Origin of the sequence: Salinispora pacifica CNR114 (genome assembly GCF_000514775.1) — a bacterium.
GTDB classification, from domain to species: domain Bacteria; phylum Actinomycetota; class Actinomycetes; order Mycobacteriales; family Micromonosporaceae; genus Micromonospora; species Micromonospora pacifica.
On sequence record NZ_AZWO01000024.1, the window covers coordinates 1 to 56,853 of the forward strand.

53 protein-coding genes and 2 pseudogenes (1 of these 55 only partly in view) are annotated in these 56,853 nt (G+C 69.2%); 33 read left to right on the forward strand and 22 right to left on the reverse strand.

Annotated elements, in window-relative coordinates; genetic code table 11:
* Window positions 1–161 (reverse strand): annotated as a pseudogene (locus B118_RS33680) (IS701 family transposase); the annotation flags it as partial.
* Between the two features lie 924 nt (window positions 162–1,085).
* Here B118_RS33680 and B118_RS0116070 point away from each other — a divergent pair.
* The 3 genes from B118_RS0116070 (at window position 1,086) to B118_RS0116080 (ending at window position 6,608) form a co-directional block, all read left to right on the forward strand.
* Complete coding sequence (locus tag B118_RS0116070; protein ID WP_028193024.1) at window positions 1,086–3,743, forward strand: helix-turn-helix transcriptional regulator; 2,658 nt, start codon at window positions 1,086–1,088, stop codon at window positions 3,741–3,743.
* Window positions 3,744–4,150: 407 nt separating this feature from the next.
* Window positions 4,151–5,404, forward strand: a complete 1,254-nt coding sequence (locus B118_RS30540) for an MFS transporter (protein ID WP_238323939.1) — start codon at window positions 4,151–4,153, stop codon at window positions 5,402–5,404.
* A gap of 28 nt (window positions 5,405–5,432) precedes the next feature.
* Window positions 5,433–6,608, forward strand: coding sequence for a galactosyltransferase-related protein (locus tag B118_RS0116080; protein ID WP_028193025.1), 1,176 nt, complete (start codon window positions 5,433–5,435; stop codon window positions 6,606–6,608).
* On the opposite strand, the gene B118_RS0116085 is transcribed toward B118_RS0116080, so the two are convergent.
* The 10 genes from B118_RS0116085 to B118_RS0116125 all read right to left on the reverse strand — a co-directional run bounded on the left by B118_RS0116085 (window position 6,586) and on the right by B118_RS0116125 (window position 16,653).
* Window positions 6,586–7,317: an HAD family hydrolase gene (locus B118_RS0116085; RefSeq protein ID WP_238323941.1), complete on the reverse strand. Its 732-nt coding sequence runs from the start codon at window positions 7,315–7,317 to the stop codon at window positions 6,586–6,588. The two genes, B118_RS0116080 and B118_RS0116085, sit on opposite strands and share 23 nt — an antisense overlap.
* On the reverse strand, window positions 7,304–8,533 hold the full coding sequence (locus tag B118_RS0116090) for a DegT/DnrJ/EryC1/StrS family aminotransferase (RefSeq protein ID WP_026185485.1): 1,230 nt from the start codon (window positions 8,531–8,533) through the stop codon (window positions 7,304–7,306). The genes B118_RS0116085 and B118_RS0116090 overlap by 14 nt, the downstream gene beginning before the upstream one ends.
* Before the next feature lie 11 nt (window positions 8,534–8,544).
* Complete coding sequence (locus tag B118_RS0116095; RefSeq protein WP_238323943.1) at window positions 8,545–9,726, reverse strand: GNAT family N-acetyltransferase; 1,182 nt, start codon at window positions 9,724–9,726, stop codon at window positions 8,545–8,547.
* Window positions 9,698–11,185 (reverse strand): GMC family oxidoreductase, encoded by a 1,488-nt coding sequence (locus tag B118_RS0116100; RefSeq protein WP_028184773.1) that lies wholly within the window; start codon window positions 11,183–11,185, stop codon window positions 9,698–9,700. The genes B118_RS0116095 and B118_RS0116100 overlap by 29 nt, the downstream gene beginning before the upstream one ends.
* Window positions 11,175–12,068: a class I fructose-bisphosphate aldolase gene (locus B118_RS0116105; RefSeq protein WP_033660492.1), complete on the reverse strand. Its 894-nt coding sequence runs from the start codon at window positions 12,066–12,068 to the stop codon at window positions 11,175–11,177. The genes B118_RS0116100 and B118_RS0116105 overlap by 11 nt, the downstream gene beginning before the upstream one ends.
* 10 nt (window positions 12,069–12,078) lie before the next feature.
* Window positions 12,079–12,372 carry a MoaD/ThiS family protein gene (locus B118_RS0116110; protein WP_018221465.1) on the reverse strand — a complete coding sequence of 98 codons (294 nt, stop codon included), beginning with the start codon at window positions 12,370–12,372 and terminating at the stop codon, window positions 12,079–12,081.
* A 7-nt stretch (window positions 12,373–12,379) separates the two neighbouring features.
* A complete protein-coding gene (locus B118_RS0116115; protein ID WP_238323945.1) occupies window positions 12,380–13,261 on the reverse strand; it encodes a formylglycine-generating enzyme family protein in 882 nt (293 codons plus the stop codon).
* On the reverse strand, window positions 13,258–13,749 hold the full coding sequence (locus tag B118_RS31785) for a M67 family metallopeptidase (protein ID WP_155246523.1): 492 nt from the start codon (window positions 13,747–13,749) through the stop codon (window positions 13,258–13,260). Before B118_RS31785 ends, B118_RS0116115 begins: the two co-directional genes overlap by 4 nt.
* Before the next feature lie 667 nt (window positions 13,750–14,416).
* Window positions 14,417–15,067, reverse strand: coding sequence for a futalosine hydrolase (locus tag B118_RS0116120; protein ID WP_028193026.1), 651 nt, complete (start codon window positions 15,065–15,067; stop codon window positions 14,417–14,419).
* Window positions 15,064–16,653, reverse strand: a complete 1,590-nt coding sequence (locus B118_RS0116125) for an MFS transporter (protein ID WP_018811781.1) — start codon at window positions 16,651–16,653, stop codon at window positions 15,064–15,066. Before B118_RS0116125 ends, B118_RS0116120 begins: the two co-directional genes overlap by 4 nt.
* 85 nt (window positions 16,654–16,738) lie before the next feature.
* Between B118_RS0116125 and B118_RS0116130 the strand changes: the two genes are divergently transcribed.
* On the forward strand, window positions 16,739–17,587 hold the full coding sequence (locus B118_RS0116130) for a DUF3027 domain-containing protein (protein WP_028193027.1): 849 nt from the start codon (window positions 16,739–16,741) through the stop codon (window positions 17,585–17,587).
* Between the two features lie 18 nt (window positions 17,588–17,605).
* Here the strand turns inward: B118_RS0116130 and B118_RS0116135 are convergent, their stop codons facing one another.
* Window positions 17,606–17,851, reverse strand: coding sequence for a DUF2530 domain-containing protein (locus tag B118_RS0116135; protein ID WP_027645887.1), 246 nt, complete (start codon window positions 17,849–17,851; stop codon window positions 17,606–17,608).
* 50 nt (window positions 17,852–17,901) lie between these two features.
* Between B118_RS0116135 and B118_RS0116140 the strand changes: the two genes are divergently transcribed.
* From B118_RS0116140 to thpR, 5 genes are all read left to right on the forward strand, one after another.
* Window positions 17,902–19,413, forward strand: a complete 1,512-nt coding sequence (locus B118_RS0116140) for an NCS2 family permease (protein ID WP_033660482.1) — start codon at window positions 17,902–17,904, stop codon at window positions 19,411–19,413.
* 112 nt (window positions 19,414–19,525) lie between these two features.
* Window positions 19,526–19,975, forward strand: coding sequence for a MarR family winged helix-turn-helix transcriptional regulator (locus B118_RS0116145; RefSeq protein WP_018736822.1), 450 nt, complete (start codon window positions 19,526–19,528; stop codon window positions 19,973–19,975).
* 61 nt (window positions 19,976–20,036) lie between these two features.
* Complete coding sequence (locus B118_RS0116150; RefSeq protein WP_018221458.1) at window positions 20,037–21,317, forward strand: MFS transporter; 1,281 nt, start codon at window positions 20,037–20,039, stop codon at window positions 21,315–21,317.
* Window positions 21,318–21,398: 81 nt separating this feature from the next.
* On the forward strand, window positions 21,399–21,908 hold the full coding sequence (locus tag B118_RS0116155) for a hypothetical protein (RefSeq protein ID WP_018811784.1): 510 nt from the start codon (window positions 21,399–21,401) through the stop codon (window positions 21,906–21,908).
* A gap of 31 nt (window positions 21,909–21,939) precedes the next feature.
* A complete protein-coding gene (gene thpR, locus B118_RS0116160; protein ID WP_018221456.1) occupies window positions 21,940–22,509 on the forward strand; it encodes an RNA 2',3'-cyclic phosphodiesterase in 570 nt (189 codons plus the stop codon).
* A gap of 1 nt (window position 22,510) precedes the next feature.
* Here thpR and sepH read toward each other — a convergent pair whose 3' ends face one another.
* The 3 genes from sepH to B118_RS0116175 form a co-directional block, all read right to left on the reverse strand.
* Entirely contained in the window at window positions 22,511–23,593 is a 1,083-nt protein-coding gene (gene sepH / locus B118_RS0116165; protein WP_018811786.1) for a septation protein SepH, read from the reverse strand.
* 184 nt (window positions 23,594–23,777) lie between these two features.
* Complete coding sequence (gene serC / locus B118_RS0116170; RefSeq protein ID WP_018811787.1) at window positions 23,778–24,905, reverse strand: phosphoserine transaminase; 1,128 nt, start codon at window positions 24,903–24,905, stop codon at window positions 23,778–23,780.
* 241 nt (window positions 24,906–25,146) lie between these two features.
* Window positions 25,147–26,253 (reverse strand): citrate synthase 2, encoded by a 1,107-nt coding sequence (locus tag B118_RS0116175; RefSeq protein ID WP_018221453.1) that lies wholly within the window; start codon window positions 26,251–26,253, stop codon window positions 25,147–25,149.
* 245 nt (window positions 26,254–26,498) lie between these two features.
* Between B118_RS0116175 and pdxH the strand changes: the two genes are divergently transcribed.
* The 15 genes and pseudogenes from pdxH (at window position 26,499) to B118_RS0116250 (ending at window position 44,310) form a co-directional block, all read left to right on the forward strand.
* Window positions 26,499–27,158 (forward strand): pyridoxamine 5'-phosphate oxidase, encoded by a 660-nt coding sequence (gene pdxH / locus B118_RS0116180; RefSeq protein ID WP_026185483.1) that lies wholly within the window; start codon window positions 26,499–26,501, stop codon window positions 27,156–27,158.
* Window positions 27,155–28,447: an MFS transporter gene (locus B118_RS0116185; protein WP_018221451.1), complete on the forward strand. Its 1,293-nt coding sequence runs from the start codon at window positions 27,155–27,157 to the stop codon at window positions 28,445–28,447. Before pdxH ends, B118_RS0116185 begins: the two co-directional genes overlap by 4 nt.
* Window positions 28,448–28,496: 49 nt before the next feature.
* Window positions 28,497–29,423, forward strand: a complete 927-nt coding sequence (locus B118_RS0116190; protein WP_018811790.1) for an aldose 1-epimerase family protein — start codon at window positions 28,497–28,499, stop codon at window positions 29,421–29,423.
* 13 nt (window positions 29,424–29,436) lie between these two features.
* Window positions 29,437–30,039 (forward strand): nitroreductase family protein, encoded by a 603-nt coding sequence (locus B118_RS0116195; RefSeq protein ID WP_018221449.1) that lies wholly within the window; start codon window positions 29,437–29,439, stop codon window positions 30,037–30,039.
* Between the two features lie 184 nt (window positions 30,040–30,223).
* Window positions 30,224–30,529 (forward strand): type II toxin-antitoxin system VapB family antitoxin, encoded by a 306-nt coding sequence (locus B118_RS0116200; RefSeq protein WP_018221448.1) that lies wholly within the window; start codon window positions 30,224–30,226, stop codon window positions 30,527–30,529.
* A 35-nt stretch (window positions 30,530–30,564) separates the two neighbouring features.
* The gene (locus B118_RS0116205) at window positions 30,565–31,725 is read left to right on the forward strand and encodes an acyl-CoA dehydrogenase family protein (RefSeq protein WP_018221447.1); all 1,161 of its coding nucleotides are present in this window, start codon (window positions 30,565–30,567) and stop codon (window positions 31,723–31,725) included.
* 181 nt (window positions 31,726–31,906) lie between these two features.
* The gene (locus B118_RS0116210) at window positions 31,907–33,304 is read left to right on the forward strand and encodes an L-serine ammonia-lyase (RefSeq protein ID WP_018221446.1); all 1,398 of its coding nucleotides are present in this window, start codon (window positions 31,907–31,909) and stop codon (window positions 33,302–33,304) included.
* Window positions 33,305–33,359: 55 nt separating this feature from the next.
* A complete protein-coding gene (locus B118_RS0116215; RefSeq protein ID WP_018221445.1) occupies window positions 33,360–34,187 on the forward strand; it encodes an ABC transporter permease in 828 nt (275 codons plus the stop codon).
* Window position 34,188: 1 nt separating this feature from the next.
* Entirely contained in the window at window positions 34,189–34,938 is a 750-nt protein-coding gene (locus tag B118_RS0116220; RefSeq protein ID WP_018221444.1) for an ABC transporter ATP-binding protein, read from the forward strand.
* Window positions 34,935–36,920 (forward strand): DUF5941 domain-containing protein, encoded by a 1,986-nt coding sequence (locus B118_RS0116225; RefSeq protein ID WP_028188472.1) that lies wholly within the window; start codon window positions 34,935–34,937, stop codon window positions 36,918–36,920. Before B118_RS0116220 ends, B118_RS0116225 begins: the two co-directional genes overlap by 4 nt.
* Before the next feature lie 8 nt (window positions 36,921–36,928).
* Window positions 36,929–39,124: a bifunctional glycosyltransferase/CDP-glycerol:glycerophosphate glycerophosphotransferase gene (locus B118_RS0116230; protein WP_028193028.1), complete on the forward strand. Its 2,196-nt coding sequence runs from the start codon at window positions 36,929–36,931 to the stop codon at window positions 39,122–39,124.
* Window positions 39,125–39,277: 153 nt separating this feature from the next.
* Window positions 39,278–40,584, forward strand: a pseudogene (locus tag B118_RS28390) (ABC transporter ATP-binding protein).
* Window positions 40,585–40,659: 75 nt separating this feature from the next.
* Window positions 40,660–41,124 carry a DUF4442 domain-containing protein gene (locus tag B118_RS0116240; RefSeq protein WP_018221440.1) on the forward strand — a complete coding sequence of 155 codons (465 nt, stop codon included), beginning with the start codon at window positions 40,660–40,662 and terminating at the stop codon, window positions 41,122–41,124.
* A 58-nt stretch (window positions 41,125–41,182) separates the two neighbouring features.
* Complete coding sequence (locus B118_RS0116245) at window positions 41,183–41,938, forward strand: HAD family hydrolase (protein ID WP_028193029.1); 756 nt, start codon at window positions 41,183–41,185, stop codon at window positions 41,936–41,938.
* Window positions 41,935–44,310 carry a glycoside hydrolase family 65 protein gene (locus B118_RS0116250; protein WP_018811795.1) on the forward strand — a complete coding sequence of 792 codons (2,376 nt, stop codon included), beginning with the start codon at window positions 41,935–41,937 and terminating at the stop codon, window positions 44,308–44,310. The genes B118_RS0116245 and B118_RS0116250 overlap by 4 nt, the downstream gene beginning before the upstream one ends.
* 53 nt (window positions 44,311–44,363) lie before the next feature.
* On the opposite strand, the gene B118_RS32420 is transcribed toward B118_RS0116250, so the two are convergent.
* On the reverse strand, window positions 44,364–44,540 hold the full coding sequence (locus B118_RS32420) for a hypothetical protein (protein ID WP_018221437.1): 177 nt from the start codon (window positions 44,538–44,540) through the stop codon (window positions 44,364–44,366).
* A gap of 150 nt (window positions 44,541–44,690) precedes the next feature.
* On the opposite strand from B118_RS32420, the gene B118_RS0116260 reads away from it, so the two are divergent.
* Window positions 44,691–45,338 carry a dienelactone hydrolase family protein gene (locus B118_RS0116260; protein WP_028193030.1) on the forward strand — a complete coding sequence of 216 codons (648 nt, stop codon included), beginning with the start codon at window positions 44,691–44,693 and terminating at the stop codon, window positions 45,336–45,338.
* A gap of 94 nt (window positions 45,339–45,432) precedes the next feature.
* A complete protein-coding gene (locus B118_RS0116265) occupies window positions 45,433–45,615 on the forward strand; it encodes an antitoxin (RefSeq protein WP_018811798.1) in 183 nt (60 codons plus the stop codon).
* Between the two features lie 71 nt (window positions 45,616–45,686).
* Here the strand turns inward: B118_RS0116265 and B118_RS0116270 are convergent, their stop codons facing one another.
* Entirely contained in the window at window positions 45,687–46,223 is a 537-nt protein-coding gene (locus B118_RS0116270) for a C39 family peptidase (protein ID WP_018221434.1), read from the reverse strand.
* A 309-nt stretch (window positions 46,224–46,532) separates the two neighbouring features.
* Here B118_RS0116270 and B118_RS0116275 point away from each other — a divergent pair, with 309 nt between their 5' ends.
* Entirely contained in the window at window positions 46,533–47,273 is a 741-nt protein-coding gene (locus tag B118_RS0116275; RefSeq protein WP_028193031.1) for a carbonic anhydrase, read from the forward strand.
* A 150-nt stretch (window positions 47,274–47,423) separates the two neighbouring features.
* Here B118_RS0116275 and B118_RS0116280 read toward each other — a convergent pair whose 3' ends face one another.
* From B118_RS0116280 to B118_RS0116290, 3 genes are all read right to left on the reverse strand, one after another.
* Window positions 47,424–48,440 carry a coiled-coil domain-containing protein gene (locus B118_RS0116280; protein ID WP_026185481.1) on the reverse strand — a complete coding sequence of 339 codons (1,017 nt, stop codon included), beginning with the start codon at window positions 48,438–48,440 and terminating at the stop codon, window positions 47,424–47,426.
* A 298-nt stretch (window positions 48,441–48,738) separates the two neighbouring features.
* On the reverse strand, window positions 48,739–50,085 hold the full coding sequence (locus tag B118_RS0116285) for a YibE/F family protein (RefSeq protein WP_018221431.1): 1,347 nt from the start codon (window positions 50,083–50,085) through the stop codon (window positions 48,739–48,741).
* Window positions 50,086–50,127: 42 nt separating this feature from the next.
* The gene (locus B118_RS0116290) at window positions 50,128–50,430 is read right to left on the reverse strand and encodes a metal-sensitive transcriptional regulator (RefSeq protein WP_018218277.1); all 303 of its coding nucleotides are present in this window, start codon (window positions 50,428–50,430) and stop codon (window positions 50,128–50,130) included.
* A 103-nt stretch (window positions 50,431–50,533) separates the two neighbouring features.
* Here B118_RS0116290 and B118_RS0116295 point away from each other — a divergent pair, with 103 nt between their 5' ends.
* From B118_RS0116295 to B118_RS33470, 4 genes are all read left to right on the forward strand, one after another.
* On the forward strand, window positions 50,534–50,743 hold the full coding sequence (locus B118_RS0116295) for a heavy-metal-associated domain-containing protein (RefSeq protein WP_018818845.1): 210 nt from the start codon (window positions 50,534–50,536) through the stop codon (window positions 50,741–50,743).
* 23 nt (window positions 50,744–50,766) lie between these two features.
* Entirely contained in the window at window positions 50,767–50,994 is a 228-nt protein-coding gene (locus tag B118_RS0116300; protein WP_028193032.1) for a hypothetical protein, read from the forward strand.
* A gap of 8 nt (window positions 50,995–51,002) precedes the next feature.
* On the forward strand, window positions 51,003–53,309 hold the full coding sequence (locus tag B118_RS0116305) for a heavy metal translocating P-type ATPase (RefSeq protein ID WP_018811802.1): 2,307 nt from the start codon (window positions 51,003–51,005) through the stop codon (window positions 53,307–53,309).
* Window positions 53,310–53,552: 243 nt separating this feature from the next.
* Window positions 53,553–53,675 (forward strand): hypothetical protein, encoded by a 123-nt coding sequence (locus B118_RS33470; RefSeq protein ID WP_272945099.1) that lies wholly within the window; start codon window positions 53,553–53,555, stop codon window positions 53,673–53,675.
* Window positions 53,676–53,729: 54 nt separating this feature from the next.
* Here B118_RS33470 and B118_RS0116315 read toward each other — a convergent pair whose 3' ends face one another.
* Window positions 53,730–54,773 (reverse strand): sodium:calcium antiporter, encoded by a 1,044-nt coding sequence (locus tag B118_RS0116315; RefSeq protein ID WP_018811803.1) that lies wholly within the window; start codon window positions 54,771–54,773, stop codon window positions 53,730–53,732.
* 161 nt (window positions 54,774–54,934) lie between these two features.
* Between B118_RS0116315 and B118_RS0116320 the strand changes: the two genes are divergently transcribed.
* Window positions 54,935–55,732, forward strand: a complete 798-nt coding sequence (locus B118_RS0116320; protein WP_018221425.1) for a class I SAM-dependent methyltransferase — start codon at window positions 54,935–54,937, stop codon at window positions 55,730–55,732.
* A 273-nt stretch (window positions 55,733–56,005) separates the two neighbouring features.
* On the opposite strand, the gene B118_RS0116330 is transcribed toward B118_RS0116320, so the two are convergent.
* Entirely contained in the window at window positions 56,006–56,707 is a 702-nt protein-coding gene (locus tag B118_RS0116330) for a spermine/spermidine synthase domain-containing protein (protein ID WP_028193033.1), read from the reverse strand.
* A 115-nt stretch (window positions 56,708–56,822) separates the two neighbouring features.
* Here B118_RS0116330 and B118_RS0116335 point away from each other — a divergent pair, with 115 nt between their 5' ends.
* Window positions 56,823–56,853 carry the start of an RNA polymerase sigma factor gene (locus tag B118_RS0116335; RefSeq protein WP_018221422.1) on the forward strand. It continues 506 nt past the right edge of the window, so only the first 31 of its 537 coding nucleotides appear in the window; its start codon is at window positions 56,823–56,825; the stop codon falls past the right edge of the window.

A 56,853-nucleotide genomic window follows, 5' to 3' on the forward strand; every position in this document is an offset into this window, starting at 1 on the left:
GTCCAGCAGTTCTTCGACGGTAACGGCGCCAGCAAGCCCCGGACGAAGTCACGCACCCGACGGCGAGGCTCCGGCCTGCGGAAACGCTGCCCGACCGTCAACATCAGGTCGTCGAACAACACCCGCCACCGCTGGGCGTCTACCCTGTATCCGGCAGCCACCGCTGCATCATGGTCAGTCCACACAACCGTCCATGATCGACGGTGGCTGCCCTCGTTCCCGCATCGCATCGAACCGCAGCTCAGCCAAGGTCAACAACCCCGGCTGGAGTACTAGGAGGCACATAGCCAAGCTCATGGCACCGCCCGCTAGAACTCGCCACTCCATCTGACTCCCTCCGACGTGGTTACCGGATCTTAGTTGCCGGCTCCTGCGTCGCATCCGTGTCACCGCGCCGTGACCGAACGGCGTTTGTGCTGATCAGAGGCTCGCGCTTGGCGCTCTGTAAATCCGTCGCGAAAGCTACGAAGGTTCGAATCCTTCACCCGCCACCAGGTGCAGAAGAAGGCCCCTGACCAGCGCAGACGCCGGTCAGGGACCTTCTTCGTGAGTCTCACTCAGTCCCGCTGCTACCCGCTTAATCTCGCTGGCTGTGTCGTATGCGTGTCGCGGAGATCATCGGTGATGGAAGCCGCCAGGCGGGTTCCATCCGGCGGCTCTGTCGGCCGATGGTGCGGTGGGTTCGTCAGCGGCCGGCGGGGTTGCGTCAGCAGCCGGCGGCAGGCCGAGTGCCGCCTCTACGCGACGGCGGGCCGCTTTCTCCTGGCCGTAGACGCACTTCGCGTAGGCCCGCACTGTTCGGGCAGGGTGGTGTCGACCGGCGGATGATCGTCGTACCGTCGGGAGAGGTCACGATATGGATGCGGCGACGTAGTTGCGATCAGTGATCGTCACCGAGAGTGTGTGGTGCATCACAGGCCGCATCCGCCTAGTGGTATTGATTTATTGATTTAAGATCACTAAATTTTGCTCGATGGTCGATGTCGGTACGCCGCGGCTGGCACCGACTCCTGAAATATGCGCGACTCGCAGCGTGGGTTGTTAAGTCGAAACGCAACGATGCTGATGCGAATGACGGACAAGAAATGTTTGACTTGGCCCAATTGCCACTCATCGGCCGCACCTCGGAGCTAGCTGACATCGTAACTGCCCTGACCCGAAACGGGACCGGCGTAATAATCGCGGGGCAGGGTGGGGTGGGAAAGAGTCGCCTGGCGCAGGAGGCGCTGGCAGCAGCCAGGCGTGCAGGTCGGCACACCTACCGACTCGCCGCGACCAGCGACTCTGCGAAGATCCCCTTCGCTGTCCTGGCGCACCTGATCCCGGCTGCCCCCCGTGACGAGACCGAGCACCTCTGGGTGCTGCGCGCGGTAATGCAGCGCATCTCCGGTACGGACGTCGCTAGACCGGTCGTGCTCGGTATTGATGATATCCATCACCTGGACACCGCGTCCGCCGCGTTGATCTATCAGATGGCCACCCGTCGGAGGGTCACCCTTGTGGCCACCATGCAGGTGGGCGTGCAGGTGTGCGAGTCGGTCGCCGCCTTGTGGAAGGACGGCTTGGCCCAGTTACTGAACCTTGATCCGCTGCCGCCGGAGGTGGTCGACGAGATCGTCAGGGCGGCGCTGGGGCCGCGCGTCTATCGCACCACACTCGAGGAGATCAGGAGGCTGTCGGCGGGCAACCCTCTCCTGCTGCGTTATCTGCTCATTGACGGTGTGGAGGGTGGCAACCTCATTGAACGCGACGGCATGTGGGGATGGGAAGGTGAGGCCAGGTCGGGGCCGCGGCTCGCCGATCTGGTCCGAGCGCATTTGAACCGCCTTGGTGATCCCGAGCGGGTAGTGGTCGAGCTCACCGCGCAGGTGGAGTCACTTCCGTTGGCGGTGCTTGAACAGTTATGCGACCGCGGGGCGATCGCCTCCGCTGAACACGCAGGGCTTCTCATCCCCGCGCGTTCGGGGGAGTGGCCGCCGGCGATGCGGTTGCAGTACCCCCTCCACGCCACGGTTATCCGGGAGACGACGCCGGTGAGTCGGACCCGGCAACTGCGAGCGAGTCTGGCCCGCGCCTACGCCGACCAGCCGTCGCAGGGTGCCGAAAATGTTGATGTCATGGCAACCCTGCGACTCGACAGCGATACCGATACTGACAGCGATCTTCAGTTGCGCGGCGCGTGCACCGCCTTCGGAAAGGGCGCCCTTATCGATGCCGAACGACTGGTTCGTTCCGCGATCCGCGGTGGTGCCGGGGCACCAGCCGCACGGTTGTTGGCAACAATCCTGTGTTGGCGGGGAGATCGTGGCGATGCCACCTCGCAGCTATGGGCACAACCTGCTTCCCACGAGCCGTCCCGCACCGACGATGGCTCGCCCGTGTGGGACCGGGGACGCCTCACCGTCAACAAACTCGAGGGCATCTCTGTCGCCGGTACCTTTTTCGCGCCTTTCAGCAGGGAAATCGACAACGTTGAGCGTTCCGAAAGAGATGCCGCCTGGCGGGCCTGGATGTTGTATGCGGAAGGTCAATGTGGTGCTGCCCTCGATGTCGTGGCGCGAGTGTTCGGCACATCGCGCATCCAAGCTACGACCGGTGGGTGGGAATGTGTGGTGGCCGCTGCCGCGAGTGTCGAGTTAGGACGGCTTTCGGAAGCTTTCGGGTTCCTCAGGCAGGGACGGGCGCAGCGACACCTCTGGCCTCCCTGCCGCTGGGTGGAAGCGGCCTTGGGCTTGGTGCATTGCAGGGCACTGCTGTTGAGCGGTCGACTGGTAGAGGCCCGCCGGCTCGCAGATGACGCCTTCGTCGAGGCGGCAAGGCTGGGGAGTGCCGAGCTGTCGGGCATGTGGGCCGGTGCGGTCGGGCTCGTGGCCAAGTTCCAGGGCCAGATGCTCACCGCTCGGTCGGTTCTCCAGGAAGCGGTGTCGTTAACCGGTGCTGGGAGCGCCTGGGGATTGCGCTTCTACCACGAGGCGCTGCTGGCGGAGTCTGTCGCCATGTCATACGAGGCCCATGGATCCCGACGACCGCCCCAAGACGCTGCCACCGACGTTCGGCATCCCATCAGGTCCGTCGAGATCTCCATGGGTCTGAGTCATGCCTGGGTCGTACAGGCGGGTGGCGAAGCCACGCGGGCGGTGCGACTGGCGCGCCGTGCGGCCGCAGCGGCGGCGGCGAACAACCTGCCCACGCTTGAGGCGTTCGCGCTCTACGACATCGCCCGGCTCGGTGCCGCCCACGACGTGGTGTCTCGGCTCGATTCGCTCACCTCGTGCCTTGAGGGGGACCTGTTCGCCGGCTTGGCTAGTGCTGCCGCCGCCCTCACCTCCGGGGATGGTGGCCATCTCGATGCCGCCACCGAGGAACTCGCGCGTTGTGGGCTGTCTCTGCACGCCGCCGAGACCGCCGGCGCGGCGTTGCGGGCGCACCGAGCGACGGGCAGGCTGACATCAGCGCGCCGTTCTTACGAGCGCCGGTCGGCGTTGTCGTCTGCGTGTGAGGACGCCAGAACGCCCTTGCTGGAGCCCGGCATCGTGCTGACCACTCTGACCCAGCGGGAGCGGGAGGTGGCGGGGCTCGCCGCGGCCGGTCGATCCAGTCGCGAGATCGCCGAGTTGCTCACCGTCTCCGTGCGCACGGTGGACAACCACCTCAGCCGGACCTACTCCAAGTTCGGCATCACCGGGCGATCACAACTGGCCAACGTGATGGGCCATCCGGCCAGAGCCCCGGCAAAGTCCTGAGAGTGTCCGGCTTGATGGCGCCTTGTTGATCGTCCGAAGTGGGCCGTAGCCGTGCTGCCATCATCGCCGATCTCGTCTGTGTCCACCGCACCGGCTGCCACGGTGTCCGAAACCGCTGCTGCGCTGCCCGCAGATCCCAAATCCCGCAAACCGGCATCACGCCCGCGACAACACTCGCCCACTGGCACTACTCGGCATCACCTGACGACTTTGCCGGGACCCTGGCCGTCCGGCCGCCGCCACGGTTGAGTACTGAGTTACTCACGACGTGGTAGTGGCAGCTGGGAATACTGATTCGCGAATACCGCGAGCAGGCATCAGGCCCATTCAAGGACGGGAGGACGACTATTAGCCGACGGTGGGGGGTGCCAGATGTTCGCGCTGGGTGGCGCCTGACTACGGCAGCGGTGATCGACACCCTCGGAGCAGGGGTATTCCTGCCAATCTCTTTTTTGTTTTTGGTGCAGGCCTCTGGTGTCAGTCTGGCTGGTGTGGGTGTCGCAATCACTGTGGCGACCCTGAGTTCGCTTGTGGTTGTCCCGGCTGTCGGCGGCATGGTGGATCGTCTTGGTGCACGTCGTATGGTTGTGCTGAGCAACGTGCTGGCCTCGGTTGGAACCTTGCTCTACATGTTCGCGCGGAGCCCGCTCACTATCTTCGCCGCAGTTTTCGTCGTGATGGTGGCAGATCGGCTCTACTGGTCGGCTTGGCCAACCTACATCAGTGTAGTCGCCCGTCCTTCAGAACTGGATAGTTGGTTCTCCCTTATCCACGCGCTCAAGAGTGGTTCGTTCGGGCTTGGTGGGCTCCTGGCGACACTGGCGTTGCTGTCGGATAGCAACACCGCCTTCTTCGTGCTTCTGTTAATCAGAGTTGTGATGTCACTTGCCGGTGCGGCACTACTCTGGACGCCCAGTCAGCGCGAACGTGAACGCGCACACGAGCGCGAAAATGACCAACCTACGGCACACGACGGAGAAGGTGCGGGGCCATGGCGCGTGGTACTGCGGGATCGCACCTACCTTGGCCTCGTCGGGGCGCAAGCCCTGGTCTCACTTGCCTGGGTAATCCCCACGGCAGTGATACCAATCTACGCCGTGCGCCTACTGGAGCTCGACGCCTGGCTCCCGGCAGCACTGTTCACGCTTAATAGCTTGATGATTTTCGGCACCCAGACCCGCGTCACTGAGATGGTCCAGGATGTGGCCCGGTCCACGGTTTTGATCGCGGGAGCAGCCCTGGTAGCAGTGTCGATAGTGATGATGGCCTCCGCGGCCTGGCTCGCTTCGCCGGGACGCCTGACGATGATCGTTCTTGGCATGGCTGTCTTCACCGTGGGCGAGATGTTGTGCCTGCCCACCGCCAACGCCTTGGCCGCGGCTATGGCACCAGCCCCGGTACGGGGGCGCTATCTGGCGTTGTTTCAGATGACCTGGGCAATGACGTGGGGCCTGGGCCCCGGGCTGGTCGGCCTCCTGTTGGAGCGGCACACCGTCATTCTTTGGGTGATGCTGGGTGGTTGCGTCGCGTTGGGAGCCTTGCTGCAACGCAGACTCACACCCCGGCTCGCGGTGCGCGGTCTCCGCGCTGCGCCGCCTCCGACACAACCAGCCGAGCAGACCGGGCACGTCGCGGCCCCAGACCAATCTCGCCGCCTGTGATGAGTGCACGACGAGAGGATGACAGAGAATGCAGCGGCTTCTGCCCACTTCTTCGTTGTTGCTGGCCAAAGCCGTCGCGGACGGTATCGTCGTCGCGGTCGACGATGCCGCGCGTCACGCGAGCCAGGTCTTCTGGGAATGGTCGCGTCCGTGGGTGGGCCCGGTCGTCGCCGCCGCCGTGGCCGTGGAGGATGACGACGTGCGTGGCGCGGCACAGGCGCTGCTGGAAGACAACCGGAGCCGAACTCGGCACGAAAGGCTACGACAGACGCTGGTAGCGTGCGCCGGGAAGCGTCCAGGAGTACTCGACGAGTTGTTCGACCTGGCCTGGCTGGCCGAAACCAACATCCGCCTGGGATACCACGTCGGTGACGACTATCCGGCTGCTAGCCCACCTGTCACATGGCAGGAACTGGAGGCCGGCAGTGTCGAAGTAGCGCAGTCCAATAAGGCACCGGTACTGATCGTGATCCCGTTCCGTGACGACGGCGAGGATGGCTCCCGTGTCCGTAATATGCTCGCCTGCCTGACGGCGCTCCGTGACCAGAGCTTCGACCGGGAAAGCTACCGGGTGACCGTGGTAGAGTCCGACACCTCGCCCCGCTGGGAAGAACCCATTCGTCAGCTATGTGAGCACTACGTGTTCGCCCCGAAAGGCGATTCTTTCAACAAGGCATGGGCGGTAAATGTCGGAGTGTTCAACACCCCCGGTGCCGTTGAGTTGGTATGCGTCCTCGACGCCGATATCCTCACAGATCGCGATTTCGTTTCCCGTAACGTGCAGCGGTTCCTGGCATCGGGTGGCGTTGGCGCTGTCATCCCGTACCGCGACGCCCTCTCACTCGGTGCCGAGTCGAGCGCGACGGCCATACATGATCGGGTGTTCGCTGCCTCGGCGGCGGCCCGGCCAAGCAGGCTGCGTGGGTTCACACTGCGTCGCCCGCCCGGAGGCTGTGTTTGGGCACGGGCAAGCGCTTTTCGGCGTATTGGTGGGATGGACGAGCGCTATGAGGGGTGGGGCGGGGAAGACAACGACTTTCTCTACCGGATGGAGTTCGATACTCCACTTGACCGCTATGACGATCCCTTAGTGCACCTACACCACTCACCCACCCCACCGTCGGCGGCCAACGCCGGGATCCCGCCGTTGAGCTGGAAGCCGAACGGCCTGGCCGGCGATGTCAAGCGGTTCGGCTCCTCCTGACAATCAGACGGATCACGGGGGTGCCCGGCACTCCCGTCAGAATCGGTGTTCCAGAATCATCCCGTGTGACCGCGATACCGGTGAAATCGGGGACGACCGCGACCACGTTGGGGTCCTTCGAGGGCTGACGGACCGCGACGCAGGCGCAACCGGCCGCGCTGGCGGCGCGAATGCCACTGTCAGAGTCTTCGAAGACGAGCATGCGCTGTGGCGGCACGCCCAGTCTGCTCGCCGCGGTGAGATAGGGCTCTGGATGCGGTTTGCCGTTGACGGTGTCATCACGGCTGACCACGGTATGGAACGCGTCCGCAGCGCCGATGAGGTCCAGGATGGCAGCGACCCGGCCGGGCAGGTTGCTGGTCACCAGGGTCACGGCGATCCCCGAATCTGCCAGGGCCCGGAGGAGGGGCAGCACACCGGGCATGGGCTGGTAGGGCATCTGTTCCTCGATGCGCGCCGCGTGCCGCCAGACTTCCTGACGCTGCATTGGGGTGTGTCCGGGAAAGAGCGCCCGCAGCGTGCTTGTCGCGGGTTGTCCATGTACGTGGGTGCGCAGGTCTGCATCGGAAACATGCACGCCGTACATGCTCGCGGCGCTGCGCCACGCCCGCTCGATGGCCGCGTTCGTATCCACCAGCACGCCGTCCATGTCGAACGCGACGGCGTGCACTGAAAGCTCTGGCAGCCGGTCGGGATCAGAGGCTTGCAACTGCTCGCCTAAACTGTGCGGCGATGTGCGTGATCTGCTTCGGTGTGCTGGAAACCGAGATACCGAACCCGGCACCTAGGTAGCTGTCGGTGACGCCGACGGACAACGCGATGGAGCGCTGCAGGATGTCGTCGGTCTGCGGCAGCGCGCCGGGATCGTAGCGGTTGCTGACCGGCTCCGGCTTTCGGAACGGGCACACCCGTTCGCCACGTCCCAGCGCCTGTAGCTGGGCCATGTTGGCGTAGTGGTGCTTGCCCGAGTCGTCCATGGTCTTCGTGCCCAAAGCTTTGGCAACGGCCTGTGCGTCGGCGCGCTCGTTGAAGATGTAGGCCAGGATGGTGCCACATTCACCGTCGGGGTCGTGCAGTACCCGGCGTGTGAACCGCGGATGAGTGGAAATCTGTTCTGCCAGCGTGCGCTTCGCTGCTCGAGTGGTGGCCAGCACCCGGTCAAGTTTCGATAGCTGGGCGAGGGCCACACCGGCGGCTAGATCGGCGAGCCGGAAATTGAGCCCGAAAATTAGGTCGCCGGAGCCGCGGTCAGTGTTTCGTTGCCCCTCAAGTGGGAACCATCCCTGGTCGTGGAAAGAGTAGGCCCGCTGATACGTGCGCGGGCTGTTGGTGAGCAAAAAGCCACCCTCACGGCACGTGATTACCTTGAAGGTGTTTAGTGAAAAAGTTCCCGCATCACCGATCGTACCGAGGTGTCGCCCATGGAGGCTGGCACCGCATGCCTGTGCGACGTCCTCCAGGATCAGTAGCCCGTGTCGCTGCGCGATGGCGGTGAGCGCATCCATGTCCGAGGGTGCGCCGAGCATGTGGACCGGCATAATCGCCTTGGTGCGTTCGGTGATGCGTGATTCGACATCGGCGGGGTCCAGCGTAAAGGATTCATCGATCTCTGCAATAATCGGAGTAGCGCCGGAATAGATGATAGCACCGATCGAGGCCAGGAACGTGTAGCCGGGCACGATTACCTCGTCGCCGGGACCGATATCAAGTGCCGCGAGAGCTGTCACCAGCGCGGCGGTTCCGCTGGATACGGCAACGCAGTGGTTGGCCCCGAAGTGATCTAGTGCGCTGCGTTCGAAGCGGCGTACAACCGGAATTTCGGGGACTTTGTCGTAGGCCGTACGGGTAGCCTCCCAATCACTCATAGCCCCCTTGACGTTTTCCCACTCCTCAGTTCCGAAGAATGCGTATCCAGGTCCGGGCATGACCCCTCCGATCAAAATCTGTCTGGTAGCCAGGGTCGTGTGGCGACCAGTGAGTCCATAGTGGCTAGAGCGTGGGCGTCGCCTGTTGTGATCAGGCCAGCGCGTGCGAGCCGCGACGCACTCCAGCAACCGCTAAACCATGCGGCGGCACCGCGCTCGGTGAGCATCACCTGCCGGCCGCTGCCGTGACCGAGACGGGCTTTGCCATCCTCGATCATGAGGTCTAACTCGGTCCCGGCCATCGGTCCGTCGACCATGCGCAGGGAGATGTTCGCCCGGACCCCGACGGGCCACCCGCGCGTTGTCAACGCGGATTCAATATCGATGATTCTCAGCATCCATGGATGCCAGGGATGTTCGTGCCAGTCGTACTGCGGCAACCATAGGGATAGTTCCGGGGGGCTCGGCAGGACACCAGGGGCGAACCTGATGTACGGGGTAAAACTGGAGTGTTTGGAAAGAAAGGTGCAAAGTGCGGAAAAGGCCGCGCCGTCGCGTGCCCACAAGTCTTCCACCACCATGGATTGGCCCCACTCCGGCAACGGCTGGGTGGAGTAGGCGACATAGCCGTCGAGCCGGTCATCGTTGGTAACGCCATAGTGGTGGCGCTCCTTCGCTGCAGCCGAGGCCTTCCAACCCCACCACCAGCCTGGACGGTGAAGCGCACCATCCCAATGGCCGGCGAGTTCCGCATGCAGGGCGAACACGGAGCCGGGATCGGGATCGGCTACCACACTGGAGTGCCGCCTCGGCATGGTGCGCAGCGAGGTGACCGGAACCGTGTACGCGGAGGCACCGCCTGCCACCTCCCAGCCCCACCGGCGGTAGATCCCCGGCGATGGCGTCCACAGCGCGACGAGCGCCACGCCACGCTCCCGAAGGTGATCGACCAGCGAATCGACCACCATTCGCGCTACACCGTCGCCGCGGGCGGACGGATTCACGCATACCAGCGACAACCCGGCCGAGGAGAGTGGACGGCCCCCAAAATATTGGGTGAATGGCAGAGCGATAGCCCCACCGATCACTCCCTCGGCATCGGCGGCCAGGCGCACCAACCCGTTGCCACGCAGCAAAGGCGCATCGGGTAGCGGTACGCCGAAAGAACGCTCGGCGATCGAGACGTACTGCTCCCACTGGTCATCGGTGGGCTCGTCGAGGACATCAGGAAGGCGCATCGCGTCGTCCGACAAGCTGGGCCGCTCGCTCGGCGACGACGATCACCGGAGCCTGTGTATTTCCGGTCGTGACAGCGGGAATCACTGAGGCATCGGCGATCCGTAGCCCCTCAACGCCTCGGACTCTGAGTTCGGGATCCACAACGGCCTGCTCATCTGTGCCGAACCGGCACGTGCCCACTGGGTGAAACTGGGTTTCGGCGCGGGCACGGATGAAGGCCGCGATGTCCTGGCGGCTGCCCAACCCGTCGTAGCCCCTGGCCAGTGGCGGCTGGGCCGCGATCTCCAGCGCCATTTGCACGCCGTCGATCAACGTTTCCAGGTCGGACGGGTCACTGAGGTACCGGGGATCGATCCGGGGTGCAGTGGTGGGGTCGGCGTCGGTTAGCGTCAACTCACCCCGGCTCATGGGGCGGGTGACCGCGGGGCCGATGGTGAACCCAGAGCCCTGACCGTGACCACTGTTGAGGCTGAGCATAGGCGCGAACGACAGCTGGATGTCGGGTGCTGGTAGGCCGGAACGGGTGTGCACGAAGCCGCCGGCCTCACCGAGATTTGAGGCCGGGTCCACGGCGTGGCCGGTGGCTGTGGCAGTGGGGAAGGGCACTGAGACCTGGATGTGGTCGTGTAGGTTCCGCCCAACCCCGGGAAGGGCGACATGCACCCGAATGCCGTGCCTCCGGAGAGTGTCCGCCGGGCCGATGCCGGAGCGCAGCAGCAACGCCGGGCTGTCGATGGCACCACCGCACATCACGACCTCACGCTCAGCCCGGACAAATTCCTCAGCGCCGCCGTGCCGGACGTTGACACCGGTGACTCGCCCGCCCCGGATCTCCAGCCGAGTTGCACCGGAATTAGTACGCACGACCAGGTTTGGTCGGGCTAACGCGGGACGTAGATAGGCTTCCGCGGTGTGCACCCGGCGGTCCCCCCGCGAGGTGGTGCGGTAGTAGCCAGCGCCAGCCTGCTCGCCCCGGTTGAAGTCTGGGTTGAAGGGCAGTCCATACGCCTCCGCCGCTCGGACGAAGGCGAGACTCAGCGGGTGCGGATTCGTCCGCTCCGAGACAGTGAGCATGCCGGTTACCGGATGCTCGACGCGATCGAACTCCGCCAGCACATGCGTGGCATCCCATCGGCTGCCGCCGAACGCCGCCCAGGTGTCGAAGTCGCTGCGGTGGCCCCGGACATAGACCATCGCGTTGATCGCCCCGGACCCGCCCACGACCCGGCCTCTCGGCCAGGACAGGGTCCGGCTGTTGAGGTGCGGCTGTGGCTCGGTGCGGTAGCCCCAGTCGTACTCGCTACCGATCAGCTCGGGCCAAGTGGCGGGGGCGGCCAGTCGTGGATCGTCGCCCGGGGGCCCTGCCTCGAGCAGAAGCACGGTCGCCGAGGGGTCATCGCAGAGACGCCGGGCCAGCACGCACCCGGCAACCCCAGCGCCAACGACAATGTAGTCGAAGGTTTCACTGGCCATCATGCGTCTCCAGCAGCTGGCGAAGGCTGTCGACAAACCGCAGGCCGGCGTCATGCTCGCGCTGCCAGACATTGCGTCCTATGATCACGCCGGTCCAGCCGGCCTCCAGGCCCAATCGCGCGCGCTCGAGCACGGCCTTGTCTTCGGCCTTGTCACCGCCGGACATGACGACGAGAGAACGGCCCGCGGACCTGGTGATCGCAGCAAGTGCCTCCTCGATCGCGAACGGTCGGTCGTACTCCCTGCGTACGCCAGTGCGGCTTTCTGGGTCCGGATAGGTCACCTTGATGACGTCCGCGCCCAGCTCTGCTGCGACGCGAGCGGCATAGTCGACCGCGTAGAAGGAGGTCTTCCCGCCAGCGCGGGCGACCGCTGAACCGCGCGGGTAGGTCCACACCACCACCGGTACACCGAACCGCTCAGCGTCGCGACGTACCTGGCGGAACTGTGCGAAGTCGTCGGTCTGACGCGGCGAGCCGACATACAGTGTGTAGCCAACCGCGTCGGCACCGAGCCGTACGGCGTCCTCCACGGTGGCATTGAGCGGGGAAAGCGGCTCGTCGTCGGGAGGGATCTCGGTCTTGCCATTGAGCTTGAGGATGAGCGGAACCTCGCCGGCGAACTCCCAGTAGAATTTTTCAGCAACGCCAATCTGTATTGCTATACCGTTGAATCCACCCTCCACCGCGAGCTTGAGGATGTAGCGGGGATCGGCCGCAGCCGGGTTGGCGAAGAAATCTCTCGGCCCGTGTTCCAGCCCTTGGTCGTAGGGCAAGAATAGGGCAGTGCCGTTGCGCGGACCATGCTGATGAAGGATCCGGTGCAGCCGAGACCTCTTTCCGCTCGCCAGCCCCAGGTCGGAGATCGCGGGACGACGCGTCATCATTTACTCCCTACCCGCCGGCCATTTGAGTGAACAGCATTACCCCATCTCCACCGGATATGTCGGGTCGTTCGGAGCGGGGTGCGACATCGTCATTCACGGCTACGAGAAAGCCTGTTTTGATCAACCCGTTCGGTGTCAGAACGTGATCAGCGAGCTGCGGATAGTCGATGCGCATCCGGTGCACCAGCTCCTCCCAGCTGTTGGCATCGACAGTCACAGTACGGTTGATCTTTGCATCAGTCTTCTGTTCCGTGTAGGGGAGCAGTGAAAACAGCGACGCAGAAAGAGTCAGCTTCAGCATGCCGCGATCAGTCCTCCGGATCTGTAGCGCGTGAATCCGCTAGTCGAAATCCTAGGTCCATCGCCCAGGTGTGGGCTGGGTCGTGCATCCGGTAACGGGTTCGACACATTTCCGGCAATGCCAAGAACCCGCCACCCCGGTTAACTTTGTGGGTGTGTTCCTCGGTTATTTCGCCATAAACGGGGTTTCGCTGTGGTGTCCGTCTGTATGAGTCGGTGTGAAATGAGTCCTGGCACCATTCCCAAGCGTTCCCATGCATGTCGTAGAGGCCCAACGAATTCGGCTCGCGCGTCTGGGTCGGCCACAAAACGCTGCCTGAGTTCTCGCTGAACCAGGCGTACTCGACGAGCTGCTCCTGTGGGCAGCACCATTGCTCGGCCGAACCCAGACCGCACGCGTACTCCCACTCCGCCTCGGTTGGCAGCCGGCATCCCACCCATGCGGCGAAGACCCAGGCGTCGAACCAGCTCACGTTCACCACTGGGTGGTGCAACTCGCGCGGATCAAGATCCTTGGTGCGGGTCGGATCGAGGAGCCCGAACAGTTCGTTGGTAACCGCCGTGCTGGCCATTCGATAGGCCGCCAAGTCCACCGAATGCAGGGGTACCTCGCCGCTGAAGTGGCGGGCGTCCTCGGCGGCCGTCCCCATTGAGAATGTGGTGGCCTCGATTTTCCTCAATAGGGGCTCGATGTGCTCGGCGGCTCGATTCCCCGCGTCTATGAGGAAGGCGTTCGCGATCTCGGAAAGATCCGCATCGCTGGCCTGTTCGATCAGTGTCATCACCGCATATATTTCTTTGTTGTCGCGGCATTCCGGCAGCCCGGAAGAATTGATCATCAAGGCATTTTTGGCACGCTGGATCAGGCGATCGCGCGTCCGAACGTTCACCGCACCCGAACCCCCATCTCGCCCACGCCTGATGGCGACACCGCGAACGCCCGCACCTGTGGGAAGCGCGGATTGCGCAGCGATATAATTAGGTGCCATAATGCCGTGAAGCGGCTTATATGTAGGTCGTAATCGATGTCGGAGAAGTTCCCGGGGTGTCTGCGATGAGTATGGAACACCGCGATCTCGGTAAGTCCTGATTGTAGTAGGTGGCGGTGTACCCGCAGTGACTCCTCAGGGGTGGCGACGAATCCGGCATCGTCATGATCTACAAAGTAGCGACCTCGAGACACAAACTCGTGCCGCCAGGCGTCATCGTTACGAACGTTGTCTTCGAACAGGAGGAAATCGGTTGCCCGCCGCATCTCACCGTTGGGGGACGCCAGGTAGCCAAAAGATTTTGTTGGGTATCGCGCCAGCACGGTTTCGACGAGGCGCTCATAAAGGTCCACAGTGAGTTCAACGTCGTCGACTGCATAGTCCCCCATGCAAGTCCTCCTCAGACCAAATCCGGATTGGAGGCGATCCATGGCGGAACATTACCGGGCGTGCGGAGGCGCGCCCTGAGTAGTCAATTACTCAACTTCGGCCACCGGAAAGTCAACATATAGAGTGAACTGGAGGTAATGCCCTTTTGCGCCACCGGGGCGGGGCTGTACGCACGTGAATTCGGGGTTGATGATCACACCGGGCATCCCGAGTGTGGGTTGTTGTGGCACCAGGGTCGGCCGACCGGGCTCTATCGTATTTGCGGGTAGCCGGGGTAGCGCTTCGAGGAGGTTGACTCAACGATCCGCTCGGATCGATATTTGGGCTGGTTGTGACTCGGAATGTGCCCGCATCCATTCGGCCTTCCGGGGCTTTTGGTGTGTGGTTGGACTGGCGTCGGTTTGGTCGGTGGACACTGGACGTGGCTATGAAAGGGCTTGATGTAGCTGGGTCTGCCTAGATTGGGAATGCCGATCTTGGTTGCGGGCCCGACAGTGACTTGTCTGTTCTTGCTGTCGAGCTGCCCCGTCGATGGGCTGCGCGAAGGGCCGGGTTTCGGGGATTCGGGGATGGGTCGCGGGGCTGTGCGGCGGCGGGCGCGTGCGGTGTCTGCGCCGGTGGCTCCCCGACACCCTGCGCCAGTAGCCGCCCGACCCGACCGCCTCCTCAGCCGGGCAGGACCGCGGCGGCCTCGGTGAGGGCGGCGAGAGCCTCCCGGAGGCGCCAGGCGTCGCGGTCGCGCGGTCCGACCGGGTTGGAGATGGTGCGGAGCTCGACGAAGGGTAGGCCGGCGTGCGCGGCGGCAACGGCCACCCCGTACCCCTCCATGGCCTCGGCCACCGCGTCGGGGTGCCGACGCAGGAGCGCCTCGGTCCCGGCGACCGTTCCGGTGACCGTGCTGACGGTCAGTACCGGACCGACCGCGGCGGCCGGAAGCGCGGCCCGGAGGGTGGCGACCAGGTTCGGGTCCGCGGTGATGGCGGGGCCGGCACCCAGCAACTCGGCTGGCATCCCGAGCTGGTCCACGGGGATGAAGCCCGTCGGGGAGTCGGCACCCAGGTCGGCCGCGATCGCACTGGTACCGACGACCGTTCCGCCGACCTCGACCCGGTTCGGGAAGCCGCCCGCCACGCCCGCGCTGACGACCAGGCGGTACGGGCGGCCAGCGGCCTCCGCCAGGGCCAGTAGCCGGGCGGTGCCGGCCCCGGCCACCGCCGGGCCTACCCCGACCGGCGCTACGGTGACCGTCGGCCCCCGCCCCGCACGGACCGCCTCGGCCTCGGCGGGAACCGCGGTGACGACCAGAACCCCGGTCACGGGATCGGCCCCCGGCGGCTCTCCTCATCGCTGCTGCCTGGCCCGCCCACCGCCGACGACGGACGGTAGAGGTGGAAACCCGGTGGTGCCGGGTCATCGTCGTCCCCGGTGCCGGGTCTCGGGGCGGGCGAGGTGGGGATTGGGTCGTCGGCGGCGGAATCGCCCAGGGGCGACTCGTCCTGGGCGACGTCGTCATCCGCCAACGGCCGGCCAGCCAGCCGCTCTGCCCGCAGCCGGCCCGCGACCAGGATGCCGCGGGCCGTGGCGAGCGTCGCGACCCCGGCGGAGACGGCGATGCCGAGCCGGCCGTCGAAGGGGACGAGCCCCAACCCGCCGCCGGCGACGAAGGCGAGCATGAGCGCTGTCTCCGAGTGGGCGAACGAGCTGGCCCGCAGCCGTTCGGGGATGCGCTCCTGGATCGAGGCGTCCACCGCGAGCTTGGCGATGCCGCTGGTCAGTGCAGTGACCAGGCAGAGTAGGGCGACCATCAGCAGCGAGAACTTGAGCGTGGCGAGGACAGCCACTCCAGCGATGATCACCATGCCGCTGGACTGCAGCGCCGCCGGGCGATGGATCCGCAGCCGGGTGCCGACCGCGGTGGCCAGGAAGCTGCCGATCGCCAGCGCCCCGCCGACCAACCCGAGGGCGGCCTCGTCGCCCAGGTCCCGGCCGAAGACGACGGTGGTCAGGTCGCCGGCCTTGATCGCGAAGGCCAGGAAGAGCAGCAGGAAGCCGTAGACCGCGCGCAGCGTGGCGGCGCCGATCAGGGTGGCGATGACCAGCCGGCCGTGCGGACCACCCCGGCCCAGGGGGCGATCGCTGGAACTTCGCCGGAGCGCCCGCAGCGGGCGCGGTACCCGTTCGGGCGGCTCCGAGTCCGCCTTCGGTGGCAGTCGCAGGGCGACGACCATGCCGACCAGGAAGATCACCGAGGCGACTCGGAGTGGCCACTGCGGACCGAACCAGAAGGCGGCCAGGCCGATCGGCGCGAGCAGGGCGCCGGCTATCGTGCCGTACACGCTGGCTCTGGCCCCGATCTGGGAGAGCCCGAGCCCTTCCGGGAGGAGCCGGGGTACGGCAGCCGACCGGGCCACGCCGTACGCGCGGGAGAGCGCCAACACTCCGAAGGCCGCCGGGTACAGGCCGAAGCCGTGGATGTAGTCAGAGATCAGCCACGCCAGGAACGCCCGTCCGAGCATGCTGGTGGCCAGGGCGTACCGCCGGCCGTGCCGGAAGTGATCAAGTAGCGGGCCGACCACCGGGGCGAGTAGGGCGAACGGGACCATGGTCACCAGTAGGTAGAGCGCGACCTTGCTGCGGGCCTCTCCGAGCGGCACGTTGAAGAAGATCGTCCCAGCCAGGCCGATCGCGATCAGGGTGTCCCCGGCGCAGGAGAGCGCATGTAGGTCGAAGAGGCGAATCATGCCGGTTTCCCGGCCGGCGCCCCGGGCGCGGGCCCGCCCCACCGACTGGGTCATCCAGCGGCCGCTGTTGACCGAACCGCGCAGCAGCAGGCGGACGGCCTTGACGCCGGTGCCGACAGTCCACCCGAGGAAGGAGCGCTCGGGACGGAGGGAGGACGGCATGTGCACCAGTCTCACTCATCGGCCCGGCCCGCGCGCCACCACTGCCGTGTTTGGTTCGGGGAGTCCCTGTCAGGTGGTCCCACGCATGGGGAACAATGGTCGGGTGACCAGGTCCGCCTCCGCTCGTGCCCCCCGTCTCGACCAGGTCTGTGCCGCCGCCGTCGAGGTGGCTCGCGACGCCATCACCGAGGTTGACCCGGCGGAGGTCGGCGATCATCTCCAGACCCTTGCCGAAGGTGATCGTCTCGTCACGCACTACTTCGAGTGTCGGCTCGCGGGCTATCGTGGCTGGCGCTGGGCTGTCACCGTCACCCGGGTGCCTCGCAGTCGCACGGTCACCGTGTGTGAGGCCGTGCTGCTGCCCGGCCCGGATGCGTTGCTCGCCCCGGGCTGGCTGCCCTGGCAGGAGCGGCTGCAGCCCGGTGATCTCGGCCCGGGTGACCTGCTGCCCAGCCCGCCCGACGACGACCGGCTCCAGCCCGGTTACCTGCTCTCCGACGACCCGGCGGTCGAGGAGGCCGCCTGGGAGCTGGGTCTCGGCCGGGCACGGGTGATGTCCCGGGAGGGGCGCGGCGAAGCCGCCCAACGGTGGTACGACGGCGACCACGGGCCAACCGCACCGATCGCCACCGCCGCTCCGGTGGCGGCCCGCTGCGGGACCTGCGGCTTCTATCTGCCGCTCGCCGGCGCGCTGTGCCAGTCCTTCGGTGCCTGTGGCAACCTCTTTGCTCCGGATGACGGGCGCGTGGTCAGCGCCGACCACGGCTGCGGTGCGCACTCGGAGATTCTGGCCGAGCCCCCCGAGAGCTCCGCCGAGGAGCTATCAACCGTCTACGACGACAGCGCGGTGGAGACCGTGTCGGTGCGCGAGGCCGACGCGTCGGCCGAGGTGGCGGAGGTCGCCGAGGTGGCGGAGTCGAATGGCCAACCGTGAGGTGATCGCCGGCGTGGATCAGTGACCGGCGCGGCGGCGACGTCGGTGCGAGTCGTGCCGCATCATCACGGCGAGACCGGGCAGACCCCACAGGACTCCAGCCAGGCAGGTCCAGAGCCAGCCCTCGCGACCGGCTTCCACCAGCTGGTCGCGGAAGAACAACAGCACGACTCCGGCGATCGCCCAGGCGGCCATCCCGGCGAGGGCGAACGGCACCATCGGCGGGTCGAGCGGATCGGTCCGCCGTTGCGGCTGCTTCAGCACGGAGCAAGCGTACGGGATCAGTTTTCCTATCGGGCCGATGATCAGCGACGATGCGGCCGACTAGACGAGAGAGCACCTGCGAGGACCCGATGGCAGTAGCCCCGCCCGACGGCGCCATGCCGCCCGCGACACCGCGGAACCGTTTCGACCGCTACTTCGAGATCTCCGCCCGCGGTTCGACGCTGGGCCGTGAGGTGCGCGGTGGGCTGGCGACCTTCTTCACGATGGCCTACATCGTGGTGCTCAACCCGCTGATCCTCGGCTCCGCCGTTGATGGCGCCGGGGAACGGCTGCCGATCCCGGCGCTCGCCGCGGCGACCGCGCTGATCGCCGGGCTGGCGACGATCCTGATGGGCGTGGTGGGCCGGTTCCCGCTGGCGGTCGCCGCCGGTCTCGGCGTCAACGCGCTGGTCGCGTACGAGATCGCTCCGGAGATGACCTGGGCGGACGCGATGGGTCTGGTGGTGATCGAAGGTTTGATCATCGCGGTGCTGGTGTTGACCGGGCTGCGTACCGCGGTGTTCCGCTCGGTGCCCACCCAGATGAAGGCGGCGATCGGGGTCGGCATCGGGCTGTTCCTGACCATCATCGGTCTGGTTGACGCGGGCTTCGTCCGGCGGCTCCCGGACGCGGCCAACACCACCGTCCCGGTCGGCCTGGGCATCGGCGGCAAGCTGGTCAGCTGGCCGATGTTGGTCTTCGTGGTGGGTCTGCTGCTGACTCTGGTGCTGGTGGTACGCCGGGTAAAGGGCGCGATCCTGATCGGCATCCTCGCCTCGACCGGGCTGGCGCTCGTCATCGAGGCGCTGGGCAACATCGGCCCGTCGGTGGTCAACGGGGTGTCGAACCCCAAGGGCTGGTCGCTGACCGTGCCCGAGTTGCCGAGTCGAATCCTGGACGTGCCGGATCTGTCGCTGCTCGGCCGGTTCAACGTGCTCGACTCGTGGAGCCGGGCCGGCTGGCTGGTCGTGCTGATGTTCATCTTCACGCTGATCATCACCGACTTCTTCGACACGATGGGCACGATGGTGGCGGTCGGCCAGGAGGGTGGGATGCTCGACGAGCAGGGCACCCCGCCCCGGGCGAAGGAGATCCTGCTGGTCGACTCGATCGCCGCGGCCGGCGGCGGCGCCGCGAGCGTGTCCAGTAACACGGCGTACATCGAGAGTGCGGCCGGTGTCGCGGAGGGTGCCCGGACGGGTGCGGCCAACCTGGTCACCGGGGTGCTCTTCCTGCTGGCGATGTTCCTCACGCCGCTGGTGTTGGTGGTGCCCTTCGAGGCCGCGTCAACCGCGCTCGTGGTGGTCGGGTTCCTGATGATGACCGCGGTGCGGACCATCGACTGGACCGACTTCGAGATCGCGATCCCGGCGTTCCTCACGATCGTGTTGATGCCGTTCACCTACTCGATCTCCAACGGCATCGGTGCCGGCGTGATCGTGTACGTGTTGATGAAGGTCGCTCGGGGTAAGGCGCGGGAGGTCCACCCGCTGCTGTACGGCGTGGCGGCGCTCTTCGTGCTGTACTTCCTGCGTGGACCGATCGAGTCTGTACTGCTGTGACGCGGAACGCGGGGCCGGGCGGCGAACCGGCCCCGCGCCCCGCGTGCGTACTCCGCGTGAGCCTGGTCATATCGCATGTCGTTAGCTAGGCTCATTAGTTAGGCTAACTACAGTGACGGAGCAGACGGTGACGGCGAAGAGCGTGCCACCGGTGCAGCTGGCGGTCCAGCTGCGGGATGCGATTACCCGGCTCAACCGGCGGGTCCGCCAGGCCAGACCGGTTGGTGACCTGACGGTCACCCAGCTCTCCGCGCTCACCAGCCTCCGGCTGGCGGGCGCGCTGACGCCCCGGGAGCTTGCTGACGTCGAACGGGTTCAGCCGCCGACGATGACCAAGATCGTCGCGAAACTGGAGGAGCGCGGCCTCGTGCAGCGCACCCCCCACCCGACCGACGGCCGGCAGGTGATCCTCGCCGCGACGGAGGGGGGCGGAGCAGTGCTGGACCAGTTTGAGCGCGTTCGGGACCAATGGTTGGCCCACCGGCTGGCCGAACTGAGTGCGGAGGAACGGGAGACGCTGCGCCAGGCAGCAGAGATTCTGCAACAGCTCACCCGTACCTGAAGCTCCCGCCCCGCCTGCGCCGTCACGACGATGACGCGTACGCGAGGGAGGCGCACCAAGAGTGCAGAAGAAGCTGAGCACGATATTCCAGTCCCTACAGGTCCGCAATTACCGGCTATTCGCCTCCGGACAGCTGATCAAGCTGATCGGCGTCTGGATGATGTTCATCGCCCAGGACTGGCTCGTCCTCGAGCTCAGCGACAATTCCGCCACCGCGCTCGGTATCGTCACCGCCCTCCAGTTCGCTCCCGTTCTGCTGCTCACGCTGATCTCCGGGCGCCTCGCCGACCGGTACGACAAGCGCGTCCTGCTCTTCGCCGCCAACCTGTTCTGGACGCTCCTCTCCCTGGCCATGAGCCTGTTGGTGATCACCGGCCGGGTGCAGCTCTGGCACGTCTTCGCCTTCGCCGCCCTGCTCGGCGTCGCCAACGCGGTGGAAACCCCGGTCCGGCAGGCCTTCGTCTCCGAACTGGTCGGCACCCCGCTGCTGCCGAACGCCCTCTCCCTCAACGCGGCCACCTTCAACTCCGCGCGGATCGTCGGCCCCGCCCTCGCCGGCCTGGCCATCGCCGTCGTTGACGTGGGGCCGGTATTCCTGGTCACCGCCCTCAGCTCGATCGCGCCGTTGGTGAACGTGATCCGGATGCGCCCGGCCGAGCTGCACCGCGAGGCGCTACCGCCGCGCGAGGAGCGGGCCTCGGCCCGGGTCGTGGACGGGCTGCGCTACGTCTGGGGTCGGCCGGACCTGCTGCTGCCGATGGTCCTGATCTCGGTCATCGCCACCTCACTCTTCAATTTCCAGCTCACCCTCGCCGCATTGGCCAAGACCGTCTTCGACACCGGAGCCGCCTCGTTCGGTCTGTTCAGCAGCGCCCTCGCGGTGGGCGCCCTGGCCGGGGCCCTAGCCGGCACCGGGCGCCGCAGTCGCCCCTCGGTGTGGCTGGTGCTCTCCGCGGCCGTCGTCTGCGCCACCTTCGGCACTCTGGTCGGGCTGGCTCCCACGTACTGGCTGGTGGTGGTGCTGCTCCTGCCGACCGGCTTCTCCACGGTCTTCTTCGCCCAGGCCTGCAACCAGCGCATCCAACTGGGCACCGACGCCGCCTTCCGGGGCCGGGTCATGGCGCTGTGGGTACTGGTCTTCCTGGGCACCAACCCGGTGGGTGCCCCGGTCATCGGGTGGCTCGCCGAGACGTACGGCGCCGGGGCCAGCATCTGGATGGGCGGGTTGGTCTCCCTCACCGCCGCGCTGCTCGCCCTGGCCTGGCAGCTGCGCCGCTCGGGAGCCCGGCTGCGGTTCCGGGTACTGCCGATGCCCCGCTTCTACCTCACCGAGCGGGTGTGAGGTCCGCGCGGCGGAACTTGACAAACGGCTCATTGTGGCAAATCGGTGGCAGGGCGATCACAGCCGGCTTAGCGTCGGGGCGTGGAGCTGGGACGTGCGTTGCTGGTGCCCCTGATGGTGGCTGCCGTGGTGTGCCTGCCCGTGGTGATCGCCCTGCTCATCTGCGCCGACGAACTCGTTGACCGACTCGCCGGTCGCTGGGCGCGGTGGCGGAGCCGACAACGGGAACGGCGGATAATCGCTCGCCTGGACCGGGCGGTCGAGGCCGACGCGCTCACCCGGAACATTGATCTGAGCCGGATGGACCGGCCGGATCGGCAGCCGCTGGAACAGCTCGCCACGGAGCTACGCCGGCTCCGGGGCCATCAGGTCGGCGGCTCCGGGCGGGCCAGGGTCTGGCACGAGGCGACGCTCGCCAGCTACGACAACCGGCTTCGGCTGGCCTGCGCGGCCCTCGGAATTAGGCAGCACCTGGACGAGCTGACCGGGGTGGACCGGGAGCTCGAGCGGGTACGAGTCGAAGGGCTGCTGCACCGCGCGGGTCTGATCTTGCCTGGTGCCCGGCCCGAGCACCGACAGCGCCACCGTTGAGTGGTAACCGGGGAAGCCACCGGCGGCCGGGTTGAGACTCTTCGTCGCCGTATACCCGCCGCCGGCGGCGGTGGAGCACCTCCGTGCGCGGATCACCGAGCTGCAGATCGGTCGGGCCGCCGCCGGCGTCCGCCTCGTCGACCCGACCCAGGCGCACGTCACGCTCGCCTTCCTCGCAACGGTGGCAGCGGACCGGTTGGGGGCCGTGGAGCACTCGCTCGACGAGGCGGCGCGGCGCTCCCGCGACTCGTGGCCAGCCCCGCCGCGGCTACGCCTGGCCGGCGGCGGAACGTTCGGGCAGGGCCGCTCCATCGTCATGTGGGTGGACCTGCGGGGTGAGGTGGCGGAGCTGCACCGGCTGGGCCGACTCGTCCGGTCCCGGTTGCGAGCCAACGACCTGCGCCACGACGAGAAGCCGTTGCGCCCGCACCTGACCGTGGCCCGGCCCGGCGACCGACTGACATCGGCCGAAGTCGCGGCCGATGTCGCGGCGCTACAGGGCTACGTGGGGCCCCGGTGGCCGGCGCGGGAACTGGTGCTGACGCGAAGCCAACCGGGGTCGTCCCCCAGCTATCACCGCCTGGCCGGCTGGCAGCTGTGAGTCAGGAGGACTCGCGGGCGGCCGGGGCGCTGCCGAAGAGCACATCGTCCCAGCTCGGTAGCCGCTTGCGCGGTTTGCTGCTGCTCTCGCCCGACTCGGTGCCGCCCGCCGTGGCGGGACCCGTGCGGCGCGGCCGGAGCACGGCCAGCGACGGAACAGCCGGCACCTCCTTCGGCGCGTCCGAGTCGTCGTCGAAGGCCGAACCCGGGCCGCCGCCGAGCAACGCCGCCGCGCCGCCAGCGACTGTCCGTGGCCGCGGCGCCTCCGGACTGGCCGGGCTGGCCGGGCTCCGGGGCTCGAGGCCACGGCCGGACGTGCCACCGAGCGGGCGGTCCAGGGTGGCGAGCAGCGCGTCCCGACCGGCGCGGATCGGATCGCGGCTTGGCCGCTTGGGCTCGGCCGGGCCCGGCAGGCCGTGCCCACCGCGGCCGGGCTCGGTCCGCGCCGGGCCGGGTAGCCCGTGGCCGCCACGCTCGGCGGTCGGTTCCTGCCCGAGGATCGGCATGGGACGCTCGGCGCAGAGGTACTGCGCCATGTCGTCGTGTGGCGTGACCGACTGTCGGGACTTCTCCAGCTCCCACACGGCCTGCGCGGTGGCCTTGCCGGAGGGCCAGGTGGCGACGATCCGCCAGGTCCCGTCGTCGCGACGCCACGCGTCCCACGAGATCTTCTCAGTGTCGATGCCGTGCTGGGACAGTCGACCGTTGACCACCTCGGCGAGCGGGGTCGGCTTCTCGGCCCCTCGCAGCCGGGTGCGTCGGGCGTGCTGGGCGAGCATGGCCCGCTCCTGGAGGACCGGGCCGGCGTAGCGCAGCACCCGGTCAACGGGGACGCCCGCGATCCGGGCGACATCCTCGGCGGACTCACCGGCCCGGATCCGGGCCTGGATGTCCCGTGGGGCCAGAGTGGGGGCCGGGTCGGTGCCCGGCGTTGCGGCCACCGCCAGGGGCGCGGCCCCGGGCTCGGTGTGCAGGGCGGTGGAGACGCGCTCGTCAAGGGGGAGCGCGAGAAGTCGCCCGACCTCGTCGGTGAGGACCAGTGCCTGGCCATCCTCGGAGAGGGCGACGAAGCGTACAGGGCGCATTGTCTGCCTCCGTCCCGCCTTGCTGGCCCCGCGCCACAGGCGAGCCACCCGGGCGTTCGTTACCACCGTACGCGCATCTGCCCGCAGGTGGGGGAACCGACACCCCGTGTTCCCGACTGGGCTGCGATGCTGATCACGGTGGGTGGCTGCCGGAAAGCGGCAGGTCACCCACCGTGACGGTAGCTCAGAGTCGTTCGACCACGTGGTCGATGGCGGCGGTCAAAGCCTCCACATCGGCTGGTTCGATCGCTGGGAAGAGGGCGATCCGTAGCTGGTTGCGACCGAGCTTGCGGTACGGCTCGGTGTCCACGATCCCGTTCGCGCGCAACGCCTTGGCGACGGCGGTGGCGTCCACCTCGGCCACGAAGTCGACGGTGGCGACCACGTTGGAGCGCAGCGCCGGGTCGGTGACGAACGGCGTCGTCGCCGGAGAACGCTCCGCCCAGCCGTAGATGATGCCGGCGCTCTCCGCGGTGCGCTTGGCCGCCCAGGACAGGCCCCCCTGCGCGTTCATCCAGTCGGTCTGCTCCGCGGCGAGGAAGATGGTGGCCAGGGCCGGGGTGTTGTACGTCTGCTCCAGCCGCGAATTGTCGATCGCCGTGCCCAGGTCGAGGAAGGCCGGGATGTAACGGCCGGCGGCCTTGATCTCGGCCGCGCGCGCCAACGCCGCCGGGGACATCAGGGCCAGCCACAGGCCGCCGTCGGAGCCGAAGCACTTCTGCGGGGCGAAGTAGTAGACGTCGGTCTCGCCGACGTTGACCTCCAAACCGCCGGCGCCGGAGGTGCCGTCCACCAACAGCAGCGCGCCCTCGTCCGCGCCGGGCACCCGGCGGATCGGGACCGCGACCCCGGTGGAGGTCTCGTTGTGCGGGGTGGCGTAGACGTCCACGCCGGCCTCCGCCACCAGGCTCGGTGCGCTACCGGCCGGCGACTGGTGAATGGTTGGCGTGCCGAGGAACGGTGCGTCCTGCACCGACTTGGCGAACTTGGCGCCGAACTCGCCGAAGCTGGCGAACTGGGCCCGGTCCCGGATCAGGCCGAACGCGGCGACCTCCCAGAAGGCGGTGGTGCCGCCGTTACCGAGGACGACCTCGTACCCCTCGGGCAGGGTGAAGAACTCAGCGATCCCGCGGCGAAGCCGGGCGACCTGGTCGCGGACCGCGCTCTTGCGGTGCGAGGTGCCGAGGTAGTCGCTCGCCGCCTCCGCGAGGGCGGAGACCGCCGCCGGACGAACCTTGGACGGGCCGCAGCCGAACCGGCCGTCGGCGGGTTTGAGGTCGTCGGGAATTCGGATAGTCGATGCGTCAGCCACGGTCTTGGGTTCCTTCCGCAGGGGCGAGGGAGGGGCCGGGCGGATCGATGGCGCGCGGCGCGCACGGCCGATCCTCCGACCGGCGGCGCTGCCAGTCCTCATCCTTTCACCCATCGTCGCCCCGATAGCCGCCGGTCTCACCGGCGGGGCTGAGGCGTACGCCACAACCCCCGCCGGTGCGGTCGGTTCGGTTCGGTTCGGAGGCCGGGCTGGGACCTGGTCTCAGCCCGGGCGACGGTCGTCAGACGCCGTGCGGGACCTGGTCCCAGCCCTCGACCTCGTGCGGCCGGCGGGGGCCCGGCCCGACGTAGCGGGCGGAGGGGCGGACGAGCCGTTGGAGCTTCTTCTGCTCCAGAATGTGGGCGCTCCAGCCACCCATCCGGGCGCAGGTGAACATCGAGGTGAACATGTGGGCGGGCACCTCGGCGAAGTCCAGCACGACCGCGGACCAGAACTCGACGTTGGTGGCGAGGATCCGGTCCGGCTTGCGACTGTGCAGCTCTGCCAGGGCGGCCTTCTCCAGGGCCTCGGCGACCTCGAAGCGGGGCGCCCCCAACTCCTTGGCAGTGCGGCGGAGCACCCGGGCTCGCGGGTCCTCGGCCCGGTAGACCCGGTGACCGAAGCCCATCAGCCGCTCACCGCGATCGAGTACGCCCCGGACGTACCCCTCGGCGTCGCCACTGCGCTCCACCGCCTCGAGCATGTTCAGCACCCGGGAGGGCGCCCCGCCGTGCAGTGGCCCGGAGAGCGCACCGATGCCGGAGGAGATGCAGGCGGCGGCGTCGGCGCCGGTGGAGCCGACGATGCGGGCGGTGAAGGTGGAGGCGTTTAGGCCGTGCTCGGCGGCCGAGATGAAGTACGCGTCCACGGCCTTGACGTGCCGCGGGTCCGGCTCGCCCCGCCAACGCTTCATGAAGCGTTCGACGATGGTGGAGGCCTTGTCGATCTCCTTCTGCGGCACGGCCGGCAGGCCCAGGCCCCGCGCGGACTGGGCGACGAAGGAGAGCGCGGTCACCGACACCCGGGCCAGGTCCTCGCGGGCCTGCTCGTCGGAGATGTCGAGCAACTGGTGCAGACCCCAGTACGGGGCGAGCATCGCCACCGCGGACTGCACGTCCACCCGGATGTCACCGGAGTGCACCGGGACCGGGAACGGCTCGGCCGGCGGTAGACCCGGGCCGAACCGTCCATCCACCAACAGAGCCCAGACGTTGCCGAACGAGATCTGACCGATGAGATCCTCGATGTCCACGCCGCGATAGCGCAGCGAGCCACCCTCCCGGTCCGGTTCGGCGATCTCGGTCTCGAAGGCGATGACGCCCTCCAGCCCCGGTTTGAAGTCGGCCATGTCGTCTCCTGGATCTGGCTCGGTGCGCCCGGGACGGGCCCTCGTTGGGCCCAGTGCCTTAGGCGACCCTCAGGGATGTGTTCGTGACATCTTGCCTGCTGACCACGGGACTTTCGACCCATGGCCGCTGTGCCTCACCCGACATCCCCGGCCGGAACGGCCGTCGAGGGGTCGGTGACACTGGGTGTACGGGCAGGCTGTCAGCGACACGACGGGTCGGTCCGCCACCTGGGAGGGGAGTAGATGTGACAGGCGACACAGTGCCGCCGGCGAACCTACGTAACGAGTACGCCGCGGACCTGGGCCTGACCGAGACGAGCCTGGCTGGTGACTGGTACACCCAGTTCGACCGCTGGTTCACCGAAGCGGTGGCCGCCGGTTTGCCCGAGCCGAACGCGATGGTGCTCGGTACCGCCGACGCGGCTGGCCGGCCGAGCGCCCGTACGGTGCTGTTGAAGGGGTATGGGCCGGACGGCTTCGTCCTGTTCACCAACTACGGGTCGCGCAAGGGCACCGAGTTGGCCGCCAGCCCGTACGCGAGCCTGGTCTTTCCCTGGCTCGTGCTGGGGCGCCAGGTGGTGGTGACCGGTCGGGTGGAGCGGCTCGACCGGGCCGAGACCGAGGCGTACTTCGCCAGCCGGCCGCGCGGCTCCCAGCTCGGGGCGTGGGCGAGCGAGCAGTCCCGGGTGCTCCCGGACCGGGCCGCGTTGGACGCCGCCTACCAGGCGGCGGCGGAGCGCTTCGTCGCCGGGGCGCCGATCCCGGCGCCGCCGCACTGGGGTGGCTTTCGGATCCGCCCCGACGAGGTGGAGTTCTGGCAGGGCCAGGCGAGCCGGCTGCACGACCGGCTGCGGTTCCGCGCCACCGACGGGGGCGGCTGGGTCGTCGAGCGGCTGGCGCCGTGACCGAGGTGCGGGCGGCCCGGCGGCGAAGCAGCCGGTGGGCGATCGACCTGCGTCCGCTGGCGGTGCCGGCGTTCCGCCGCATCTGGCTCGGCAACGCCATGGCGATGTTCGGCTTCCAACTCACCTCGGTCGCAGTCCCGGTGGAGATGTACGCCCTGACCGGGGAGTCCTACTGGGTCGGCCTGCTCGGCCTCGCCGGCTTCGCGCCCCTGCTGCTCTTTGGGCTCTGGGGCGGAGCGGTGGCCGACGCGCGGGACCGGCGCCGGGTGCTGCTCGCCGGTTCGGCGCTGCTCTGGACCACGATGCTTGGCCTGCTGGCGCAGGCCTCGCTCGGCGTGGGCAGCCCGGTGTTGCTGCTGGCGCTGGTGGCCGTCCACTCGGCCGGCTTCGCGATCAGCGCGCCGGCGCGGACCGCGGCCCTGCCCCGACTGCTGCCACCGGGGCTGGTCCCGGCGGCGGCCACCCTGAACTTCACCACCTTCACCGCGGCCTCGGTGGTCGGCCCACTCGCCGCTGGTCTGATCTTCGCGGCGGCCGGCACCGAGGGTGGACTGCCGATCGCGTACGCCGCGGACGCGCTCCTGTTCACCGGGTTGGTGGTGGCCGCGCTGCGGCTGCCGCCGATGCCGCCGGAGCCGCTCGGCGACGGCGAGGTGCGGCGCGGTGGGTTGGCGGGGATCAGGGACGGACTCCGGTACCTGACCACCACGCCGGTGCTGCTGCTGTCGTTCGCCATCGACCTGATCGCGATGGTGCTGGCGCTGCCGCGGGCGTTGTTTCCGGAGATCGCCGAGGAGCGGTTCGGTGGCGGGGCGGCGGTCGGCTGGCTCTTCAGTGCCATCGCGATGGGCGCCATGCTGGCCGGCCTCACCTCCGGCTGGATCAGCCGGCTGCACCGACAGGGGCTTGGGCTGGTCGTGGTGGTGGTCGGCTGGGGTCTGGCGGTTGCGGCGGCGGGGTTGGCCCAGCAGCTCTGGCTGATGGTCCTGTTGCTCGCGGTGGCGGGCGCGGCCGACCTGGTCAGCGCGGTGCTACGCCAGTCGATGCTGTTGGTCTACGCGCCGGACCGGATGCGGGGCCGGCTGCAGGGGGTGAACACGGTCGTTGTGGCCGGGGGGCCGCGCCTCGGTGACCTGCGGGCCGGTGCGATGGCGGGTGGTTTCGGCAGCGGTGTCGCCTGGGTTGGTGGAGGTCTGCTCTCGGCCGTGTTCGCGCTCGGGCTGGCGGTGGCCTTCCCGGCCCTGATCCGCTACCGGAGGGCGGTCGTCGCCGGTGAGCAGCGGGTCTGACCGGTGCTGTCGGCAGCGAGCAGCCGGCCTGACCGGTTAGGGTCCGGGGATGGACTTCCCCGGGCAGTGGGCCCCCTCGGGGGCACAGTGGACCATCGCGGCCGCTGGCCACGAGGCGGTGATCGTCGAGGTCGGTGGCGGAATTCGGACCTACCGATCCGACGGGGTGGAGCACCTGGACGGGTACACCTCAGCCGAGTTGTGCCCGGACTCCGCCGGCCAGGTGCTCGCCCCCTGGCCGAACCGGCTCCGGGACGGTAGCTACCACTTCGCGGGCCGCGACCTCCAGCTGGCGATCAGCGATCCGGAGCACGACGCGGCCTTCCACGGGCTGGTCAACTGGGTGCCCTGGCAGTTGCTGGAGCGTTCGGCCGACGCGGTGACGCTCGGCTATGAGTTGGCCGCCACCCCCGGCTACCCCTGGTCGCTGCGGCTGCGGAGTCGGTGGGCTGTCGGCCCGGACGGGCTGCGCGCCGAGCACGAGGTGACCAACAGCGGCGGCGAGGCGGCGCCCTTCGGCTTCGCGGTGCACCCGTACCTGCGGGTGCCGGGCGGCTCGGTTGACGATGTCCTGCTGCGGTTGCCAGCGCGGAGCCGGCTGCAGGTGGACGGGCGGCTACTACCGATCGCCCAGTCCTCGGTCGTCGGCACCGAGTACGACTGGAACGCGCCGCGTCGAATCGGCCGGGCGGTGCTTGACGACACCTTCGGCGACGTGGTCCGGGACGGCGACGGTGGTTCGGTGGTCGAGCTGGCCGCCTCGGATGGCGGGGCCCGGGTTCGGGTCTGGGCGGACCGGCGGTTTGGCTGGTGGCAGGTCTTCACCGGGGACACCCGCTCCGGGTCGCGGCGTCGACGTTCGGTGGCGCTGGAGCCGATGACCTGCCCACCGGATGCGTTCCGCTCCGGCCGGGATCTGATCACGTTGCGGCCGGGCGACACCTGGCAGGGCGCCTGGGGCATCCGGCCGGCGTAGTCGAGGAGGCGCGATGGAGTTCGTCGAGGTGGTCCGGCGGCGTCGGATGGTCCGCAACTACGATCCGGATCGGCCGGTCCCGCCGGAGGTGGTGGACCGGCTGCTGGCGCACGCGATCCGGGCGCCGTCGGCGGGCTTCTCCCAGGGGTGGGGTTTCCTGGTGCTGGAGGCCGCCGAGGATCGGGATCGGTTCTGGGCGGCGACCACGCCGGGCACCGGCGGCCGGGAACGCTGGCTGGCCGGGATGCGGCAGGCCCCGTTGATCATCGTGCCGCACGCCAACCGGTCGGTGTACCTGGACCGGTACGCGGAGCCGGACAAGGGGTGGGCGGACCGGTCAGCGGAGCGCTGGTCGATGCCCTACTGGTACATCGACACCGGCTTCGCCGCGTTGTTGATGCTGCTCACCGCCGTTGATGAGGGGCTGGGGGCGTGCTTTTTCGGTATTCCGCCGCAGCGGCTGGCGGACTATCGGGCGGCTTTCGGGGTGCCGTTGGAGTATGAGCCGGTTGGCGCGGTCACCGTCGGCTACCGTGCGGTGGATCAACGATCGTCGTCGCTGCGCCGCGGGCGCCGCCCGGTGGAGGAGGTGGTCCGACGTGGTCGGTGGAGTTAGTCCGAAAAACGCCATTTGCCCGGTTGGTAAAGCGATCTGTCAGGGCGAAACTGCCATAAAGCGTTCGAACGCGGCGTGACTTGGCCGGTTAGGCTGACACGGTCATTGGCGCCGCTGCTCGCGGCGTCGCATGCAGCGGTGCCGGGTCGGGGGCGGCCGATCGCGGGGAGGGGAGCTAACCGTCGTGATCTTCAGAGCGGTCCGGGATGGGCGTCCATACCCCGAGCACAGCCTGACGCTCAAGCAGTGGGCCGAGATCCCTCCGCGTCCGCTGCGTCTGGATCAATTGATCACTACGAAGCGTGAGTTGGCGCTGGACAAACTCCTCGCCGAGGATTCGACCTTCTACGGCGACCTGTTTCCGCACGTGGTGCAGTGGGACGGCGGGCTCTATCTGGAGGACGGGCTGCACCGGGCACTGCGAGCCGCGTTGCAGCAGCGCAACCAGATCCATGCCCGGGTGTTCGTCTTTCCCGCCGCGGTCGACTGAAGCGGCGCGGGCTGACCCTTCGTTAAGGTGTCTCCATGAGCCCTCTCGACTTGCTGGATGTCGATTCGTCGCTGAGCGCCGAGGAGCGGCAGATTCGCGCCGTCGTCCGCCAGCTGGTGGACGATCAGGTGCGGCCGTACGTCGCCGGCTGGTATGAGGAGGGCCGCGTGCCCGCCCGAGAGCTGGCCCGGGAGTTCGGCAAGCTGGGCCTGCTCGGCATGCACCTGACCGGGTATGGCTGCGCCGGCTCCTCGGCCGTCGCCTACGGTCTGGCCTGCCTGGAGCTGGAGGCGGGTGACTCGGGCATCCGTTCCCTGGTCTCGGTGCAGGGGGCGCTGGCGATGTACGCCATCTGGCGCTACGGCAGCGCGGAGCAGAAGCAGCGTTGGCTGCCCACGATGGCTGCCGGGGAGACGATCGGCTGCTTCGCGCTGACCGAGCCGGACCACGGATCCGACCCGGCGTCGATGGCCACCCGGGCCCGCCGCGACGGCGACGACTGGGTGCTGCACGGCACCAAGATGTGGATCACCAATGCGACGATCGCGGATGTCGCGGTGATCTGGGCCCGTACCGACGAGGGGATCCGCGGCTTCGCCGTGCCGACCGGGACACCCGGGGTGACGGTGCGCGAGATTCGGCGCAAGATGTCGCTGCGGGCATCGGTGACCGGGGAGATCTCCCTGGACGACGTGCGGCTGCCGGCGTCGGCCCGCCTGCCCGAGGCCGTCGGGCTGAAGGCGCCGCTGGGTTGCCTCACCGAAGCGCGGCACGGGATCGTCTGGGGAGCCCTGGGCGCCGCCCGGGACTGCCTGGAGACGGCGCTGGAGTACGCGGGCAGCCGTACCCAGTTCGGCCGCCCTCTCGCCTCGTTCCAGCTCACCCAGGCGAAGCTCGCCGACATGGCGGTGGAGTGGAGCAAGGGCTACCTGTTGGCGTTGCAGCTCGGTCGGCTCGCCGACGCCGACCGGCTCCGCCCCGACCAGGTCAGCGTGGGCAAGCTCAACAACGTTCGGGAGGCGTTGGCGATCGCCCGGCAGTGCCGCACGATCCTGGGGGCCAACGGCGTCTCCGGCGCGTACCCGGTGCTGCGGCACGCCAACAACTTGGAGAGCGTGCTCACCTATGAGGGCACCTCGGAGATCCATCAGCTTGTGATCGGGCAGCGGCTGACCGGCCTGTCCGCGTTCGCCTGATTGCGCCCGGCGCGGGTCCGGCCCCCGGTGCGGGCTGTGCCAACGCGTGGATGTCGGCGCCGGGGCGGGTAGGCTGGCCGGCCGGCCCGACAGCTCCGGGTACCCGGGCAGGCCCGCCGTGCCGGCGGTCACCCCGGGCCGGTGAACCGCGCGGTGGGTAGGACGGCGAGGAAGTGCAGCCATGATCAGCATATTCGATCTCTTCAGTGTCGGTATCGGGCCGTCCAGCTCGCACACCGTCGGGCCGATGCGTGCCGCCCGGACGTTCGTCGCCGGCCTCAAGGCGGACGGGCTGCTCAGTGAGACGGTACGGATCCGCGCCGAGCTGTTCGGTTCGTTGGGGGCGACCGGCCGCGGCCACGGCAGTGATCGGGCGATCCTGCTCGGGCTCGCTGGTGCGGAGCCGGAGACGGTCGACACCGACGCCGTCGAGGGCTGGATCGACCGGATCCGCGCCGAGCAGCGGATCTCGCTGCACGCCGTACACGAGATCGACTTTGATTCGGCTCGGGACCTGGTGCTGCACCGCCGCCGGTCGCTGCCGTACCACCCGAACGGGATGACCTTCGCCGCCTACGACCGGACCGGAGCCGAGCTCCGGGCCCGTACCTACTACTCGGTCGGGGGTGGGTTCGTCGTGGACGAGGCGGCGGCGGGGGCGGACCGGATCACCTCGGACACCACCCCGGTGCGCCACCCCTTCTCGACCGGTGCGCAGCTGCTGGCCGTGACCCGGGAGACCGGGCTGTCGATCAGCGAGGTGATGCTCGCCAACGAGCTGTCCTGGCGCAGCGAGCGGGAGGTGCGCGCCGGCCTGCTGGAGATCTGGCGGGTGATGCGGGAGTGCGTGGCACGCGGCTGCGAACGCGACGGTGTTCTCCCCGGCCGGTTGCGGGTCCGGCGGCGGGCCGCCGAGCTCTACCGCGGCCTGATGATGGACGCGGACCCGATGCGGTCAACAGCGGGTCAGGGGGCGGTGGACCCGCTGCGCACGATGGACTGGGTGACCCTCTTCGCCCTCGCGGTCAACGAGGAGAATGCCGGCGGTGGTCGGGTGGTGACCGCACCGACCAACGGCGCGGCCGGCATCATTCCGGCGGTCCTGCACTACTACGACCGGTTCGGCCCGGGTGCCACCGCGGAAGGTGTGGTGCGGTTCCTGCTCGCGGCCGGCGCCATCGGCGTGCTGTTCAAGGAGAACGCCTCCATCTCCGGCGCCGAGGTGGGTTGCCAGGGCGAGGTCGGTTCGGCCTGCTCGATGGCGGCGGCCGGGCTGGCCGAGGCGCTGGGGGGCAGCCCGGAGCAGGTGGAGAACGCCGCCGAGATCGGCATGGAGCACAACCTGGGGCTGACCTGTGATCCGGTCGGCGGCCTCGTGCAGATCCCCTGCATCGAACGGAACGCGGTGGCTAGCATCAAGGCGATCACGGCTGCCCGGCTCGCATTGCGAGGTGACGGCGTGCACCACGTCTCGCTCGACAAGGTGATCAAGACGATGCGGGAGACCGGGGCGGACATGAAGGTCAAATACAAGGAGACGGCACGGGGCGGCCTCGCCGTCAATGTGATCGAGTGCTGAGTGCCACCGGCCCGCCGGGCGGGGGTGTGGCGCGGACCGGGCAGGAGGCGACGCGGTGGCCGCTGGCGTCGGGACGCTCTGGTCGAATCGGGGCGCGCTGCGGATCCTCGTTCGGCGGGACCTCGCGGTCAAGTACCAGCAGTCCGCGTTGGGCTATCTCTGGTCTCTGATCGAACCGTTGGGCTTCGGCGCTATCTACTGGTTCGTCTTCGGTGTGCTGTACGAGCGGGACACCGGTCGGTACCTGGGTGAGGCGGCTGACTCATACCCGCTGTTCCTGTTCACCGGGGTCTTCGCCTGGATGTGGGCCAGCTCGGCGCTGGGCGAGGCGACCAACGCGCTGACCGGCCAGGCCAGGTTGATCACCACGATGAACCTTCCCCGCCAGTTCTTCCCGATCGGGCGGGTCGCCGGGCGGGTCGCCGAGTACCTGGCCGGCCTGCCCCTCCTGGTGGCGGCCGCGGCGGCGTACGCGGTGGCGGGGCGGATCCACCCCGGCTGGTCGGTGCTCGCCCTCCCGCTGGCCATCACCCTCCAGGGCGTTCTGCTGGTCGGCCTGGCGCTGCTGCTCTCCGCGGCCAACGTGCTGATGCGCGACGTCGAGCGAGTCATGCGGCTGGTCGTCCGGGTGCTCTTCTACGCCACACCGATCATTTACCCTTTCGGTCTGGTTCGGGACTCCAGCCTGCCCGACTGGCTTAAGGTCGGGTACGAACTGAACCCCCTGGTCGGAATCTTCCAACTGCACCACGCGGTCTGGTACCCCGACGAGTTCCCCGACGCCCGGTTATTCGGCACCACGATCACTGGCTGTCTGTTGGTACTCGCCATTGGTTGGTGGACGTTCCGCCGCCTCGAACCGGCGGTCCTCAAGGAGCTGTGAGATGGCCGATCCGATCATCGAAGCAGCGGGGCTCGGCATTCGCTTCGTCCGGAACCGCCGTCGGCAACTGCGGCTGCGGGACCTCGCCCTGCACCGGGGGCGTCGCGGTGGTCGTGTCGATGGTCGGTTCTGGCCGCTACGAAATCTCTCCTTTTCGATCGCGGCCGGCGACACGGTCGGCGTGATCGGCCGCAACGGCACCGGCAAGAGCACCCTGCTGCGGCTCATCGCCGGCGTGCTGATCCCCGACGAGGGGTGGATCACCGTGCGCGGCGCGGTCGCCCCGCTGCTGGAGCTCTCCGCCGGCTTCTCCGCCGACCTGACCGGCCGGGAGAACCTCTACCTGGTCGGGGGCCTACACGGCCTCTCGTCGAGCTACCTGCGGCGCCGGGTGGACGAGATCGTGTCGTTCGCGGGCAAGCAGGTGGAGCAGGCCCTCGACACGTCGGTGCGGCACTACTCGTCCGGCATGAAAGTCCGGCTCGGATTTGCGATCATCTCGCACCTGCCGCACCCCATTCTGTTGATGGACGAGGTGACCGCAGTTGGGGACGCCGAATTCCGCCAGCGGTGCTATGCGACGATCGATCGTCTGCTCGGAGAGGGGCGCACCCTGGTGCTGGTATCACATAACGAACAGGACCTGACCCGATTCTGCCGGCGCGGCTTCTACCTCGAAGCCGGCCAAATGGTGGTGGACGGGACGATGGCCGAGGCGCTGGCCGCGTACCACGGGGCGGTGGCCCGGTGACGCTCGCGGTTGTGTTGACCACCGACGGATCAGCGGACCTCGCCGACCGCCTGGCCGGACAGTGCCGCCATGCGGGAGTCGACGAGGTCCGGCTCGTCAGTGACCTGGCCACCCTGGCTGACCTGGCGGAGTCGGCAACCGGTCCGGTCCTCGTCACCGGCGCTGATCTGGTCGCGCACACGGCCGTCCTCCGGCACCTCGCCACCAGCCCGGCGGAGCCGACGGTGGCGCTGGTGCTCGCCGGTCCGCCGGTGCCCGGTCGGACGGCGGTTCGGGAGGATCGGGGGCAGGTGGTCGCCGCTGGAGCGCCGGCGGCACTGGGCGGCGAGGCCACCGGTGTGTTCGGGGGTGCGCTGCGGGTCGATCCGGCGAACCTGCCGGTCCTGGTCGCCGCCGCGCGCGCGATCGCCGCCGAGGTCGTACCGGTGGGAGCCGCTGCGGTCCACGGTGTGGTGGACGACGGGCCCGCCGTTGACCGGCTCTTCGCCAACCTGGTGGCCCGCGACGTGGTGACCTTCGCCCACCGGGTACGGCTGCTCGTCGCGCACCGGATCGCTGCCGCCGACGACCCGGCCGCCGCCGACGACCGGGCCGCGGCCGAGGCGGCCGTCGCCGCCGTTGACCCGGACCGGGCCGAGCTGCGGTTGTCGGTGAAGGAGCGAGATGACTTCTTCACCACTTTCTTTGTCAGTACCTGGTCGCCGTACGTGACGAAGGCGGCGGCCCGGCTCCGGCTGAGCCCCACCACGGTCACGATGATCTCGGTGGCGTTCGCGGTGGCGGCCGCGCTGCTGTTCGGCGTCGGCGGACGGCCCGCGTTGGTCGCCGGTGCGGTGCTGCTTTACCTGGGTTTCGTGCTGGACTGCGTGGATGGGCAACTCGCCCGCTACACCCGTAGCTTCAGCGCCTGGGGCGGGTGGCTCGACACCATGGCCGACCGGGCCAAGGAGTTCATCGTCTACGCCGGCCTTGGCTACGGCGCCACCCAGGCCGGGTTCCGCTACGGGTGGGCCCTGGCGATCGCCGCGATGGCCGTGCAGACCGTCCGCCACATGAGCGACACCTGGTACGGCGCGATGCACGACGAGGCAGCCCGTCGGCCGCCGGCGACCTCGGGGGGTGGGTTCGGTGCCCGGCTCAGTGCCGCCTCCAATCGGGTACAGGGCGACGTTGGTTCGGTGAGCTACTGGCTGAAGCGGACGGTGGTTTTCCCGATCGGTGAGCGATGGGCGTTGATCGCCCTGGCGGCAGCCTTGTTTGACCAGCGGGTCGCCTTGCTCGCGGTGCTGACCGGGATGGTGCTGGCGCTTGGGTACACCGCGGCGCTGCGGCTGCTGCGGGCCCGCTCGATGCGGGTCGGTGTGCTGAACACGGTGGACACCTCCCTGCATCGGGACGACGGCCCACTGGCCCGCGCCTGGGCGACGCCGCGCTGGCCGGGCCCGCTGGGGTTGGCGGTGTCGGCGGTACTGGTGTCGGCGGTGCTGCTCGGGCTCGCACTCTTCGGCCCGGAATCCCTCCCGCGGTGGACGGCGTTGGTCGGGCTCGGCGGGCTGCTGCTGGCTGCCGCGGGGACGCGGGCCGTGCACGGCGGTGCGCTGGACTGGCTGGTGCCGGCGGCGCTACGCGCGGCGGAGTATCTCTTCGCGATCGCGGTCGGGGTGCTCGGGGGTGTCCCCGACTGGTTGGTCTTTGGGTACGTTTTCGTGCTGACCCTGCACCACTATGACCTGACCGCGCGGTTGGAGAAGCGGAAGCTGGCCCCGCCGTTGCATGACGCCACGCTGGGCTGGGAAGGGCGGTCAGCGCTGCTGGCGCTCTCTGTGATCACTGGAATTGCTGCTATTGGCATGGCTACACTCGGTATATACCTTTTAGTGGTCTTCGTGGGGAGCGTGGCCCTCGCCTGGGCGATTCGGCCGGCCCGCGCCGTACGGGCGGTGGGATCGACAGGTGTTGTTGGCGGTCGCCCACCGGGTTAGGGGGCCGGGTGGCACTGATCAGCTTCGTGGTCCCGGCCTACCGGGTGCAGGGCTACCTGCGCGAATGCCTGGACTCGATCCTCGGGCAGCCGGTGGCTGGGATCGAGGTGATCGGCGTCGATGACTGTTCGCCGGACAGCAGCGGCGAGATCCTGGCCGAGTACGAGGCCCGCGACCAACGGGTACGGACGGTCGCGCTGCCGGCGAACGGGGGACTCGGCCCCGCCCGCAACGCCGGCTTGGACCAGGCCGGCGGGGAGTACGTGTGGTTCGTTGACGGCGACGACTGGTTGGCCCCGGAGTGCCTCGTCGAGGTGGCCGAGCGGCTGCGCGCCGCCACACCGGATGTCCTCGTCGTCGACCACGTACGGACCTGGTGGAACGGGGACAGCACCCAGAGCGGGATGCGTGAGGTCTTTCCGTCCTCGCCCGGGGCGGCGACGTTTCGGCTGCGTGAGCGGCCGGAGCTGATCCGCCTGCTGCACACCGCGTGGAACAAGGTGCTGCGCCGCGAGTTCCTGCTGGAGCACGGGCTGCGCTTCGCCCCCGGCTGGTACGAGGATGTCTCGTTCACCTACCCGCTGCTCCTCCGCGCCCAGCGGATCGGGGTGCTGGATCGGGTCTGCGTGAACTATCGGCAGCGCCGGGCCGGCGCCATCACCCGAACCCGGGGGGACCGGCACTTCGAGGTCTTCGCGCAGTGGCACCGGGTGTTCACGCTCCTGGACGAGCTGGATGCGGGCGAAGACGACCTCCGCCCGGCCCTCTTCGAACGGATGATCTGGCACTACCTGGCCGTGCTCGGCACCGGGGAGCGGATCCCGGCGGACCTGCGGCCCGCCTTCTTCGTCCGGATCGCCGCCGACCATGCCCGCTGGCGTCCGGCGCCGGACCAGCCGGCCCCGCCCGGGATCGAAGGGCTGAAGCACCGCCTGGTCGCCACCGGCCGGTGGCGGACGTACAACGCGCTGCGCGGTGCCGCTCGGATCCGGGGTATCGCCGCCCGCGCCACCCGACAGGCCCGGCGTGGGGCCGTGCCGCTCCTCCGGCGGGTTCGGGACGCCGGGTTGCGCGAGTACTACCGGGCCGAGCTACTGCGGCCGGTTGACCCGCGGCTGGCGGTGTACGCCGCCTACTGGTACCGCGGCTACGCCTGTAATCCGGCGGCCATCTATGAGGCTGCCCGGCGACTCGCCCCGCACGTGCGGGGGGTGTGGATCGTGCGGCGGGACCGGGTGGACTCGCTGCCGGCAGGCGTGGACTACGTGGTCTCCGGCACCCCTGCGGGCTACCGGGCGTTGGCGCAGGCCCGCTGGCTGGTCAACAACGTCAACTTTCCCAATTTCGTCCGGAAACGACCCGGCACCGTGCACGTGCAGACCCATCACGGCACTCCGGTCAAGGTGATGGGCCTGGACCAGCAGCGCTACCCGGTCGGGGCCCTGATGGACTTCGCGGGGCTGCTGCACCGGGTGGACCGGTGGGACTACAGCATCACCTCCAACAGCTTCTCCACCCAGATGTGGGAGCGGGCCTACCCGGCCGCGTACACCACGCTGGAGGTGGGGTATCCGCGCAACGACCGGCTGGCCACCGCCACCACCGAGGAGGTGCTGCGGATCCGGGCCGAGCTGGGCCTGGGGGTCGGCGAGCAGGTGATTCTCTACCTGCCGACGCACCGGGAGCACCTGCCGGGGTACCGCCCACCGTTCGACCCGGACCGGTTCCTCGCCGCGTTGGGGCCCGCCGGTCGGTTGCTGGTGCGCAGTCACTACTTCGACGACCGAGCCGCCCCGGCTCCGGATACGATCCACCCGGACCGACTGCGCGACGTGAGCGACCATGCCCGGGTCGAGGACCTCTATCTCGCCGCCGACGTGCTGGTCACCGACTACTCGTCGGCGATGTTCGACTACGCCGTCCTGGATCGACCGATCGTCGTGTACGCGCCGGACTGGGCGGCGTACCGGCTGACCCGCGGCGTCTACCTGGATGTGCTCGCCGATCCGCCGGGGGCGGTGGCGACGGACTTCGCCGGGCTGCTCGACCTCTTCCGCTCCGGTGCGTTGCGGGCTCCGTCGGCGGAGGCGGCGCGGCGTCGGTTCCGGGACCGGTTCTGCCGGCTCGACGATGGCCACGCCGCGGAACGGGTGGTCCGGCGGATCTTCGGGGTGGATGCCGCCGGAGCCAGCCCGGCCAGCTAGCGTCCCGCCGTGCCGGACGCTTCCCCGGCGTTGCGCGGTTCGGCCCGCGGGGAGCGGTCCGGCGGTGAAGATTGAACGTTCATCCGATAGGCAGCCTGAGTGAGGCTCGTCACAGTCGTTCAGGGTCCCAGTTGGTCAGGTGGGGGAGGAACGGTGGCCACCGTCGCGCTCAGGGATGTGACCAAGGTCTTCCGCGCCGGCACCCTCGCCGTCGACCGGGTGAACCTTGACGTCAACGACGGTGAGTTCATGGTGCTGCTCGGCCCCTCCGGCTGCGGTAAGTCCACGGTGCTGCGCATGGTCGCCGGCTTGGAGGACCCGACCTCCGGTGCGGTCCTGCTCAACGGTGAGTTCGCCAACGACCTGCCGCCCCGGGACCGGTCGGTGGCGATGGTCTTCCAGGATTTCGCTCTCTATCCGCACCTGAGCGTCGGCGACAACATCGCCTTTCCGCTGCGCCTGGCCGGCTTGGCGGCGGAGCGGCGCGGTGAGCAGGTCGCCGACGTCGCGGGCGCGTTGGGTATCGGCGACGTTCTCGATCGCCGGCCCGGGCGGCTCTCCGGTGGTCAGCGTCAGCGGGTCGCCATGGGGCGGGCGCTCGTGCGTCGACCGGAGCTCTTCCTGATGGACGAGCCATTGTCCAATCTGGATAGCGGGCTCCGCTCCGAGCTGCGTGCGGAGATTTCCGGACTGACCCGGGAGCTGGGGGTCACCACCATCTACGTGACCCACGATCAGACCGAGGCGCTGACCATGGCCGACCGGGTGGCGATCATGCGCAAAGGGGTCCTGCAGGACGTCGGTACCCCGACCCAGGTCTACGGCCGCCCGGCCACCCTCTACGTCGCCACGTTTCTCGGCACCCCGCGGATGAACCTGCTGGAGGCCGCGGTCCATGTGCACCTGGACCAACACGTCGCGCTCAACCTCGGCGAACAGACGCTGCACCTCCCGTGGGACGACATGCGCGCCCGGGCGGTGGGCCACTATCACGGCGAGCGGATCGTGGTCGGCCTGCGGGCCGAGGCGCTGACCCCGACCGCCCCGAACGCCCTCGGCCCGGTGTTGCACGGGCAGCTCCGCCACCTGGAGCATCACGGGCACGAATCGCTTGCCTTTCTCGACGTCGGTGCTACCGCCGTCGTCGTGGACGAGGCGGTGGCGTCAGCGGACGGGGGCGTGGTCGGGCAACGAGGCCGGCGTCAGGTCGGCCGGGTGCTGCGGCGGATCACCGGCCGGGCTGGTACGGCGGACGAGGGGCAGCGGGCCGCGGCGAGCCGTTCGCGGCCAGCGTGTTTCGCGATCCGGGTCGGCACCACAATCGGCCGGCGGAGTTGGCGGTGCGGCTGGCGCCCTACCCCGCGGTGGCTCCGGGGCAGAGGTTGGCGCTCCAGGTCCGGATGGACGCGCTGCACTTCTTCGACGAGCACGGCGACCGGATCGATGTCGGTCGGCGCTGACGTGGGAGCCCCGGTGCCGGTCGGGTGCGGGCGCCGCCTTGTCGCCCCGGTTACCGGCCGGTAACGTGTCCGGCCATGAGCATCGATGCGAGCCAGGTGGCCGCCAGCATGCTGGCGGCCGTGCCCTTCGCCCGTACGCTGGGCTTCGAATTCGTCGAGGTGGTCCCCGAAGCCGGTGGCGCGATCCAGGCGGTGGTCCGGCTGCCCGACACGCCGGCCACCCACAACCATGTCGGTGGGCCGCACGCCGGCGCCATGTTCACCCTCGGCGAGACGGCCTCTGGTGCGGTCGTGGTGGCCGCGTTCGCGTCGGTGCTCGACCGGGCGACGCCGCTCGCCGTCAGCGCGGAGATCGCGTACCGGAAGCTCGCCATGGGGCCGGTGCGGGCGACCGCGCGGCTCGATCGACCCGTCGCCGACGTGATCGCGGAGCTGGACGCCGGAGAGCGACCCGAGTTTCGGGTCGGCGTGGAGATCGCCACCGAGGAGGGCAAACCCACCGGGGAGATGACCATCGTCTGGACGCTTCGTCCGCACTGATCGGCGCGTTGACCGCCGAAACGGTTTGCGCCACGACCAGGCTCGATAGATTCGAACGATGCTGGGTCTGCCTGCGCACGTGACCGCCTGCCTGTTCGACCTGGACGGGGTGCTCACCCAGACCGCTCGGGTTCACAACGCCGCGTGGCGGGCGACGTTCGACGAGTTTCTGCGTCGTCGCGCCGCCGCCAACGACGAGCCGTTCACCCCCTTCGATCCGGATGAGGACTACCGGCGATACGTCGACGGCCGGCCCCGGTACGACGGGGTCCGCGCCTTTCTCTCCGCACGCGACATCGTGCTTCCCGAGGGAACACCGGACGACCCGCCCGAGGCCGAGACAGTCCACGGCCTCGGCAACTGCAAGAACGTCCGGCTGCTCCAGGAGCTGCGGACGCACGGGGTGGACGCCTATCCCGGCTCGGTGCGGTACCTCCGGGCGGCTACCGACGCCGGGCTGCGCCGGGCGGTGGTCACCGCCAGTGCCAACGGCCGCGAGGTGGTCGCCGCGTCCGGGCTGGCGGAGCTGCTGGAGGTGCGGGTCGACGGTCTCGTCGCCCGCGCCGAGAAGTTACGCGGCAAACCAGAACCGGACACCTTCCTGGCCGGGGCCGAACGGCTCGGGGTGGCTCCGGGCAACGCGGCCGTCTTCGAGGACGCCCTCGCCGGAGTCGCCGCCGGTCGAGCCGGTGACTTCGGGTACGTGGTGGGCGTGGACCGGGTCGGGCAGGCCGGTGCCCTGTTGGCGCACGGCGCGGACATCGTCGTGCGGGACCTCGCGGAGCTGATCGAGAGTCGGGAGCCGGGGGCATGATCCGAGAACGCGCCTACCCGGTCGAGCCGTGGCATGTCCGAGAAACCAGGCTGGACATGGATGTGTTGGCGCAGTCCGAGTCGGTGTTCGCCCTCTCCAACGGACACATCGGCCTGCGCGGCAACCTTGACGAAGGCGAGCCGTACGGCCTGCCGGGAACGTACCTGAACTCCTTCTACGAGCTACGCCCCCTGCCGCACGCGGAGGCCGGCTTCGGGTTCCCCGAGTCCGGACAGACCATCGTCAACGTGACCAATGGGAAGATCATCCGGCTGCTGGTCGACGATGAGCCGCTCGACGTGCGATACGGCGAACTCCTCGCCCACGAGCGGGTGCTCAACCTGCGCGACGGCACGCTGCACCGGACGGTGCACTGGCGCTCGCCGGCCGGCCGGGAGGTCTGCGTCCGCAGCACCCGGCTGGTCTCGTTCCGTCAGCGCTCGGCCGCCGCCATCAACTACGAGGTCGAGGTGGTGGACGGCAAGCCGCTGCGGCTGATCGTCCAGTCAGAGTTGGTGGCCAACGAAACCCTGCCGGCCCAGAGCAAGGATCCGCGGGTGGCGGCGGTGCTGGAGTCGCCGCTGTATGCCGAGGAGGAGCTGACCACCCATGACGGTGGTCTACTGATCCACCGCACGAAGGTGTCCGACCTGCGCCTCGCCGCCGCGATGGAGCACGAGGTGCAGACCACCGCGCGGACCAACATCGAGTCCGAGGGGTACGAGGACTGGGTGCGGACCACCATCGCCTGCGTGCTCAAGCCGGGCGAGACGCTGCGGGTCGTGAAGCACCTGTCGTACGGGTGGTCCAGCCGCCGGTCGCTGCCGGCACTGCGGGACCAGGTCGGCGCCGCGCTGGCCGCCGCCCAACTGGACGGGTGGGACGGGTTGCTGCGGGAACAGCGGGAGTATCTGGAGGAGTTCTGGGACTCCGCCGACGTGCTGGTGGAGGGCGACCCCGAGGTGCAGCAGGCGGTACGCTTCGGGCTCTTTCACGTGCTCCAGGCAGGTACCCGGGCCGAGCGCCGGCCGATCTCGGCGAAGGGTCTCACCGGCCCGGGGTACGACGGCCACGCCTTCTGGGACACCGAGATGTTCGTGCTGCCGGTGCTCACCTACACCCACCCCACCGCAGTGCGCGATGCGCTGCACTGGCGGCATCACACCCTGCCGATCGCGCGGGAACGGGCCCGTACCCTCAACCTGGAGGGCGCGGCCTTTCCCTGGCGCACCATCGAGGGGCCAGAATCCTCCGGCTACTGGCCGGCCGGTACCGCCGGCTTTCACATCGCCGCCGGCATCGCCGACGCGGTACGCCGCTACGTGCAGGCCACCCAGGACACCGACCTGGAGCGGGAGATCGGCCTGGAGTTGCTGGTGGAGACCGCGCGGTTGTGGCGGTCGCTGGGCCACCACGACCGGCACGGGCAGTTCCACATCGATGGGGTGACCGGCCCGGACGAGTACACCGCGATCAAGAACGACAACGTCTACACCAATCTGATGGCGCAACGGAATCTGACCACCGCCGCGGATACGGTGATGCGGTACCGGGAGGAAGCCGAGCATCTGGGCGTCACCGACGAGGAGGCGGCGGCGTGGCGGGACGCCGCCTCCTCCATGCATATCCCCTACGACCAGGAGATCGACGTACACGAGCAGGTTGAGGGCTTCACCCGGTTCCAGGAGTGGGACTTCGTCCACACCCCACCGGAGAAGTATCCGTTGCTGCTGCACTATCCGTACTTCGATCTGTACCGCAGGCAGGTGATCAAGCAGGCCGATCTGGTGCTGGCGATGCACTGGCGGGGGGACGCGTTCACTCCGGAGGAGAAGCTGCGCAACTTCCTCTACTACGAGCGCCGTACTGTCCGCGACTCGTCGCTGTCGGCCTGTACCCAGTCCGTCCTGGCAGCTGAGGTGGGGTATCCGGAGCTAGCCCACACCTACCTGCGGGAGGCCGCGTTGATGGACCTGCACGACCTGAACGAGAACACCCGCGACGGCGTCCACATCGCCTCTCTGGCCGGTGCGTGGATCTCCCTGGTCGCCGGGTTCGGTGGGTTGCGCGAGCACGACGGGACGCTCTGCTTCACGCCCCGGCTCTCCAGCCGCCTGGGCCGGCTGAGGTTCTCCCTGCACTGGCGTCGGATCCAGCTCCGGGTGGACATCCAGCAGCACCAGACCACCTACGCGTTGCAGCACAGCGACCCGAAGGAGACGCTGGAGTTGCTGCACCACGGCGAGCGAGTCGAGGTCACCGGTGCCAAACCGGTGACCCGGCCGACCCCATCAGTGAGTGAGCCGAGCCAGACCCCGGAGCAGCCGCCCGGCCGCGACCCGCTGATCCGCCTCCCGGAGCGGGAACCGTAGGGTCGGGGCCTAGCCCGGCCGAGCCGGATCGGGCCCCGACCGAGGTCGGCACCTTACAACTGGCGGCCCTGGGAGGGGCGGCCGGCGGCGTCCCGCGGCGCCATCGCTCGCGGATCATCAGCGGTACGCGCCCGCGCCGCCTCGTCCGCCCAGTCCCGGTTACGGTTCGCGTCGCGCTTTCGTCGTTCCCGCTCGGCGGCCTGCTGCCGAGACTCCTGCTGCTGCGCCATGGCGATCCTCCCGATCCATCACCGGCGCTGCCCGCGCCGGTACGGTCTGCCCGCACCAGCCGGGTACCCGAAGCCCGCCCCGGCGAAACGAGACCGGACGGGCCCCGAGGCGTACGCATGGCGGGCGAACGGGTGGGAATGACCGGGGCTGTGGACGTACGGAGTGAGGTGTCGGTTCCGGCGGGGGACGTCCAGCTTACGGCTGATCTTCGGGTGCCGCCGGAGCCGGCCGGAGTGGTGCTCTTCGCACACGGCAGCGGCAGCTCGCGGCGGAGTTCCCGCAACGTCGCGGTGGCGCAATCTCTCAATGGCCGCGCGCTCGGCACCGTCCTGGTGGACCTGCTCACCCCGGATGAGGAAGTGGCCGACGCGCGCACCGCGCAGCTGCGGTTTGATATCGACCGGTTGGCCGGCAGGCTGTCCGCGATCGTCGACTGGCTGGCCACCGGAGCTCCGGTGGGCGCGGTGCCGATCGGGCTCTTCGGGGCCAGCACCGGGGCCGCCGCGGCCCTGGTGGCCGCCGCCGAACGCCCGGAAGGGGTCGGCGCGGTGGTGTCCCGAGGCGGCCGGCCGGATCTCGCCGGTCCGGCGCTGGGCCGGGTGCGAGCACCGACCCTGCTGCTCGTGGGCGGCCTCGACGACCAGGTGCTCACCCTGAACGAGCAGGCTCGGGCGGCGCTGCCGGGGCCGACGGAGTTGACGGTGGTCCCCGGCGCCGGGCACCTGTTCGAGGAGCCTGGTGCGCTGGAACAGGTGGCCCGAGCGGCGGCGACCTGGTTCACCGACCACCTTGGGTGACCCCGGCCGTGCGTGCTGTCCCGGCACGGTCGGTGTTTGTGCCCCGGGCACTGGGGAACGCCGTACGTGCAAGACCTCGACCCTAGGAGGAGACATGAAGAAATTCATGGACCAGGCCAGGGAGTACGTCGATAAGCAGGACGAGCAGGTCGACCGGGGCATAGAGAAGGCCGGCGACATGGTCAACGAGCGCACCGGCGGCCGGTACAAGGAGCACGTCGACCGCGGCGTGGACATGATGCGGTCCCGGACCGGCGAGGGCGATCAGAACGGCTGACACATCCGAGTTTCGGCGCGGTACGCGCCGAACGGGCCGGTCTCCCGCTGGGGAGGCCGGCCCGCACGCGGTCAGGACGAGTAGCCGCGTTCGGCGATCCAGTTGGCGACCTTCGGTACGGCCATCCAGTATTCGCGCTTCGATGCGGCCGGATCGGCGACCCGGAGGAGGTCGTCCTGGGGGCGGTAACCCACCAGGGTCAGGTAGTGGCCTCCCTCGTACGAGTGCGGGGTGCCGTCGGTGTCGACGGTGGTCCCCCGGACGTTGGCCACGACCGCGCGTCCCTGTGCCAGGGCGTGCCGGGTGTCCTCGCGTAGCTGGTGAACCTCATCCGGTTTGGCCGTTGTATCCGGTATTTCGGTGGTTCGGTACGCGTCTCCGGTCAGCTCGTTGAGGACGCGGGTGACGTCCAGGGCCGAGTCCGTGCCGGCCTGGGTGGTGCCGAGCCGTTGGGCGACCTCATCCTGCGGGAGTGGCCGGCCCAGCGCGGAGAGCGCCATCCGGGTCGCCGCCGGGCCGCAGTAGTAGAAGTTGGGCTGGGCCTGATAGTCGATGGTTACCAGCAGCCCGGCGATCGCGCGGCCGCCGGTGGGGGTGATTGTGCTCATGGTCGGGCTCCTTGGGGGTCTGACGTCCGGTCGGGGACGGCAAGCACCGCGCGGCGCTCGGCACGAACGGGGGGCCCGAGCCCGGACGGTCCGGGGGATCGGGGAATCGGGGTTATCCGGGTACCGGAGCTACAACGGGCCGGACGCGGTGGGCATTCCTCGGCGTGGGGAGGCCGTTGGCGGTCAACATATGAAGCGCAGATCACGCATGTCTTGACGTGCTTTCTGCTTCATGTGAGCGTGGGTACGGCCCAGGGTCCGGTACTCCGGGCTTCAGGGTGGGGCCTCCCACAGGGATGAGGTAAGGGCATGAATCGTCCCGAAACGCCCGATGCGCACTCGGACGCAGCTGAGCTGTCCACCGGTGGATCCGGCGAGCTGCGGAAGCAGCCGGTCAACCCCCGCGCAGCGGTCGCCGAGCTACACGTCGGTAACCGGCGGTTTGCCGCCGGAACCCCGGACCGCCCGCACCAGGATGTCGGCCGCCGGATCGCGCTGGCGGAGGGCCAGCAGCCCTTCGCGGTGATCCTCGGTTGTTCCGACTCGCGGGTCGCGGTTGAGCTCGTCTTCGACCGCGGTCTGGGTGACCTGTTCGTGGTACGCACGGCTGGGCACTCAGTCGGGCCGGAGGTGCTCGGCAGCGTCGAGTACGCGGTGACCGCGCTGGGCGCCCCGCTGGTGGTGGTGCTCGGGCACGACTCCTGTGGCGCGGTGCAGGCGGCCCGGTCAGCTGAGGCCACCGGCGTACCGGTCTCCGGGCACCTCCGTGCGGTGGTGGAGGCGGTGCTGCCGAGCGTCCGTCGGGCCGAGGCCGCCGGGGTAGCCGACCTCAACCAGATCGTGGACCACCATGTCGAGCGGACCGTTGCCGTGCTGCTGGACCGCTCCGCGGCGGTCGCTGCCGCGGTGGCGGCTGGCACCTGCGCGGTGGTGGGGATGTCGTACCAGCTCACCACCGGCGCGGTGCGGACCGTGACGGAGGTCGGGCTCGCGGCGTCGAGCGCACCCCCGGCGGGCGGCGCCCGGGCGGAGCCGCCCGCTCCCGCCTGAGCCGCGTCGGCGGCGACTGGCGCGTTGGGGCGGTGCCGCGAGAACGACAACGGGCCGGTCCGCCAAGAAGCGACCACGGGTCGGTTCCCAAGAAACGACAACGGGCCGGTGCCGCGCAGAACGCGGCGCCGGCCCCAGATCGTCGGCGGCCTACAGCAACGACACGTGGACGTGGTCGGTGTGGTTCGACGGGCCGCTGTACGACTTCCAGCCGGTGGTCGGGAACCAGATCTGCCGGTTCCAGATCACGTAGTAGATGCCGAGTTTGTCGGCGTTACGGACCAGGAACGCAGTCAGGTTGTTGCCGTAGATGCGCATGTCGTTGTTGTGCCAGGGGCTGAACCCGCTGTTTTGGAGCGACCAGTCACAGGCCCGGCCCTTGGGGTGCTCGTACGGCCCACCCGAGCGGTAGCATCCGACGAATCGGTCAAAGCCAGCTCGCTTGACCTCGTTGTACATGTGCAGCGTCCGTGCGGTGATACAGCCGCTGGTGGTCGGATCATTCTCGGTGCAGCCGAGCGACTGCCAGCTGCCGTCCGAGTTGCGTCCCGGCGCGACTCGGGCGACCGGCGATTCGGCATCAACCAGGCCGCCGGTGAGCCCGGTGCCGCCGACGAGGCGGAGCGCCTTCTCCGCTTCGAGCTTCCCGCGTTCGAGGTCGCTCTCCAGCTTCTGTTGTTTGCGTACCTCTTCGTCGATCCCCACCTTCGCCTGCTCGGCGCGGGTCTTGATCGTGTTGACCGCCTTGATTCGCTGGTCGTTGACGCGGTTCAGCTCATCCAGCGCGGTGGCCCGGGCGATGAAGGAGTCGGGGTTGTCTGCTTCCAGTAACGTCGATATCGCCCCGACCTGTCCCGTCCGGTACGACTGGGTAGCGATCTCCGCCACCTGAGGGGCGAGCTCGTCCAGCTCGGCCTGCGCCTTCTTGATCTCCTTCTCCAGGGCGGCCTGGCGTTTCTCGGAGTCCGCCAACTGCGCCTTTGCCTTCACGTACTCACGGTTGCGGACCTCGATGAGATCACCGAGGAGCTCCGGCTCCTCGTCGTGCCCCGAGGGCTGCGGGGGAGAGGTGGGGGTGGCGGACACCGGGATCGGCCCGGCGAGCACGGCCAGCGCGGTGAGCACGGCCGCCACAGGCGTCAACCAGCGGCGTGGGGGTGCCGTCACAATGATCCCTTCCGTTGACCGCCGGCTGGGCGAGCTGACGGGTTGGGGCGGTAGGTGCTCCCTGGTGGGGCAGCCGCACTCCAGCTGCCCGCTTCCCCGGCTCGCCTCGCGGCGATTGGGCGGTGGTCCCGCAGGTGCTGATACGCGCCTTTGGCGGTGACCGGCAGCGAGGTTACCTGACGCTCATCCGGTCGAGCTACGCCCCAAACTCGACTAATCGCACGAAATCGTCGACACGTTGGGTGATTAGAGCCCTGTTGGCTCGGCCCGTGGGTCCCGTTCGTTACGACGCGTATCTCTACCATGGGCCTTCCGTGTTGTGGTCCCCGCCGGTCCGTCGGTCGCCAGCCGAGGCGACCGGGCCGGAGCGGGAGGTGCTGAGCGCCTCCAGCACCTCGACGCGAGCGGTGCGCGGTCGTGGTGCCGGCGCTGACGCGGTGCTCCCGCCCGACTCGCCACCAGCGGTGCGACCGGCGGTGGTCACGATGGCGGCGAGCCCGGTGGTGAGGGGGACCGCGGCGATCAACCCCAGCGTGGCCACGGCACTGCGGACGATCTCCTGGGCGAGGAATTCGCTGGTCAGGATCTGGCTCACCGGCCGTGAGTCGGCGGTCAGCAGGAGAAGCACCGGCAGCGAGGCTCCGGCGTACGCCAGCACGATGGTGTTCACCGTGGAGGCGATGTGAGCCCGACCAACCCGGGTGGCGGAGCGGTAGAGCTGGCGGCGGGACAACCCCGGGTTGGCGTTCGCCAACTCGGTCACCGTGGCGGCCTGGGTCACGGTGACATCGTCCAGTACCCCGAGCGAGCCGATGATGATTCCGGCCAGCAGCAGACCGTGCAGGTCGACGTTGGTCTGGAAGATCGACAGCGTGATCGCCTCCTCGCTGCCGTACCCGGTCAGCCGGGTGGCGGCGGTGGCGAGTGAGCCGAGGAGACCGGTGAGGATCAGGCTGCCCAGGGTGCCGAGAACCGCCACCGAGGTCTGCGCGGTCACGCCGTGGGTGAGGTACAGGACCACAAACATGATCAGGGCGGCGCCGACCACCGCGACCAGTAGCGGCGACTGGCCGGCGCTGATCCCCGGCAGGACGAACGTCAGGAGGACGGCGAAGCTCGCCGCGAGGCCGGCGAGCGCGGCGAGTCCGCGCCAGCGGCCGAACGCCACGATCGCGGCGGCGAAGAGCGCCACCAGCCACAGCAGGGGCTTGCCCCGCTGGTGCTCCGCGATGGTGTAGATGCTCGTGGTCGGGTCGGTGGGGTCGGTCAGCTCGACCAGGATGATCTCGTCGTCGACGGCGACGTCGGGGGCACCCGGTCCGGCGGGTATCGGCGTGCTGACCTCACGTCCGACATCCGGCCCCTGCTCGACGCGGACGGACACCTCGCCGCAGGGGCCGGCGTCGGCGGCCTGCCCGGGATCGGTGGACTCCGGGGTGGGGGGACAGGGCTCGGTGACCACCTTCGTCACGGTGCCGTGGTAGCGGGGTGGCTCGGTGCCCGCCTCGGCCGTACGGGTGTCGCGCGGCCAGAGGGCCACCGCGGTGACCAGGGTGGCGAGGAGTAGGGGGACCACCGTCGCGACGAGAATCCGTCGCACCCGGGGTGGGGTGGCCGGAACGGCTCGGGTGTGGTCGGCGCCCATTTGTTCTCCCAACGACTACCGGGCGAGTAACGGGACGGGCGGTCAGCCGCGTTTCATCAGTCGGCCGACGGCAGCCATCATCTCAGTTGCCATCTCGTCGGCTCGTCCCTCGGCCGCCCCCTCGCGCAGGCAGTGTCGGGCGTGTCCGTCGAGCAGCCCGAGCGCCACCTTGTCCAGCGCGGCCTGGATCGCGGAGATCTGGGTGAGGACGTCGATGCAGTATCGATCCTCCTCGACCATCTTCTCGATCCCCCGGACCTGCCCCTCGACCCGGCGCAGCCGGGTGAGTAGCTGGTCCTTGCTGGCGGTGTAGCCGCGGACCGGGGCGGGGTCGGGTCTGGTCATGTGGATCAGAATACCGTACCCCTCCGGGGTATGTTACTGTCGCTGGCAGTTACCCCTGGGGGGTATAGCCCCAGGGATTGGCCTGGCGGAAGGGGAGGTTTCCATGGTCACCACCACATACCAGGTGCAGGGCATGACCTGCGGGCACTGTGTAGCCGCGGTCAGCGCCGAGGTGGGTGAGCTGCCGGGGGTGGAGCAGGTCCAGGTTGACCTGGCGGCTGGCCGGCTGACCGTCACCAGCCAGCACCCGATCGAGGTCGAGACCGTACGCGCCGCGGTCGACGAGGCCGGCTACGACCTCGTCGACGCCTGACCCGCGTCGAGACCGAGGCCCGCATGAACATGGCGACGAAGCTCACCGCCTTCCTGCTCGGTCTCGCGGTGGTGTTCGGCGCGGCGTACGGGGTCGGTCAGGTGACCGGCCCCGGCACCCCAGCCGTCGAGACCCACCACGACGACCCCGGGCCCGCCAACCCGGAGCGTGACGCCCCCGAGCACGAAGCCCCCGAGCATGACGATCCCGGCACCGGGTCCCACCCCCCGGAGCACGGGCCCGACCGGTAGGGAGTGCGATGACCACCACGAGCAGCCCGAAACCGCGGGCCGCCGACCAGATTGAGCTGTCGATCGGCGGGATGACCTGCGCCTCCTGCGCCGCCCGCATCGAGAAGAAACTGAACCGGATGCCCGGTGTCACCGCCACGGTGAACTACGCCACCGAGAAGGCCCGGGTGGCGTACGTCGACGGGGTGACCCCGGACGACCTGATCGCCACGGTCGAGAAGACCGGCTACACCGCCGTCGTGCCGCCGCCACCGGCAGCCGCGGCGGCGCCCGCCGCCGAACCGGCCGACGAGCTGCGTGGGCTCGCCACCCGGCTCGGGGTCTCGGCCGCGCTCACCGTGCCGGTGATCCTGCTGGCGATGGTGCCGCCCTGGCAGTTCACCTACTGGCAGTGGCTGTCGTTGACGCTGGCCGCCCCGGTGGTGGTCTGGGGTGGTCTGCCGTTTCACCGGGCCGCCTGGGTCAACCTCCGGCACGCCGCGGCGACCATGGACACGTTGGTGTCGCTGGGCACCCTCGCCGCGTTCGGTTGGTCGCTCTGGGCGCTCTTCCTCGGCACGGCTGGCGTTCCCGGCATGACCCACCCGTTCAGCTTCGCCATCGTCTCCGGCGGCGGCGCGGGCCACATCTACCTGGAGGCGGCGGCCGGCGTCACCACCTTCATCCTCGCCGGTCGGTACTTCGAGGCGCGCGCGAAGCGCACCGCCGGTGCCGCCCTGCGCACCCTGCTGGAGCTGGGTGCGAAGGACGTGGCGGTGCTGCGCGGTGACGTGGAGACCCGTATCCCGATCGACCAGCTGGTGGTGGGGGACCGGTTCGTGGTGCGCCCCGGTGAGAAGGTCGCCACCGACGGGATGGTGGTGGCGGGGAGCTCGGCGGTCGATGCCAGCATGCTCACCGGTGAATCCGTACCGGTCGAGGTCAAGGCCGGTGACGCCGTGATCGGCGCCACCGTCAACGCCGGTGGACGGCTGGTGGTGAAGGCCACCCGGGTCGGCAGCGACACGCAGCTCGCCCAGCTGGCCCGACTGGTGGAGGCCGCGCAGTCCGGCAAGGCGGCCGTGCAGCGGCTCGCCGACCGGATCTCCGGGGTCTTCGTTCCCGTCGTGATCGTCCTCGCCGCCGCCACCCTGGGTTGGTGGCTGGGCAGTGGCGCCGGCCCGACCGCCGCCTTCACCGCCACGGTAGCTGTTTTGATCATCGCTTGCCCCTGTGCCCTGGGCCTGGCTACCCCCACCGCGCTGTTGGTCGGCACCGGCCGGGGCGCGCAGCTCGGCATCCTGATCAAGGGGCCGGAGGTGCTGGAGTCCACCCGGACGGTGGACACGGTCGTGCTGGACAAGACCGGGACCGTCACCTCCGGCCGGATGGCCCTGGTGGACGTGGTCACGGCCAGTGGTGTGGAACGGGCCGAGCTGCTCCGGCTCGCCGGCGCCCTGGAGGCCGCCTCGGAGCACCCGATCGCCCAGGCGGTCGCGGCGGGCGCGGCCGAGGCGGGGCCCCTGCCGCCGGTAGCTGACTTTGCCAACCTCGAAGGGCTGGGCGTCGAGGGCGTGGTGGCGGGCCACCGCGTGCTGGTCGGCCGGCTTCGACTGCTGCGGGAGCGGGGACTGGACGTACCGGAGGAACTGGTGACGGCCGGGGCCACGGCGCAGGCCGCCGGTGCGACGGTGGTGCTGGTGGCCTGGGACGGGCGGGCCCGCGGGCTGCTCGCGGTCGCCGACATGGTCCGGCCGACCAGCGCGCTCGCGCTCCGACAACTGCGGGAGCTGGGCCTGAACCCGGTGTTGCTCACCGGCGACAACGAGACCGTCGCCCGGGCGGTCGCGGCGGAGGTCGGGATCGACGAGGTGATAGCGGAGGTGCTGCCCGCCGAGAAGGTGGCGGTGGTCCAGCGGCTCCAGCGGGAGGGCCGGGTGGTGGCGATGGTCGGTGACGGGGTCAACGACGCCGCGGCGCTGGCCCAGGCCGACCTCGGGTTGGCGATGGGCACCGGTACGGATGTGGCGATCGAGGCGTCCGACCTGACCCTGGTGCGGGGTGACCTGACCGCCGCGGCCGACGCCATCCGGTTGTCCCGACGGACCCTCGCGATCATCAAGGGCAACCTGTTCTGGGCGTTCGCCTACAACGTGGCGGCGCTTCCCCTGGCCGCGGCCGGTCTGCTCAACCCGATGATTGCCGGGGCCGCGATGGCCTTCTCCTCAGTCTTCGTGGTCGCCAACAGTCTCCGGCTGCGGGGTTTCCGCCCACTGCCCCAACTCCCGGCGGGGCTCAGCTCCGGCCACCCCCGCCCTTCCGGCCACCCCCGGTAACGAGGAGCATGCCAAGCCCGCCCGGCCAGCGCGTTTTGCGGCGCGGTCGGGCGGGTACGCGTTCTGCCGGGACCGCTGTGTCGCTGAGGCTGTTGTCGCCGGGCCCGCCCCGCCGTGCGGCGGAACGTGTCCCATCGTCGAGTCCACTCGTTGCCAGGAAAACGCCGTCCGGGCGGCGCTGACATCAGCTGGGGGATGTCGCGGGGCACGAAACGGGGGTGAGTCGAGGTGTCGAGGTGCGTGGTGATCGCGCGGCGGGCCGCCGCGGTGGCGGCGCTGGTCGTGCTGGTACTGAGCGGTCACGGCGAGCAGCGCGACGCCGGCAGCCCAGCCACGCCACCCCCGCCCGTCACGACGAGCCGCTGACCCGTACCGCTCCGCTCCCCGGCGTCGGCGACGATCCGGCGGCCCTGGCGCCGGTCAGGTGGCCAGGATGACGGTCATCGCCGCGTAGCTGGTCAGCAGCAGGATGCCCTCGAAGCCGAGCCGCCCCCAGCCGTACGCCTGCCGCACCAGCAGGCCGCCGAGCAGGATCGCGGTCATGAACAGCGCGCTGGTGGTCACGAAGAGTTGGGCGTCGCCGGCAGCGTGGTAGATCGAGCCGCCTCGGTAGGCCACGTCGCCGACCACCAGGTTGAGGGCGTCCAGACTGTTGCCGCCGAGGACGGCGGCGATGGCCAGGGTCGGGGCGCCCCGGCGGACCGCCGCCACGGCGGTAACCGTCTCCGGGAGGGCGTTCACCGCGCCCATCAGGATCGCCCCGACGAAGCCCGCGCTCAAGCCGGTGCCCAGCACCAGGCTCTCGGCGGCCCGGGCGATCGCCCAGCCTCCCATCGCGACCAGCAGACCCACCGCCACGAAGCGCACCCAGAGCCGGCTGGAGCTGGTCCGGTCGAGGCTGCCGTGCTCCTGGCTGATATCCGGCAGGGTCTCGGCGGTGGCGACGGCTCGCCACAGCGGACTGGCTCCGGAGCGGCGGACCAGATGCAGGCCGCCGAGGTAGGCGGCGACCATGGCGAGGGAGGCGGGGTGCAGACCGGCCACGGTGACGTCCGGTGTGTAGCGGCCGAGCAGGACCAGCGAGAGCAGCACGATGAGCAGGACCCCGAAGAGCACGTTCGACAGCGACGCCGAGGCGTGCTCCAGGTTGGCCCGGCGGTGGAAGGCGTCCGCCACGGCGACCGCGGTGGTCTGGGCGGCGATCCCGCCGACCGCGTTGCTGTAACCGAGCTGCGGCTGCTCCGCCGCCGCGGTGACGGCGGTCATCACGATGCCGGACAACGAGGTTGCCAGCCCGATGAAGACCGCGCCGAAGAACGCCTCACCCCAGCCGGTTCGGTCGGCGAGCGTGTCGCCGAGGGCGACCAGGCGGATGCTGCCCAGCACCGTGAGGGCCCCCGCCACGCCGAAGACGGCGATGCTCGGCCCGGTTGGCCACGGCAGGCTGGTCAGTACGTCCGGCACCGGCCGGGGATTCCCCGATCCACCCGATCGAATCCCGCGGCGACGGATATCCGGTATCGCACCCCATGGCGGGGCTGGCCGGAGCGGGTTGGTGCGTTTCGCCGCTGCCGGAACAGCCCAATGCCTATGGTTCTTACGTCATTTGCCGTAAGGAGGCAACTATGAGTATATTCCATGGAACTGTCGGTTTCTATCGACAGTTCCGGCCGGACATACCGACGGCGGTGGCCGATGTCTTGGACGCCGCGGTCCCCGCCGGTTCGCCACGACGGCTGCTCGACATCGGCACCGGCACCGGCCTCGTGGTGGAGGCGCTGCGGGACCGGTTCGACGACATCATCGGCATCGACCCGGACGCCGAGATGCTCACCGCGGCCGAGAACGCACTCCGCCCGCGGCTACCCGCCGATGCCCAGCTGCGCCTCCAGGAGAGCACCGCGGAGGAGTTCACCCCACCAGCCGGGTGGCAGGCCGACCTGGTGACCATCTGCCGAACGTTCCACTGGCTCGATCAGGCGCGGATCCTGAACCAACTGGATGCACAGGTCAGCCGGGACGGTGCCGTCGCGATCTTCGCCGACAAGAGCTTCTGGGTCGCCGACAACGAGTGGGAACTGGCGGTCCGGGCGGTCATCCAGGAATTTCTCGGCGATCAACGTCGGGCGGGTGCTGGCACGTTCCATGGGCAGCGCCGTCCAGACCTTCAGGCCCTACGCGACTCGCCGTTCAATCGGGTCGAGGAGTCCGTCGTGCCGGTGCACCGGACCTGGACGGCCAACAGCATCCTCGGCTACCTGCACTCCACCACGTTCGCCGAACCGGAACTCTTCGGCGACCGGCTCCATGAGTTCGACAACGCGGTCCGTGATGTCCTGGGCCGGTACAGCGACACCGACACCTTTGTCGAGAAGAACGAGTTCCTCATCCATCTCGGCCGGCGGCCGAGCGTGAGTCGGTAAGCCGGACCAGGTGCCCTCGGCCTTCTGGGGTGGCTGCGCGCGGTTCACTGAATCAACACCTGGGGCCCCTCGCCGCCGCGGCGGCGAACGACGCGAAGCTGACCAGGGCCGAGACGGCGCTGGCGCAGGCGCTCGTCGGTGAGGTGGGCAAGGACGGCGGCCGGGTCCGCTGCCCGAGTCAACGACCGGCCAATGATGACGTGGGTCGCGCCCGCCCGGACCGCCGCCACCGGGTGGGCCGGCCGGGCGTGTTCGGTCGTGACCGCACCTCGCTCATGCCGGCGACTCCGGTAGCTCTCCCCGCGCCGCCGTCGAAGCCCGGACCAGGTAGACGACGTCCGGTGCGCCCGAGTCGGTCGGCGTCTCCAGCAGCTCCAGGTCACCGAAGCGTTCCCGGAGCCGCTGCTCGAAGGCGTCGTCCCGGCTGGCGCTCCAGATCGCCAGGACACCCCCCGGTCGGAGCCGGCCGGCCACCAGTTCCAGCCCGCGCTGGGCGTACAACTCGGCGTTGGCCTCGAAGACCAGCCAGTTCGGGCCGTTGTCGGTGTCCAGGCAGATGGCGTCGTACTGGTCGTTGGTGTTGGCCAGCCAGGCGAGGATGTCCGCCTCGATGATCCGTACCCGGGGGTCGGTCTGCGCTACGCCGGTGAGGTGGCGCAGGTGGTGGGCGTGCCAGCCGATCACGGTGGCCTCGATCTCGACCACGTCAACGGCGGCCAGCCGCGCGTGCTCGATCGCGCGCAGCAGCGAGAACCCGACGCCGAGCCCGCCGATGAGCAGCCGGGGCGCCGATGCCGTGCACCTGCTCATCGCCGCGTCAACCAGCAGCCGCTCGGACCGGCCGTCTGCGGTGTCCATCAGGAAGACGCCGTTGCTGATGACCTCGTAGCGGCCGTTCGCCTCGCGGAGCACCAGCTCACCCCGGCTGGTCGTCGCCCGGTCCAGGGTGATTGGTGGCTGCCGGAAATCGTTCACGATAAGTACCCCCGCGGGACGTGAAAGACGGGACGGGCCAGGCGGGCCAACGCGTCGCATCACTATAGGCGCCGGTCAGCGAACCGTCCCGGGGAGTTCTGCGTCCTAACCTTTCATGGTGGACGCAGACGATGGGGAGCTGTTGC

What these genes read in the sequence shown, in the direction of transcription:
- B118_RS0116070 (WP_028193024.1), top strand. Translation starts at nt 1,086, where the DNA reads ATGTTTGACTTGGCCCAATTGCCACTCATCGGCCGCACCTCGGAGCTA.
- B118_RS0116080 (WP_028193025.1), top strand. Translation starts at nt 5,433, where the DNA reads ATGCAGCGGCTTCTGCCCACTTCTTCGTTGTTGCTGGCCAAAGCCGTC.
- B118_RS0116090 (WP_026185485.1), bottom strand. Translation starts at nt 8,533, where the DNA reads ATGCCCGGACCTGGATACGCATTCTTCGGAACTGAGGAGTGGGAAAAC.
- B118_RS0116100 (WP_028184773.1), bottom strand. Translation starts at nt 11,185, where the DNA reads ATGGCCAGTGAAACCTTCGACTACATTGTCGTTGGCGCTGGGGTTGCC.
- B118_RS0116105 (WP_033660492.1), bottom strand. Translation starts at nt 12,068, where the DNA reads ATGACGCGTCGTCCCGCGATCTCCGACCTGGGGCTGGCGAGCGGAAAG.
- B118_RS0116110 (WP_018221465.1), bottom strand. Translation starts at nt 12,372, where the DNA reads ATGCTGAAGCTGACTCTTTCTGCGTCGCTGTTTTCACTGCTCCCCTAC.
- B118_RS31785 (WP_155246523.1), bottom strand. Translation starts at nt 13,749, where the DNA reads ATGGGGGACTATGCAGTCGACGACGTTGAACTCACTGTGGACCTTTAT.
- B118_RS0116125 (WP_018811781.1), bottom strand. Translation starts at nt 16,653, where the DNA reads ATGCCGTCCTCCCTCCGTCCCGAGCGCTCCTTCCTCGGGTGGACTGTC.
- B118_RS0116130 (WP_028193027.1), top strand. Translation starts at nt 16,739, where the DNA reads ATGGGGAACAATGGTCGGGTGACCAGGTCCGCCTCCGCTCGTGCCCCC.
- B118_RS0116140 (WP_033660482.1), top strand. Translation starts at nt 17,902, where the DNA reads ATGCGGCCGACTAGACGAGAGAGCACCTGCGAGGACCCGATGGCAGTA.
- sepH (WP_018811786.1), bottom strand. Translation starts at nt 23,593, where the DNA reads ATGCGCCCTGTACGCTTCGTCGCCCTCTCCGAGGATGGCCAGGCACTG.
- B118_RS0116175 (WP_018221453.1), bottom strand. Translation starts at nt 26,253, where the DNA reads ATGGCCGACTTCAAACCGGGGCTGGAGGGCGTCATCGCCTTCGAGACC.
- B118_RS0116190 (WP_018811790.1), top strand. Translation starts at nt 28,497, where the DNA reads ATGGACTTCCCCGGGCAGTGGGCCCCCTCGGGGGCACAGTGGACCATC.
- B118_RS0116195 (WP_018221449.1), top strand. Translation starts at nt 29,437, where the DNA reads ATGGAGTTCGTCGAGGTGGTCCGGCGGCGTCGGATGGTCCGCAACTAC.
- B118_RS0116205 (WP_018221447.1), top strand. Translation starts at nt 30,565, where the DNA reads ATGAGCCCTCTCGACTTGCTGGATGTCGATTCGTCGCTGAGCGCCGAG.
- B118_RS0116210 (WP_018221446.1), top strand. Translation starts at nt 31,907, where the DNA reads ATGATCAGCATATTCGATCTCTTCAGTGTCGGTATCGGGCCGTCCAGC.
- B118_RS0116220 (WP_018221444.1), top strand. Translation starts at nt 34,189, where the DNA reads ATGGCCGATCCGATCATCGAAGCAGCGGGGCTCGGCATTCGCTTCGTC.
- B118_RS0116240 (WP_018221440.1), top strand. Translation starts at nt 40,660, where the DNA reads ATGAGCATCGATGCGAGCCAGGTGGCCGCCAGCATGCTGGCGGCCGTG.
- B118_RS0116245 (WP_028193029.1), top strand. Translation starts at nt 41,183, where the DNA reads ATGCTGGGTCTGCCTGCGCACGTGACCGCCTGCCTGTTCGACCTGGAC.
- B118_RS0116250 (WP_018811795.1), top strand. Translation starts at nt 41,935, where the DNA reads ATGATCCGAGAACGCGCCTACCCGGTCGAGCCGTGGCATGTCCGAGAA.
- B118_RS32420 (WP_018221437.1), bottom strand. Translation starts at nt 44,540, where the DNA reads ATGGCGCAGCAGCAGGAGTCTCGGCAGCAGGCCGCCGAGCGGGAACGA.
- B118_RS0116265 (WP_018811798.1), top strand. Translation starts at nt 45,433, where the DNA reads ATGAAGAAATTCATGGACCAGGCCAGGGAGTACGTCGATAAGCAGGAC.
- B118_RS0116270 (WP_018221434.1), bottom strand. Translation starts at nt 46,223, where the DNA reads ATGAGCACAATCACCCCCACCGGCGGCCGCGCGATCGCCGGGCTGCTG.
- B118_RS0116275 (WP_028193031.1), top strand. Translation starts at nt 46,533, where the DNA reads ATGAATCGTCCCGAAACGCCCGATGCGCACTCGGACGCAGCTGAGCTG.
- B118_RS0116285 (WP_018221431.1), bottom strand. Translation starts at nt 50,085, where the DNA reads ATGGGCGCCGACCACACCCGAGCCGTTCCGGCCACCCCACCCCGGGTG.
- B118_RS0116290 (WP_018218277.1), bottom strand. Translation starts at nt 50,430, where the DNA reads ATGACCAGACCCGACCCCGCCCCGGTCCGCGGCTACACCGCCAGCAAG.
- B118_RS0116295 (WP_018818845.1), top strand. Translation starts at nt 50,534, where the DNA reads ATGGTCACCACCACATACCAGGTGCAGGGCATGACCTGCGGGCACTGT.
- B118_RS0116300 (WP_028193032.1), top strand. Translation starts at nt 50,767, where the DNA reads ATGAACATGGCGACGAAGCTCACCGCCTTCCTGCTCGGTCTCGCGGTG.
- B118_RS0116305 (WP_018811802.1), top strand. Translation starts at nt 51,003, where the DNA reads ATGACCACCACGAGCAGCCCGAAACCGCGGGCCGCCGACCAGATTGAG.
- B118_RS0116320 (WP_018221425.1), top strand. Translation starts at nt 54,935, where the DNA reads ATGAGTATATTCCATGGAACTGTCGGTTTCTATCGACAGTTCCGGCCG.